Below are 55797 nucleotides of genomic sequence, written 5' to 3'. Positions count from 1 at the left end.
CAGGTCCCGGATCCCGGCGAGCAGGGATGCCGCCAGCTCCGGTAGGGAAACCAGGATATCCGGTAGTGACGGGTCGGCTTGGTTGTAGGTCAGCTCGGAGCCGTCGATACGGCTCGCGTGGGCCCCCGCGGCCAGCGCTACGGCGACCGGCGCGGCGGAATCCCATTCGTACTGGCCACCGGCGTGTACGTACGCCTCCACCTCGCCGGTGAGCACCGCCGAGATCTTGGCTCCGGCGGACCCGATCGGCACCAGGTCGGCGCCGACGAGGTAGGCCAGCTTCTGCACGAACTCGGGCGGCCTGGTGCGGCTCACCGCGATCCGGAACCGGCCCTTCTCGTGGGAGGGCGGCTTCGGCGGCTCGGCGGTCGTCAGCGTGCGCCCCTGGGCCGGCAGCGCCACGGCGCCCGCGCTGAGCCTGCCGCGCTCCCACAACGCCACGTGCACGGCCCAGTCGGCCCTGCCCTCTTCGGAGAACTCCCGGGTGCCGTCGAGCGGATCCACGATCCACACCCGGTCCGCGCCCAACCGGCGTGGGTCGAGCCGCTCTTCACGCGTGGCCTCCTCCGACAGCACGCTGTCGGAGGGCCGCAACCGGGCCAGCGACTCCATGAGGTAGACGTGGGCGGCCCGGTCACCCTCGGCCCGCAGCGCAGCCGGGTCGCCGAACCCCGTGCGCTCGCGGATCCGCAGCAGCCTCTCGCCCGCCTCGGTCGCCAGGTCGCCGGCGAGGGCGTGGTCGTCGCGAATCGTCATCAATATGCTCCTTGCCCGCGGGCGACGGCCGACCAAGTCTTCCACAGGATCTGGAGGTCCAGAGTGAGGGACCAGTTCTCCACGTAACGCAGGTCTAGACGTACGGATTCCTCCCAAGATAGGTCAGATCTACCACTGACCTGCCACAGCCCGGTCAGCCCAGGGCGTACGAGGAGTCGTCGGCGCACGTCGTCACCGTAGCGTGCCACCTCCTCCGGCAGCGGCGGCCGGGGCCCCACGAGCGACATGTGGCCCAGCACGACGTTGATGAGCTGCGGCAGCTCGTCCAGCGAGTGCCGGCGCATCAGCGTGCCGAGAGGAGTGACGCGTGGATCGTTCCGGATCTTGAACAACAGCCCGTCCCGGTCGCTGACCAGAGTGATCTTCTGCTGCTCCGAGCCGCGCCGCATCGTCCGGAACTTCAGGATCGTGAACAGCCGCCCGTCCCGGCCCACCCTGGTCTGCCGGAACAGCGCCGGCCCCGGGCTGGTCGCGCGTACGGCCATCCCCAGCCCCGCCAGGACCGGCGCCAGCAGCACCAGCAGCGTGGCGGCCACCAGCCGGTCGAAGACGTTCTTGACGAGCTGCCTGGCGCCGCCCAGCTCGGGGTGCTCTACGTGCAGCAGCGGCATCCCGGCGACCGGCCTGATCATGGTGCGCGGCCCGGCCACGTCCATCAGCGCGGGCGCGACGACCAGCTCCGTGTGGGTGCGCTCCAGCCGCCAGGCCAGCCGCCGCAGCGCGTGCCCGTCCATCTCTGGGCAGGCCAGCACGGCCACGGTGTCGGCGTCGTACTGGTCCACCACGATCGGCACGTCGCTGAGGTCGCCCGCGACCGGCACGTCGCCCACCCGCTGCCCGGCGTGCCCACCGGGCAGGCAGGCGGCCACGACGTCCATGCCGTGGTGGCGCTCCCTGCGGAAGAGGCGTACGAGCTCGGCGATCGAGGCCGAATGGCCGACCGCCACCACCTTGCGCATGCAGGCGCCCGCGGCCCGGCGGCGCTGCAGGGAGCGGCGCAGGGCGTACCTGAAGACCAGCGTGAAGAGCGTGACCAGCGGCAGGGCCAGCACGACGTAGCCACGGGCCACGTCGGTCTTGGTCACGTAGGAGCCGATGGCGGTGCCGGCGGTCAGCGCCACGCCCGCCTGCACGACCCGGCGGAACTCCTCGGAGCCGACGCCCAGCATGCGCGGCTCGTAGGCCCGGGTGAGCGCCACCGCGCAGCACCACACCACCGGCAGCACCAGGCTGACCAGCAGGTACGGCAGCACGTACGGCGTGAACCCGCCGAACCTGACGGAGAACGCGGTCCCGGCCCCGATCCCCGCCCCGCACAGATCGCCCAGCACCGCCAGCAGCCGGTAGGAGCGGACCCAGGAAAGCGTGCGCGGACCGGCCCCCCAGCCAACCCCATGACCGGTCCTCACGACGGCCATGAGACCTTCACCGCGCACGCGTGCCTCCAGGCGACCATTCCTGAATGGACAGTCACAGATCGTAGCCGCGCGGGAAGCCGGGAACCGGCGAACGACCCTATGCGGTGATCAGCGAGGAGGGCCGGAAATGTGCAGATCAGCCCGGTGGAAGTCGTTCTGGGTGGCCTCCAGGCCGCGGGTCATCAGCGACTCCACGACGTCGGCGGCCCGGTCCACGAGGAAGGGCAGGTCCTTGCGCTCCATGGTGGCGAAGTCCCTGAGCACGAAGGAGGCGGCGTCCATGCGGCCGGGCGGGCGCCCGATGCCGAACCGGACCCGGAGATAGTCACGGGTGCCGAGGACCTTGGTGATGGACTTGAGCCCGTTGTGGCCGTTGTCGCCACCGCCCAGCTTGGCCCGCAGCGCGCCGTAGGGCACGTCGAGCTCGTCGTGGACGACGATCAGCCGCTCGGGGCCGATCTTGTAGAAGTCGGCGAGCGCCTTGACGGGCCCGCCGGAGAGGTTCATGTACGTCAGGGGCTTGGCCAGGATGGCAGCACGTGTCTCGCACACCTCGGCCCGGCTCTTGTGGGCCTTGAACCGCCCGCCGGCCCTGGCGGCCAGCTCGTCGAGCACCATGAAGCCCGCGTTGTGCCGGTTACCCGCGTATTCGGGGCCCGGGTTGCCCAGTCCGGCGATCAGCCAGCGATCCATGAGATCCCCCTGCAGCGGAACGGGACGGCTCGAGTCCGGCCGCCCCGTTCACGAGTGAACCCGTCGCGCCTACTCGGCGGCCTCTGCGGACTCGCTCTCGGCGGCCTCCGCGGTCTCGCCCTCGGCGACCGCCTCGGTCTCCGCCGGAGCCTCGACCGGCTTGTTGATGACGTGCAGGACGACGACCTCGGGGTCGGCGATCAGGGTCGCGCCCTGGGGCAGCTTCAGGTCGGCGGCCGTGACCACGGTGCCGATCTCGAGGCCCTCGACGTCGACCTCGACGCCGGTCGGGATGTGGGTGGCCTCGGCCTCCACCGCGATGGAGACGAGCTGCTGGTCGAGCAGGCCCTCGGAGTTGACGTCGCCGACCGTGGTGACCGGGATCTCGACCGTGACCTTCTCGCCGCGCTTGACCAGGAGCAGGTCGACGTGCTCGACGAAGCCCTTGATCGGGTCGCGCTGCACGCCCTTGGGCAGGGCGAGCTCGTCGACGCCGTCACCCTTGAGGTGGATCAGCACGTTGGCGGTGCGCAGGGCGAGCAGGACCTCGTGGCCCGGCAGGGTCAGGTGCTTGGGCTCGATGCCGTGCCCGTAGAGAACGGCGGGCACCTTGTCGGCGCGGCGGATCTTGCGAGCGGCGCCCTTGCCGAACGCGGTGCGCGGCTCGGCGGCGATACGTACTTCAGACACGACATCTCCTAGGGATGCGGTAGACGGACTGTCTGCGCTCCCCCTCACCCGCCCTAGCGGAAGGCGTTACGAGCGCAACCCTCATAGCTTAATGGCTCAGGTGTCTCCTTCGAACAAGCTGGTGACCGAGCCGTCCTGGAAGATCTCGGTGATCGCGCGGGCGATGAGCGGCGCGATGGACAGCACGGTCAGCTTGTCGAAGCGGTTGGCCTGCGCCAACGGCAGCGTGTTGGTGACGACGACCTCGGAGATCCGGGAGTTCTTCAGCCGGTCCACGGCGGGGTCGGAGAAGACCGCGTGGGTGGCGGCGACGATGACGTTGGTGGCGCCCTGCTCGTAGAGGGCGTCGGACGCCTTGCAGATCGTGCCCGCGGTGTCGATCATGTCGTCGATGAGCACGCAGGTGCGGCCGCGTACGGTGCCGACGACCTCGCTGACCTTCACCGAGTTGGCCACGTCGAGGTCGCGGCGCTTGTGGATGAACGCCAGCGGCGTGCCCAGCGTGTCGGCCCAGCGCTCCGACAGCCGCACGCGGCCGGTGTCGGGCGAGACGACCGTGGTGTTCTCCAGGTCGAGCTTGTTCTTGAGGTAGCTCTCCAGGACCGGCATGGCGAACAGGTGGTCCACCGGGCCGTCGAAGAAGCCCTGGATCTGCGAGGTGTGCAGGTCGATCGACATGAGCCGGTCGGCGCCCGCGGTCTTGAACAGGTCGGCCATCAGCCGGGCCGTGATGGGCTCGCGACCGCGGCCCTTCTTGTCCTGGCGGGCGTAGCCGAAGAACGGCATGACCACGGTGATGCGCTTGGCGGAGGCCCGCTTGAGCGCGTCGACCATGATGAGCTGTTCCATGATCCACTTGTTGATGGGCCCGGTGTGGCTCTGGATGACGAAGGCGTCGCAGCCGCGTACGGACTCCAGGTAGCGGGCGTAGATCTCGCCGTTGGCGAAGTCGATGAGTTTGGTGGGGGTGAGGGAGACGCCGACGTGCTCGGCCACCTCCTCGGCCAGCTCCGGATGGGCCCGCCCGGAGAAGAGCATGAGGTTCTTCTCGCCGGGCTGCTTGATGCTGGTCACTGCTGACTCTCCTGCTCTTGCTCGGTCAGCGCCCGCTCCGCGGCCGCTGCCGACTTCGTGCCCGCGCGCCTGCGCAAGACCCATTTCTCGATGTTGCGCTGCCGCGCACGTGCCACACCAATGGCGCCGGGGGGTACGTCGTCGGTGATGGTCGAGCCCGCCGCCGTGTAGGCGCCGTCATTGACCGTCACGGGAGCGACGAGCATGGTGTCGCAGCCGACGAACGCGCCGTCACGCACGGTGGTGTGGTGCTTGTTGACCCCGTCGTAGTTGACGAAGACCGTGGAGGCGCCGATGTTGACGTCGTCGCCGATCGTGGCGTCCCCCGCGTAGGACAGGTGCGGCACCTTGGAGCGCTGGCCGACCTTGGTGTTCTTCATCTCGACGAACGTGCCGGCCTTGGACCTGCGGCCGAGCACGGTGCCGGGGCGCAGGTAGGCGTAGGGGCCCACGTTGGCCTCCGGGCCGATCTCGGCGCTGTCGCAGACGGCGTTGCGGACCACCGCGCCCTCGCCGACGAGGGTGTCGGTCAGCGTGGTGGCGGGCCCGACCTCGGCGCCGGCCTCGATGGCGGTGCTGCCGTGGAGCTGGGTGCCGGGGTGGATGACCGCGTCGGGCTCGATGCGTACGCCGACGTCGATCCAGGTGCTGGCCGGGTCGATGATCGTGACGCCGGCGCGCATGTGGGCCTCCAGCAGGCGCTGGTTGAGCACCTTGCGGGCGGCGGCCAGCTGCACGCGGTCGTTGACGCCCTCGACCTCGACGAAGTCGCCGGCCACGCACGCTCCGACCCGGTGGCCGTCGCGGCGCAGGATGGCCAGGACGTCGGTGAGGTATTCCTCGCCCTGGGCGTTGTCGGTGGACACGCGCTTGACCGCGTCGGCGAGCAGGAGGCCGTCGAAGGCGTAGATGCCGGAGTTCATCTCCTTGATGGCGCGCTGCGCGGGGCTGGCGTCCTTCTCCTCGACGATCTCCAGCACCGCGCCGGCGTCGTCGCGGATGATCCGCCCGTAGCCGGTCGGGTCGGGCACCTCGGCCGTCAGCACGGTGACCGCGTTGCCGTCGGCGGCATGCCGGTCGAGCAGCTCGGTCAGGGTCTGGGTGCGCAGGAGCGGCACGTCGCCGTACGTGACCAGGACCGTGCCGGAGATCGTGCCGACCTCTTCGAGCACGGTCCGCACGGCGTGGCCGGTGCCCCGCTGCTCCCGCTGGACGACGGCGCGGGCGTCGGGGCTGGTGGCGGCCAGATGGCCGCCGACCCGCTCCAGCGCGTGGCCGATGACGACGATGAGCTGCTCGGGACCGAGGTCGCGGGCGGCGGAGAGCATGTGGTCGACCAGCGCGCGGCCGCACACCTCATGCAGGACTTTCGGGGTCTGGCTCTTCATCCGGGTGCCCTCGCCGGCGGCGAGGACGATGACGGCTGCCGGGCGCGGCACACTCACGGACTGAGGCTCCCTGTGACTGGACGGATCAGGGTTCGGTGCGATCAACTGCACGGCTACGGTGGGCCGCGTTCAGCGGTCCGTCGCAGCCTGCCCACTGGGCAGCTACCCTCCCGACACCGTGAGGATACCTGTCCTTCCCCCGAACATTCTCGGGGGGAGGCACCTCAGCGCTCCCGGAAGAGGACTCGAACCCCTACAAAGTGGACCAAAACCACTTGTCCTGCCGATTAGACGATCCGGGACAGATCGGACACGTGATGTCCGACACCCCCCTACGATACCGACCCCGCACCCTGGCGCGCGCCGGTAATTCTCCCTCTCCCCCGCCTCGCCACGCCACTCGCGTAACAGACCCCCCGAAACGGCGCAAGACACGAAACCCACGCACCTCATGCGTCGGGGCGTCACCTTCTCCACATTCACGCCTTAGGTCTTCCTTACTTACGCTGGCGTAGGTTACGGTTGCGTAGACCGGACATTCATCCTCATACATGTCGTTGGAGGTCGCCCATGACCGTTCTCGCCGAGCGCTCATCATCTGCCCCGAAGCCCGACTTCGAACCCGAGCCGAAGTCCAAGTCCGAACTCGTCATCTTCGGCCTGGTCGTGGGGCTGCCCCTCGTCGCGATCGCGGCCGCCGTGCCGCTGGCCTGGGGGTGGGGACTCGGCTGGACGGACATCGCCATCGCCTTCGTCTTCTACGTCGTCTCCGGACTCGGCGTCACCGTCGGCCTGCACCGCTACTTCACGCACGGCTCGTTCAAGGCCAAGCGCCCGCTGAAGATCGCGATGGGCATCGCGGGCAGCCTGTCCCTGGAGATGTCCGTGCTGGACTGGGTGGCCACCCACCGCAAGCACCACAAGTTCTCCGACAAGGAGGGCGACCCGCACTCGCCGTGGCGCTTCGGCCCTGGCTTCAAGAACATGGCCAAGGGCCTGCTCTACGCCCACATGGGCTGGCTGTTCGAGAGCGAGCGGACCAACCGGGAGAAGTACGCCCCGGACCTGTGCAAGGACCAGGACGTGCTCAAGCTGCACAAGTGGTTCGGCGCGCTCGCGCTCACCTCGATCCTGCTCCCCGGCGTGCTGGGCCTGCTGCTCACCTGGTCCTGGCAGGGCGGGCTGACCGCGCTGTTCTGGGGCTCGCTCGTACGCATCGGGCTGCTGCACCACGTGACCTGGTCGATCAACTCGATCTGCCACGTCTTCGGCGAGGAGGACTTCCAGGTCCGCGACAAGTCGCGCAACGTGTGGTGGCTGGCCATCCCCTCCTTCGGCGAGTCCTGGCACAACCTGCACCACTCCGACCCGACCTGCGCCAGGCACGGCGCACTGAAGGGCCAGATCGACCTGAGCGCCGGCCTCATCCGGATCTTCGAGAAGCTGGGCTGGGTGTACGACGTCCGCTGGCCGACGCCTGAGCGTCTGGCGGCGAAGCGCATTGCCTGATGTCAATCAGGCGGTGAACGGCCATGGATCCGTGGCCGTCATTATGGAGACCGTGACCGAACCCCGATCCCGCAGACGTATGTCCGGTGCAGAGCGGAGAGAGCAGCTGATCCACATCAGCCGCACCCTCTTCGCCGAGAAGGGGTTCGACGGGACCTCTATCGAGGAGATCGCTGCTACCGCACAGGTGTCGAAACCCGTGGTGTACGAACATTTCGGCGGCAAGGAAGGCGTCTACGCGGTCGTCGTTGACCGCGAGATGCAGAAGCTGCTCGGCATGATCACCGAAGCCCTCTCCGCCTCCCATTCCCTGGTCAAGCTGGAGCGGGCCGCGCTGGCCCTGCTGCGCTACATCGAGGAGAGCAGCGAGGGCTTCCGCATCCTGGTGCGCGACTCGCACGCCGCCTCGGGCACCGGCACGTTCGCGAGCCTGATCAGCGAGATCGCGAGCCAGGTCGAGGACGTGCTGGCCGACGAGTTCGCCTCCCGGGGCTACGACCCCAAGCTGGCGCCGATGTACGCCCAGATGCTGGTCGGCATGGTCGCGCTGACGGGCCAGTGGTGGCTCGACGTTCGCAAGCCGGGCCGCGAGGAGGTCGCCGCCCATCTGGTCAACCTGGCGTGGAACGGCCTGACCGGGCTCAACCCCAACCCGACGATCACCGCCACGAGCCGCGCGCACACGCCCGCGGTCAAGCCGCGCACCACCAACGAGAAGGAGCTGCGCGAGTTCGAGAAGGCCCGCGAGAAGGAGCTCAAGGAGGCGGAGAAGGTCCGCCAGCGGGAGCTCAAGGAGGCCGAGAAGGCCCGGGTGCGCGAGCTGAAGGAACGCGAGCGGCTGCTCAAGGAGGCGGAGAAGGCCCGCGAGCGGGAGGAGAAGATCCGCCAGCGGGAGGCCCGGCTGGCGGAGCGGGCCGCCCGTCTCGAACAGGTAGATCATCCTGAGTGAGCCTTGAACGAGTAGGGCGTCAGGAGTGACGATTGGGTTGAGCAGGGCTGACCATCCGGGGTGAGCCGTTGCGGCTACGTTAACGTTCTGTTCAACCAAACGGGGCAATATACGCCATATGTCCGCGGAACCGTTCCAGCCTGCCAACGACCTGCCCCTACCACAGGAGCGGTTTCTCAACCGCGAAGAAAGCTGGCTCCAGTTCAACGAGCGCGTGCTCGAACTGGCCGAGGATCCCTCGCTGCCGCTGCTCGAACGGGTCCGCTTCCTCGCCATCTTCGCCAACAACCTGGACGAGTTCTTCAGGGTCCGCGTCGCCGGGCTCAAACGCCGCATGGCGACCGGCCTGCTGCTGCGGACCAAGAGCGGGCTCAAGCCGCGCGAGGAGCTGGCCAGGATCGCGACGATCGCGGACGAGCTGGCCAGGCGGCACGCGGCGGCCTTCCACCAGCAGGTCTGCCCACAGCTCGCCGGCGAAGGCATCGAGATCGTCCGGTGGGACGACCTGGGCCGCGAGGAGCGTACTGAGCTGCGCAAGCTGTTCAGGGAGCGGATCAGGCCGGTGCTGACGCCGCTGGCCGTGGATCCCGCTCACCCGTTTCCGTATATTTCCGGGCTCAGCCTGAATCTTGCCGTCCTGGTGAGGAATCCGGCGACCGATCACACCGTGTTCGCCCGGGTCAAGGTTCCTTCGCAGCTGCCCCGCTTCGTACCCGCGTCCAAAGACCGGTTCGTCCCGCTCGAGGATGTCATCGCCGCCCACCTCGGGCAGCTCTTCAAGGGCATGGAGATCCTCCAGCACCACGTCTTCCGCGTCACCAGGAACGAGGATCTCGACGTCGACGAGGACGTCACCGAGAACCTCATGCAGGCCCTGGAGAAGGAGCTCCTCAAGCGGCGGTTCGGCCCGCCCGTGCGGCTAGAGGTCGAGAACACGATCACGCCCGAGGTGCTGGCGCCGCTCGTGGAGGAGCTGGAGCTGGCCCCGCACGAGATCTACCGCCTGCCCGGGCCGCTCGACCTGTCGGGCCTGCACGCCATCGCCGACCTGGACCGGGGTGAGCTGAGCTACCGGCCGTTCGTGCCGGCCGAGGTGATCAACGCCGAGGACGACATCTTCTCGACGCTGCGCGAGCGCGACGTGCTGCTGCACCACCCGTACGACTCGTTCGCCACCAGCGTGCAACGCTTCATCGAGGTGGCCGCCGAGGATCCCAGGGTCCTGGCCATCAAGCAGACCCTCTACCGGACCAGCGGCGACTCCCCCATCGTGAACGCCCTGATCGACGCGGCCGAGGCGGGCAAGCAGGTCGTGGTGGTCGTCGAGATCAAGGCCCGCTTCGACGAGCACGCCAACATCTCCTGGGCCCGCAAGCTGGAGCGCGCCGGCTGCCACGTCGTCTACGGCGTGGTCGGGCTGAAGACCCACTGCAAGCTCGCCCTGGTCGTCCGCCAGGAGCCGTCCGGCGAGCTGCGCCGCTACTGCCACATCGGCACCGGCAACTACAACCCCAAGACCGCCCGCCAGTACGAGGACTTCGGCCTGCTCACGGCCGACCCGCTGGTCGGCGAGGACGTGACGGACCTGTTCATCCACCTGACCGGCTACTCCCACCACTCCGCCTACCGGCGGCTGCTGGTGGCGCCGCACTCCATGCGCAGCGGGCTGGTGGCCAGGATCGAGCGGGAGATCGCCCACCAGCAGGCCGGGCGACCCGCGCGGATCAGGATCAAGACGAACTCGCTTGTGGACGAGCCGATCATCGACGCCCTCTACCGCGCCTCCAGGGCCGGTGTCCCGGTCGACCTGTGGGTACGCGGCATCTGCATCCTCCGTCCAGGCATCCCTGACCTGTCGGAGAACATCCGCGTACGTTCGGTCCTCGGGCGGTTCCTCGAACACTCCCGCGTGTACGAGTTCGGCCTCGGACGGCGACCCGAGGTCTGGATCGGCAGCGCGGACCTGATGCGCCGCAACCTCGACCGCCGCGTGGAGGCGCTGGTCAAGGTGACGTCGCAGCAGCACAAGGCCTATCTCATCGAACTGATGGACCACGCCATGGCGGAGACCACGAACGCGTGGTGGCTCAACTCCGACGGCACCTGGGCCCGCCATCAGGGCGAGGACCTGCAGAGCCGTCTCATCGGCACACGCCGCTGGAGGACCGTTGATGACTGACCTGCTCCGGGCAGCCGGAGCCGTGGTCTGGAGGGGCGAGCAGAGCAGCCCCGAGGTGGCCGTCATCCACCGCCCCGGCTATGACGACTGGACCTTCCCCAAGGGCAAGCTGAAGTCCGGGGAGCACGTGATCGCGGCGGCCCTGCGCGAGGTGCGCGAGGAGACCGGCCTGACCGTGCTGCTCGGCCGCGCGCTGCCGCCCATCCACTACATGAGCACCGGCCGGCTCAAGCGGGTCGACTACTGGGTGGCGCAGGAGGCCGCCGACGGCGGGTTCGAGCCCGGTGACGAGGTCGACAAGCTGCGCTGGCTGCCGTTGGCGGAGGCCAGGCGGCTACTGACGTACGAGTGGGACGTGGGGCTGCTGCGCGCCCTGGGCGCCGCGCCGCTGGAGACCGTGCCCCTCGTCCTCGTACGGCACGGCTCGGCCGGCTCCAGGAGCGAGTGGCCCGGCGAGGACGTCGCGCGCCCGCTGGACACCGACGGGGCCTCCCAGGCGTCGAACCTGGCCACTGCCCTGCCCGCCTACCGGCCCGAACTGCTGCTGAGCTCGCCCAGCGCCCGCTGCGTACAGACGCTGGAGCCGTACGCGGGCGAGGTCGGGGCCGACATCAGGATCGAGCCGCTGCTCAGCGAGGAGAGCCAGGATCCGCAGAAGACCCCCGCGCTGGTCGGGGACCTTTCCGCGCCCGCCGTCGCGTGCAGCCACGGCAAGGTGCTGCCCGGGTTGATCGAAGCGCTGAGCGGCAAGAGCGTGCACCTGCGCAAGGGCGCGTTCGCCGTGCTGCACAGGGCCGGCGGGCGCGTGGTCAGCGTCGAGCGCTATCCCACGTGACGGGCAACCGCGCGTACCCGTCGGCGATCCTCCCCTCGCTGCGCGGCAGCTCCGCTTCCGGGACGGCCGACCGCAGGGTCGGGAAGCGCTGGAACAGCCTGCTGAACACCGCTTCCAGCTCGACCCTGGCCAGGCTGGCGCCGATGCAGAAGCGCGGGCCGTACCCGAAGCTCAGGTGCGGGTCGGTTTGCGGACGGCGCAGGTCGAACACATCCGGATCCGGATAGATCCGCTCGTCCCGGTTGGCCGCGCCCGGCGTGATCACGACCGCCTCGCCCCTGCGGATGGTACGGCCGCCGATCTCGATGTCCTCGTGCGCGTACCTGGGCAGGCCGTGCAGGCTGGGCACGGCCATCCGGAGGATCTCCTCCACCGCGCCGGGGGCCAGCCCCGGATCGGCCTTGAGCAGGTCGAGCTGGTCAGGGTTGGCGAGCAGGAGCAGCACGCCGAAGTCGATGCGGTTGACCGTGGTCTCGTGCCCGGCGAACAGCAGCGTCGCGGCCAGGTCGGCGATCGTCCCGTCGTCGTCCAGCTCCTTCGCCAGGTCCGACAGGACGTCCTCGGCCGGCTCGCGCCGCTTGCGCTCGATCAGGCCGGCCATGTACGCGCTCAGCTCCTCCCTGGCGGCCTGGCTCTTCTCGGTGTCCAGCATGTCCCCCATGCGCTGGGAGACGCCCCCGAAGTACTCCCTGTCCTCGTACGGGACGCCCAGGAGCTGGCAGATGACCAGCACGGGGAGCGGGAAGGACAGCTCGGCGTGCAGGTCCGCCGGCGGCGACAGCTTGGCTAGGTGGTCGAGCCGCTCGTCCACCAGCGAGCCGACGTGGTCGCCGAGCCGCTTCATGCGGCGCGCGGAGAAGGACGGCATGAACAGCTTGCGCATGCGGTCGTGCTCGGCCTTCTCCGTGGCCGCGTCGCCCTGGGGCCCGCCGAGCAGGGCGGACCCCGACAGACGCGCGGCCTTGTCCGGTTCCGGGTGCGAGCGTCCGAGCCGGCCGTCGTTGAACAGCGCGCGGGCGTCCTCGTACCCGCTCACCAGCCAGAACTCGTCGCCCATCCGGGTGCGTACCTTCGCGATGCCCTTCTCGGCCCGCAGTTCCCGGTACGCCTCGGGCACCTCGAGCAGACTGCTGCGTTCGAAGGGAATGGTAGGAAGGTGACTCATAGAACCTTCGTAACCGCTTTGAGCGTCTCCTTCCAGACCCTGGGGAACTCCTTGTGGGCTCGCTCGGCGGCATTGCGCTCGATCCCGATCAGCAGCCCGTAGGTGAACGTGTCCTCGCCCGCCTGCCGCGCGCTCTCCGCCTCCTTGGCCAGGGTCTCCTGCGCGACCACCCCGTCCTGGTAGGTCCCGAGAACCTCCTGGATGTCCTCGGACAGCTTCGCGAGCTTGCCCATGCCGGCGCCGAGGCTCGGCTGGAGCGCTTCGGCGGTGTAACGAGCGCGTTTGGCCGCCTTGCGCACGTCGTGCATGGCGATCTCGCGGCGCTCCACGTCGTCGATGGCCTGGGCGTGGTCGTACGCCTTGGTCACCCGCTCCCAGTTGGCCACCGCGATGGCGTGCAGCTTCTCCTCCGCCGGCTTGGCCGCGGCCTTGCCCAGGGCCGGGGCGGAGACGAGCTCGTCCAGCGCGTCGAGCAGGACGTAGTAGCGCTCCCCGCTGAGCACCTCCTTGATCCGCCCGTACGCCTCCTCCTCGCGCCTCTGCAGGTCCGAGCCGAGCCGGGTCTGGATGGGACCCGTCACCAGCTCCGGCGCCAGGCCGGACAGCATCTTGGCGTACCTGGCCCGGATCACCTCTAGGTCGCGGGCCTCGCCGAGCACGTTGCCGAGCCAGCGCAGCTCCTCCTGGAGCTCGCCGGTGTCGACCACGACGGTCTTGAACGCCTTGAGCGCGCTGCGCATCCGCCGGGAGGCCACGCGCATCTGGTGCACGGCGTCCTCCTCGGCCCGGCGGACCCGCGGATCCTGCGAGAGGAGGGCCTTGACCTGGCCGGACAGGTAGGCGATGACGATCTCGCCCGCTGAGCCCGGTTTCGTGGGGGCCGTGGGGAGGGGGGCGGGCTCGAGCAGTTTCGCGAGCTTGCTGGCCGCCTCGGACGGGCTGGCCCCGGCCTTCCTGAGTCGCTTGCCGACCTTGGCCAGCAGCGCCTGGCTGCCGCCTTCGAGGAGCTCGGCCTCGACCTCGCGCCACCGTACGACCTTGGGCTCCTCGCCGTACACGGTGCCCTTGACGCGGTCGTCGGCGATCTCGACCAGGCCGGTCTCGCCGTCGAGCAGGACCGTGACGGTTCTGCGGGTGTCCAGCTCGGCGACCGGCTGCAGCTCGGCGCCGCGGGTGTAGGCACGGACGAGTTCGGCCAGCTCATCGGGCACCACCTTGGTGCTGCGGGTGAGCGGGTGTGTGATCTCCTGGCGTACGCCCTTGGCCTTGGGCAGCTTCAGATGCCAGCCCGGATCGGCGCCACCCCGTCTTCGCCTGAGCGTGACGCCTCGGGAGGCCAGCCTCAGATCGGGCGTGTCATAGTAAAGAGCCACAAGCTGGTAGCTCTTCGGGCCGACCACGTCCGCCAGTCCGCTGAGGTCCGGGACCGCGTACTCCGGGGAAACGTCGAACTTGTCCTCGATCTCGATGCCCACTGCACCTCGCAAGAGTCCGATTTCGGACCATGATGCCACCGTTGGGTGAACATCACACGGGTTGCAGGAGTTCGATTCTGTTGCCAACCGGGTCAGAGACGTAGATCCGCCGGTATCCGGGGAACAGGTGGTCAGGGACGGCGTCGGGCAGTTTGGCGGCGTACGCGGCGAGATCGTCCACCAGGAAGGCGGGGTGGGCCTTGCGGGCGGGCCTGAAGTCGTCCTCGATGCCGAGGTGGACCTCCACGCCGTCACCCCTGAACCAGGCGCCGCCCCGGTCGGCCAGCTCCGGCGGCTTGGGCACCTCGCGCAGGCCGAGGACGCCCTCGTAGAACTCTCTTAACAGCGGCTCGCTGCCCCTCGGCGCGGCGAGCTGCACGTGGTGCAACCGGGTGATCCTCATCGCTGCGCCACCACGAAGATCCTCCTGAACGGGAAGGGCGTGCCGTAGCTCCTGGCCGGATAGGCCTCGGCGAGCGGGCCGGCCAGGTCCTGCTTGAACCGCCGCTGCTCGTCCGGGTCGAGGCGGTCCAGGATCGGGCGCAGGGCGGTGCCGGAGACCCAGTCGAGGACGGGGTTCTCCCCGTGCAGGATGTGCACGTACGTCGTCTCCCACGCGTCCGCCTGGGAGCCGCCGTCGTTGAGCATGTCGACGTATTCGAGGGGCTCGCCGACCGGGTTTCCCCTGGTGAAACCGCCGAGCTTGTCCGACCAGGCGCGGGAGGAGCACAGCTCGCGGATCGCGACGTGGCTGGGGGCGTCGAAGTTGCCCGGCACCTGGAAGGCCAGCCAGCCGCCCGGCGCCAGGTTCTCCATCCAGTGCTCCAGCACGTCGCGGTGCTCGGGCACCCACTGCAGCACGGCGTTGGAGATGATCACGTCCATGGGCCGGTCGGGGCGCCACATGGCGACGTCGGCGACCGCGAACCTGATCGGGGTCTCCAGCTTGCGGGCCTTGGTGATCATCGCCGGCGAGGAGTCGAAGCCCTCGATCGTCGCCTCGGGCCAGCGATTGCCCAGCTCCACGGTGAGTTCACCGCTGCCGCAGCCCGCGTCCACGACATAATCGGGCGCGACCGCCCCCACTCTGGAGATCAGCTCGATGAACGGCCGCGACCGCTCGTCCGCGTAGACGGCGTACGTCACAGGGTCCCAGATATCTCTTGACATGAAGATAATTGATATCGAGAGAGATATCTCGATGTCAAGACAGTACACTCTTGTGTCATGACGGAGGATGCTAGAGACGAGGTCGATCGGCTCGTCGCGGCTTGGCGAACGGAGCGCCCCGACCTCGACGTCGAGCCGCTCCAGGTGCTCTCCAGGGTGTCACGACTGGCCAAGCATCTCGACCGGGCGCGGCGGGCGGCGTTCGCCGAACACGATCTGGAGCCGTGGGAGTTCGACGTGCTCACGGCGCTGCGGCGGGCCGGGAAGCCGTACGAGCTCAGCCCCGGGACCTTGCTGCGGGCCACGCTGGTGACCTCTGGGACGATGACGAACCGCATCGACCGCCTCGCCCAGGCGGGGCTGGTACGGCGACGGCCCGATCCCGAGGACCGGCGGGGGGTACTGGTGTCGCTGACGGACACGGGGTTGGCGCGGGTGGACGCGGCGTTCGCGGACTTGTTGCGGCGGGAGCAGGAGTTGTTGTCGGGGTTGGGCGAGGCCGATCAGCGCACCCTCGCGTCCCTCCTCCGCACCCTCCTCGCCCCCTTCGACTCCCCCCGCTGACCCTCGAACGCCATCCGGCGCCCCTCCCCGGGACGCTTCCCGCCGACTCTCTTCGGGGACGCTCTCCCGCCTCCCACCCCCAGACACCTGCATCCGCCACCACCCCGCCCAGGCGAACCCGCCCCTGCCGACCCAGCTCAGGCGGGTCCCGTCCCAGACCCACCCAGCCCAGGCAAGCCCCCTCCCAGACCGACCCAGCCCAAGGCGAGCCCCCGTCCGAGCCTTGACCCCGCTCAACCTTCTGGCGGCGCAGCCCTCAATCCCGCTCAACTTCCGGCGCGGAAGGACCTCAACCCGGCTCAACCTTCCGGCGCCGCAGATCTCAACCCCGCTCGACCTTCCGGCGCCGCAGCCCTCCACCCCGCTCAACCTTCCGGCGCCGCAGCCCTCCACCCCGCTCAACCTTCCGGCGCCGCAGACCTCAACCCCGCACGCACGCAGCGCAACTCCACCTGCCACATCCGCTCAAGACACGCCGGCCCGGCGCCTGCGAACCGTGCTGCGCCTGACCGCCGTGTCCCGGCCCGTCCAGAGCCGGGCACGGCCGCACCGGGTCGTGTCCACAGACCTCGGAACGACCGCGCGCCAAGTCAACCGTCCCCGGCCCCCTCAAGCCGGGGAACAGCCGTGTGAAGTCGGCCATCCCCCGAGCCAGGAACGCTGGCGGGCGTCCGGTCAGTCGCCCAGGCGGTCGGCCACTTCCAGCCACTCGGCCTCGATCGTGTCCTTCTGGGCCGTGATATCGCGAAGCTGGGCATCAAGCGAGCCGAGCTTGGCGTAGTCGCTGGCCGCCTCCGCCATGGCGGCGTGGAGGCGGGACTCCTGGTCACCCAGCTTGTCGAGCTGGCGTTCGAGGCGGCTGAGCTCCTTACGGAGCTCCCGTTCCTCCTTGGCCGACAGCCCGCCGTCCTTCACCTGGCCGGACGTGTCGGGAGCCGCCGCTCCTGCGACCGTACCGACGGTCGCCGGGCCACTGGACACCGCACCACCGGCGTCGGGACGGCCCGTCGTCGCGGCGGTGGCGAGGCGGGCGGTCACGGCCGTGCCCGCCGCGCGCCGTTCGAGGTATTCCTCCACCCCGCCCGGCAGCAGTGACAACTTGCCGTCGCCGAGCAGCGCCACAGAACGGTCGGTCACCCGCTCCAGGAAGTAGCGGTCGTGGCTGACCAGGATCAGCGTGCCGGGCCAGCCGTCCAGCAGGTCTTCGAGCTCGTTGAGCGTCTCGATGTCGAGGTCGTTGGTGGGCTCGTCGAGCAGCAGGACGTTGGGGTCGTCCATCAGGAGCCGGAGCAGCTGCAGCCGCCGCCGCTCACCGCCCGACAGGTCGCCGACCATCTTCCACTGCGCCTCGCCCCGGAAGCCGAGGCGTTCGAGGAGTTGGGAAGCGGTCCACTCCCTCTTGCCGAGCTGGAGGTATTTGCGTACTTCCTCGACCGTCTCCAGCACGCGCCGCGTCGGGTCGAGCTCGGCCAGTTCCTGGGACAGGTGCGCCAGACGTACCGTCTTGCCGCGGACCACCCGCCCGGAGTCGGGCTTGATCGTGTCGGCGAGCAACCGCAGCACGGACGACTTGCCGGACCCGTTGACGCCGATCAGCCCGATCCGGTCACCCGGGCCGAACTGCCACGTGAGGTGGTCGAGCACCAGCGGCCCGGTGCCGGGACCGCCGGCGTGCAGGGTGACGTCTTCGAGGTCGTAGACGGTCTTGCCGAGCCGGGCCGCGGCGAACCGCATGAGCTCGACGGTCTCGCGCGCTGGGGGCTCGTTCGCGATCAGGGCCTGGGCGGCCTCGATGCGGAACTTCGGCTTGGACGTACGGGCGGGCGGGCCGCGGCGCAGCCAGGCGATCTCCTTGCGCATGAGGTTCTGGCGGCGTTCCTCGGTGACCTGGGCGATCCGCGCGCGCTCGGCCTTGGCCAGCACATAGGCGGCATAACCACCCTCGTAGCGCTCGACCCGGCCGTCCACGACCTCCCAGGTGCGGGTGGACACGGCGTCGAGGAACCACCGGTCGTGCGTCACGACCACCAGCGCGTTCTTCTGCACCGCCAGGTGCCCGGCCAGCCACGCGATGGCCTCGATGTCGAGGTGGTTCGTGGGCTCGTCCAGCATGATCAGGTCGTGGTCGTCGATGAGCAGCCGGGACAGCGCCGTACGCCTGCGCTCGCCGCCGGACAGATCACCGGCCCTGGAGTCGAGGTCGAGGTCGCCGATCAGGTTGGACAGGATCTCGCGGACCCGCTGATCACCGGCCCACTCGTGCTCGGCCAGCCCGCCGAGGACCGTCTGTCGAATGGTGGCCGTGGGGTCGAGGTCGTCCTGCTGCGACAGGAACCCGACCCGCAGGCCACGGTTGTGGGTGACACGACCGCTGTCAGGTCGTACGGCTCCTGCGATGACCGAGAGCAGGGTCGTCTTGCCGCCGCCGTTGCGCCCGACGACGCCAATGCGTTCGCCGGCCTCCACACCGAGGGAGACGTCGCTGAGGAGTGGCTTGGGCCCATACGCATGGGAAACCGACTCAAGATTGACCAGATTCATGGCCTTCCCAGGGTATCGGCTCCCCACCGACCTCCCACCCGCCCAACGGGCACCTCACTGCCCGAGCACAAGTCCTCCCCGTAGACGGGGTCTCGGGTGCCACCGTGCCGCATCGCCCGGCCAGCACCCCATCGCCCGAGCGCTGGTCCTCCCCGTAGGCGCCGCCGAGCACCAGTCCTCCCGTTGGCGCCGCCCGAGCGCAGCCTGCCTCTGGGCGGGGTCTCGGGGCTCCCGTGCTGTACCCCGCCCGACCAGCAGGCGGCACGCGAGCGCTGCGCGGCAGGCGACATATGAGGGCGGGTGGCAGAGGCGGGACCGCCTTGGCCGGGGCATCGTCACAAGCCCTCGCCGCGGCGCACTTGGTCTGGTATCGCGGCACGCCCTCGCCGAGAGCACATTTGGTCTGGTATCGCGGCACGCCCTCGTCCATGGCACCACCACGAACGGATCGTCTGCGGCATCACCGCGACCGGATCGTCTGCGGCGTCACCGCGACCAGAGCACCCTCGGCATCAGCACAACTGGACGGTCTGCGGCATCAGCGCAACTGGACCACCTGCGACACGCGCCGCGAGCGGACAGGCGGCGCGTGTATCCGGGTGATCTCGCGCAGGCCCGGAGGCCGCCCCGGGCCTGCGCGCGTTGGAATGGGCGGCCGGGGTCAGACCAGGGTGGCGCCGTGGACGGGGCCGTGGGCGGCTACCGCGGTGTGGGCGGCGCCGGTGCTGGTCAGGCTGCGGGCCAGGTCGCGGGCGTGGGTGGCGTCGATGGCCAGGAAGGCGCAGGTCGGGCCCGAGCCGGAGACGATCGCGCCCAGCGCGCCGTGCTGGCGGCCAGAGTCGAGGGTGGGTGCCAGCTCGGGGCGGAGGTTGAGGGCGGCGGCCTGGAGGTCGTTGCTCAGGTGAGTGCCGAGGGCGTATGCGTCGCCGGTGCCGAGGGCCTCCATGAGCGAGTCGTTCAGCTGGGGCCAGGGGACATCGGCCCCGGAAGCCTCCCTGAGGCGGTCGCACTCGGCGTACACACTGGCCGTCGAGAGGCCGCCGTTGGCCAGCGCGAACACCCAGTGGAACGTGCCCCCGGTGGGCAACTCGCTCAGCTGCTCACCGCGCCCGGTCCCGACCGCCGTGCCGCCGATCAGCGAGAACGGGACATCGCTGCCGAGGTCTCCGGCGATCTCCATGAGATCTTCCATGGGCAGCCCCAAACCCCACAGCTCGTTGCAGGCGACCAGCGCACCGGCGGCGTCGGCACTGCCGCCCGCCATGCCACCGGCCACGGGGATGTCCTTCTGGATGATGAGATCGGCGCCATAAGTGCGACCCGCGTGTTTGGCGAGCGCGCGAGCGGCCCGGATCGCCAGGTTGCCGTCGTCGGTGGGCACCTGGTCGGACCACTTGCCGTTCACCTGCACGGTGATCGACTCGGACTCCTTCGCCACCACCTCATCGAAGATCGATACTGCGTGGAAGACGTTGACCAGGTCGTGGTAGCCATCTTCCCTGAGCGGGCCGACAGAAAGCTGCACGTTGACCTTCGCGGGCACACGTACGGTCACCGAACTCATCGATCTTCTGCCACTCTCATCACTTGCCGGGGTCAAGGACACTCGATGTTATCGGGGCACGCTGCCCTGACATGCGGTTCTTGAAATATGACCTGGGGTACTGCCGACTCCTCAACACAGAGAGTCAAGATAGTAGGCATTTGCCCGATCCTCGCAAGTCACGAAGAGTGATTCGGTCAGATGGTGGTCCCGGCACCGTGAACTACCTGGTGAATACGCCAGTCGTGGGGGGCCTCTCGGGGAGGGGTTGCGGGGGTTCTCGGGGTCGCTGGTCGCCTGTCCTTTGAGCGCGGTGCGGATGTGACCGGTCGTGGAATGGCAGGCGTCTCAAGAGACGGTCAAGGTCCGAGACGGTCAGGGGCTGACGGTCAGGGCCTGACCGTCAGGGGCTGACGGTCAGGCCGTCCCTGTGACGCTTCTGTGCGGCTGTGACGCTTGGACGACTGTGACGCTTGGGCGGCTGTGGGCGCTTGGACGACTGTGGACGCTTGGACGACTGTGGACGCCTGAACGGCTGTGGCGCTTGGGCGGCTCGGGGACGGTCGAGGGGTGAGTCGTCAGCCTGGGCGTACGGCGCCTCGGAAGGTGGTGCGGTAGTAGGGCGTGTTGAGGAAGTTGGTTCGTTTGACCACGTCGCCTGTCCTCGGGGCGTGGATCATCAGGCTTCCTCCCAGGAACAGGGCCACGTGGGTGGGGTCTCCCGTGCCGCGGCCGAAGAAGAGCAGGTCGCCTGTACGGCGGGCGCCGAAAGGGATCCTGCGGCCCTGGCGGAACTGGGTGCCTGTGTAGTGGGCCAGCCGTATGCCCGCTCTGGACCAGGCGTAGAGGGTGAGGCCGCTGCAGTCGAAGCCTCTGGTGGAGGCTCCCCTGCCTATCCCGAGGGTCGGGCCCTTCGCTGAGCCTCCACCCCAGGAGAAGGAGACGCCGAGCTGGGTCAGGGCGGCTGCGGCGGCGATCTGGCCCCTTGTGAGGAGTTTCTGCTTCTTCTTGGTCAGCAGGAGCTTGGCCGGGGTTGCCGCTCGGGTGAGGGTGGCGGCGATCTGGGTCTCGGTCGCGGATCCGGTGGGAGTGGCTGCTCGGGCGGCGGTCGTGGTCAGGGTGGTGGTGAGGACGGCTGTCAGCAGAGCTCCGCTGAGGGTGAGCCACAGGGAGACGGTGGGCTCGGTCATGGGTGGCCTCCGGGTTGATCGGGGGTGGGAGGCCAGGATCGGCGGGTGGGAGGGGACGGGGATGGGCCGAGCGCGGTTCTGTGGACAGCGGGGATGGGCAGCTGAGGGCTGTGGACAGCGGGCGTGGGCGGCTGCGGTTCTGCGGACAACGGGGTGAGGCGGCTGCGGTTCTGCGGACAGCGGGCGTAAGCAACTGCGGGGCTATGGACAGCGGGGTGAGGCGGCTGCGGTTCTGTGGAGGCGGAGGCGGTCGGCTGCGGTTCTGTGGACAGCGAGGGTCGGTGCTGCGGGGCCATGGACAGCGAAGGTGGGCGCTGCGGGGCTGGGGATGGAGGGCGCGGGTGGCTGCGGGGCTGGGGACAGGGCCTCAGGGCAGGAGGGTTTGGGCTCCGGCCCCGGGGCCGTTCAGATGGGTGTGCCGTTCAGGGTCTGAGCTCGGCTATGCGGGCGAAGGCGTGGATGTCCAACTGTTCGCCCCTCGCCGATGGGTCCACGCCGGCGGCCCGTAGGGTGCGCTCCGCGTCGGCGGGGGTGCCGGCCCAGGAGGCGAGGGCCGCTCGCAGGGTCTTGCGGCGCTGTGCGAAGGCGGCGTCCACCACCTCGAAGACCTCCTCGCGCGAGGCCGTCGTGGCCGGTGGGTCGCGGCGGACCAGGGAGACGAGGCCGGAATCGACGTTGGGGGCGGGCCAGAAGACCGTGCGGCCGACCTGGCCGGCTCGGCGTACGTCCGCGTACCAGGCGGCCTTGACCGACGGCACCCCGTACACCTTCGAGCCTGGGCCGGCGGCGAGCCGGTCGGCTACCTCCGCCTGCACCATGATCAGGCCCTTGCGCAGCGACGGGAGGGCCTCCAGGACGTGCAGCACCACGGGGACGGCCACGTTGTACGGGAGGTTGGCCACCAAGGCCGTGGGGACGTGGCCCGCCAGGTCGTCGAGGGTGATCTTCATGGCGTCGGCGTGAACGACCGTGAGCTTGTCGGCCGCGTCGCGCTCGGCCACGGTGATGGGGAGTTGGCCGGCCAGCACCGGGTCGATCTCGACGGCGACCACGTGCGCGGCCGACGGCAGGAGCGCGAGGGTCAGCGAGCCGAGCCCCGGCCCCACCTCTATGACCACGTCATCAGGGGACAGATCGGCCACGCGGACGATGCGCCGGACGGTCCCTGCGTCGATCACGAAGTTCTGGCCAAGTTTTTTTGTCGGGCGAAGATCTAGCTTGTTCGCCAAAATACGTATTTCTGCAGGGCCCAACAGCCTCATCATCCAATCAGTCTCTCGCATCGAAGAACGTGTGATGGCGGATGGGGAGACCAAAGGAGAGGATGGCGTGGAACAGGAAGGAACGTCCCTCATGGAGCCAACGGGCGCCGCGCCGCTCCGGCCGACCGACCTGCGGGAGATCGGGCCGTACCGGCTGCTGGGGCGACTCGGCGAGGGCGGGATGGGAACCGTGTTCCTCGCGAGGGCACCCACGGGGCGTTTCGTCGCGCTCAAGGTGGTGAAGGCGGAGTTCGCCAATCAGGAGGGTTTCGCGGCCAGGTTCCATGCGGAGGTGGAGAACGCCCGCCGGGTGGCGTCGTTCTGTACGGCCCAGGTGCTGGACAACGGCAACACCGGGGACGGGCGCCCGTACATGGTGACCGAGTACATCGCGGGCACTCCTCTGTCGGACCAGATCTCGAAGTACGGGGCCCTGGACCCGGGGCCGTTGCACGGCGTCGCGCTGGGGGTCGCGGCGGCACTGGCGGCGATCCACGTGTCGGGGCTGGTGCACCGGGACCTGAAGCCGGCGAACGTGATCCTCTCGCTGTCGGGGCCGCGCGTGATCGACTTCGGCATCGCGCGGGCGCTCGACCGGGAGACGGGGTTCACGCTCTCCGGCGAACTGCTGGGGAGCCCTGGATGGTGGGCGCCCGAGCAGGTACGGGGGGAGGTCGTCAATCCGGCGGCCGACATCTTCGCCTGGGGCTGCCTGGTGGCCTACGCCGGGAACGGGCGGCATCCGTTCGGGCGTGGTGACCCCATCACGCTGGCCACGCGCGTGCTGAACACCCCGCCCGACCTGGGCGCGCTGCCGGCGCCGCTCAACGAGCTCGTACGGCGGGCCACCTCGATGGACGCCGCCCTGCGGCCCACCGCGCAGGACCTGCTGATCGCCCTGGTGGGAGGCACTGCACCAGCACCGGCGGCGGTGGCCGATCCGCCGACCCTGGTGGCGACCGAGATGCTCAGCGAATGGCAGCCGCCGCAGAACGTGGTGGACGAGCCGGACATCACGGCCACGTTCACGACGCCGCCGCCGAGTGATGCGACGGGGCGGGCGCCCAGCGTGCCGCCTGCGGCATTCGGTGCGGAGGGTGCGGGGGGCTCCAACCCGGCGAATTCCGGTCCGGCGAATTCCGGTCCGGCGGCTGGGGGTGGTGCGCCGGCTGCTGGTGGGCGAGCGCCGGCTTCCGGGGGGCGGGCGCCCACCAACCCGGCGACCGGTCCCACGTCAGCGCCCGGTGTGCCGGGTGCGCCCGGTTCGCCGGGTTCTCTCGGCGCGGCCGGCGCGCCCGGCGTGCCTGGTTCCGGCGAGGCGGCGAATGTGCCGTCGCAGGGTGCCGCGTCGGTGGAGGAGTTGGCTCGGCGGGAGGAGGCGGCGGCCAAAGAGGAGCTGGCACGGTGGAAGGTCCCCGACCAGGCGCCGCCGAGGGAGCCGTTGCGGGAGCGGGCTCGGGGGCTGTTCCGCTCCGGAGGGGCGTCCCGGCGGGAGTCGGAGCGCGCCCAGGAGCGGCAGCAGCAGCCGACTCAGGGAGGCGAACGCGGCCAGCCGGCGCAGGGACATGAGCAGGCTCAGGCATGGCAGCAAGGGCAGCCGGTCCAGGGGCGCGAGCAGGCGCGGCAACAAGGCCAGTCGGCCCAGGAACGCGAGCAGGCGCGGCAACAAGACCAGCCAGTCCAGCCAGGCCAGGAGCGCGGGCAGCCGCGGCAGCAAGGCCAGTCGGCCCAGGGGCGCGAGCAGGCGGGGCAGGCGGCACAGGAGCTCGTGCCGCCGTGGCAGCAGGGGCAGGCGGCACAGGTACGGCAAGGGAGCGGCTTAGGCACCGAGACCCAGCCGGGCGGCCGGACCGCCCCCGCGGTCGCCGGTGACGAGCCCGACACCCTCGGCGGAGCGCGCACGCCGGGCACCCGGTGGTTGATCGCCGCCGCGGCCGCCGTGCTGGCCATCGTCGTGACGGTGGCCGTGCTGATCGTCACCTCCGCGCGCAACACCGTCACGACCGCCACCCCGGGCACCCCGTCCCAGGTCGCGACCAGCGCCGGTCCCAACGACGTAGGCCGCAGGTTCGCGCTGGGCGGCAACTTCGACGACCCCGTCGCGATCGTCGCGACGGCCCCGGAGTGCGGGCTGAAGGAGTACGAGGGCACGGTCTCCGCCGAGGGCCAGCTCTGCGTGATCCGCTGGACGATGCTCAACCCGGGCGGCGAGCGCCGGGTCCTGATCCAGCCCGTGGTCACCATGGTCGACGACCGGGGCGGTGAGCACGACGCGGCTCCCGTCACGCTGCCTCCGGCGATCCTGCCGGGCGCGCGGGTGGACAGCGCGTTCGTGTTCGACCTGGCCACGTACCGCAAGCCCGTGAAGATGACGGCCACCATGCTCGAGAACGGCAAGCAGATCGAGGTGGGTCTGTGATGATCAGATCCGCGCTCCTCGCGCTCCTGCTCGCGACGGGGGTCCCGGGCCTCGGCGCCACCACGACGGCCGTGGCCTGTGCCGGGGTCGCCGACTTCGACGGTGACGGCGTGGACGACGTGGCCGTGGGCGATCCGTTCGCCGACGAGCAGAAGGGGGCGGTGCACGTCCTGTCCGGGGGGAAGGTCGTGCCGGTCAGCGTTCCGGGGCTGGCCGCGGGCGACGGCTTCGGCTGGTCCGTACGGCTGGCGCAGGTCAACGGCGACGCCTGCGCCGACCTGGTGATCGGCGCCCCCTACGCGGACGTCGACGGCGCCGAGGACGCCGGGGCCGCGTACGTGGTCTATGGCGGCGGCACCACGCCCCCGCAGCGCCTGGCCCCGCCCCAGCCCCAGCAGTTCGCGCACTTCGGCTGGTCGCTGGCCGCCCGCGGCGACCTGGTCGCGATCGGCGCGCCCTACGAGGACGAGGCCCAGCTCCTGGACGTGGGCGCCGTCTACGTGCGCAAGGGCGCGGGTGAGCTGCGCCGGATCAGCCAGGAGACCGTGGACGTGCGGGGCAACAGCGAGGTGGGCGACCAGTTCGGCTGGTCGATGGCGTTCGGGCCGAAGAACGGGCTGGTCGTCGGCGTCCCGTACGAGAACGACGACGGCGCGGGCCGCCAGATCGAGGCCGGCAAGATCGACTCGGGCTCGGTCGTCTTCATCGACGACGTGCTGGCCTCGAAGATCACCTCGTTGAAGCTGGACTCCCCGACCAACGCCTCCGGCGACCGGTACGGGTACGCGGTCGCGTACTCCGAGGGTTCCGGCTACGCCGTCAGCTCGCCGGGCCCGGGCAGCGTCCAGCTCCTGGACCCCGCCAGGAAGCCCACGAGGACGGTGACGCAGGCGGGCAAGCAGGCGTTCGGGTTCTCGATGGCGACCTCGGCCGACGGCCGGCTGGCGATCGGCGCCCCGTACGGCGGGGGCGTCCGGGTGGTGTCGTGGAAGGACGCCTCCGAGGACCGGAGGCTGGCCACCAAGGACGGACTGTTCGGCTGGGCGGTGGCCTTCAGCGGCAACAAGCTGTACGTGGGACAGCCGGACGCGGCGCCGTCCGGGAAGGTCGCGGTGGCCGGGCGGAACGCCGAGACGCTGGAGCCGCTCCAGCCGCCCAAGGGAGCCGACTTCGGGGTGTCCGTATCCGGTTAAGGAAGGTCAGGGGCCGGACAGGCGGTCGCCGTATCCCGTCAGGGAGGGGTCTGGGGCCGGACAGGCGGTCGCCGTATCCCGTCAGGGAGGGGTCTGGGACCGGACAGGCCGTCGCCGTATCCCGTCAGGGAGGGGTCTGGGACCGGACAGGCCGTCGCCGTATCCGGTCGGGGAAGGGTCAGGGGCCGAACAGGCGGTCGCCGCAGTTAGGCCACTGGCCCTGCCACTTGCCGCCCACCTGCTGGTAGAGGACCTGCGCCCGGTAGGTCTGCTCCTCCACCGGCCAGGTGGTCGGCAGGCCCATCCCGCCGACGGCCTGCCACATGGCCAGGCTGAACTGGTACATGCCGTAGTAGGGGCCGTTCGGGTTGTACGCCTGCGGGTCGCCCCGGGACTCGCACTCGGCCAGGGCCGGCCAGTTGAGCTGGGCGATGGCGGGCTGGATCGGTACGGTCCGGGGTGGGGTGACCGTGATGACCGTTCCGTCCTTGGGGAAGCTGCCCAGGGGCGGGCTCACCTGGTAGCCGCGCCGCAGCGCGATGCGCTTCTGCCTGAGCACCTCGCGCACCGTTCTCGCCGTCGTACGCGAGGTCAGCCGCGTGGTGCCCGCCACCACGTACACCTTCCGCCTGGTGTAGACCGTCAGCTCCATCCCCTCCAGCGGCACCGCGTCGGCGCGCGGGGCCGACAGCTTGCCGGCGGCCGGGGTGATGTCGAGCTCGGCCAGGGCGTCGCCCACGTTCGTGGCGGTGACCAGGTGCGTGCTGGTGCGGCCGTCGAGGGTCAGGGTGAGGGGGCGGGCGCGGCGCACCTCGATCGTGGTGCCGTCGGCGACCGCCTCCTGGGCCGACGGGCGTACGACGTCGCCGTACTCCACCGGCACCCCGGCGTCGGCGAGCACCTCCGCCACGGTCCCGCCGAAGGCGCGGACCGGCGTACGCTCGCCGTCCACCACCACTATGACCTCTTTGACCAGGAATGACACGGTCACGAGCGCGCCGACGGCCACCGCGCCGGCCAGGCACACGACCGGCGTCCACGCAGAACGCCACGGGATCGGCGGACGGGGCGCACGCCTCTTTCCTCGCACGAACCACCTCCGGTGAGGGGTCAGGACCGCCCGAACGCTAGCGGCGGCCGCTTCCCTGCATCCACCGGTTCACCAAAAGATGGTCACCACTCGCCGAAGACCGTGACTCCGTTGACGCTGATCGCCTCGCACAGCTCGTCCGGATGGACCTTTTTGACCTCAGCCAGGCAGCGCAGGGTGAGCGGGATGAGGTAGGGGGCGTTGGGCTTGCCACGGTGCGGGACCGGCGGCAGGTAGGGGGCATCGGTCTCGACCAGCATGAGCTCGGCGGGCGCGACCTCGGCCGCCGCGCGGAGGTAGGCGGCGTTCTTGTACGTCACAGGCCCGGAGAACGACATGAAATATCCAGCTTCAACGCACTTTTTCGCCATCTCGGCGTCGCCCGAGAAGCTGTGGAAGACGACCTTGTCCGGCGCGCCCTCCGAGGCCAGCACCTTCAGCACGTCGTCGTGCGCGTCGCGGTCGTGGATGACCAGCGCCTTGCCGGTCCGCTTGGCGATCTCGATGTGCGCGCGAAAGCTCGCGTGCTGGTCGTCCTTGCTCGCCCAGTCGCGGTAGTAGTCGAGGCCCGTCTCCCCCACGGCCCGCACCTCCGGCCACCCCGCCAGGCTCTCGATCTCGGCCAGCACCTCGGGGGTGGATTCGTGGGCCTCGTTCGGGTGGATGGCCACTCCGGCGTACACGCCTTCCTCCCCGGTGGCCACCTCCGCGTTCCAGCGGGAGGACTTCAGGTCGTAGCCGATCGTGACCAGCCTCGTCACGCCGACGGCCCGCGCGTCGTCGAGGATGCTCCGTACGCTGGCCGACGCCGCCTGCGCGGCCTGCGCCACCGGGTCGCCGGACGACGCCTGCCGGTTGCCCACCATGATGTCGAGGTGGCAGTGGCTGTCGAACACAGGTGCGGAGAGCGGCTCTGGGGCGGCAGGTAGCTTGGTCACGCCATCCAAATTAGCCCCCGGCGCGGACAGGGCGATGGCGGGGCCGGGAAGGCCCCTCCGCCATCGCCCTCGAGAACTATGAGGTCACTCGCCCAGCCGGGCCAGCTCCTCGTCCACGACCTTCGGGTCGAGCTTCTTGAACAGCGGCACGGGCGGCGCCAGCGGCGTGCCCGGCTTGATCGGCCGGTGCTCCCAGCGGGCCGCCCCGTCGTATTCGCCGGTGATCACCGGGTAGGGGGTGCCGCCGTCCTCGTCGACCTCGTGGATCTCCGGCATGCCCGACCAGACGCCCTCGCCGCCCAGCATGGCGAAGACCTTGTTGGAGGAGCCGGGCAGGAACGGCGTGAGCATGGTCTTGGCGTCGTCGACCACCTGCAGCGCGACGTGCAGGATCGACTTCTGCCGCTCCGGGTCCTCCTTGAGCTTCCACGGCTCCTGGTCGGCCAGGTATTTGTTGGCTTCGCGGACCACGTCGAACGCCTCGGTGATGGCGTTCTTGAAGCGCGAGCGCTCCAGCTCCGCGCCCACCGGGCCGAACGTGTTGCGCGAGCGCTCCAGCAGCGCGCGGTCGGCATCGGTCAGATCGCCGGCCTCGGGCACGACCCCGAAGTTCTTCGCCGCCATCGAGATCGACCGGTTGACCAGGTTGCCCCAGGCCGCGACCAGCTCGCCGTTGTTGCGGTTGACGAACTCCTGCCAGGTGAAGTCGGTGTCCTGGTTTTCCGGGCCGGCCACCGCGATGTAGTAGCGCAGCGCGTCGGCGTCGTAGCGGGCGAGGAAGTCGCGCACGTAGATGACGACCTGGCGGGAGGAGGAGAACTTCTTGCCCTCCATCGTCAGGAACTCGCTGGAGACCACCTCGGACGGCACGTCGAGCGCCCCCAGCGAGCCCGGCGAGCCGTCACGCGCGCCGATGCCGCTGTAGCCGAACAACATCGCCGGCCAGATCTCGGCGTGGAAGACGATGTTGTCCTTGCCCATGAAGTAGTAGCCGCGGGCGTCGGGGTTCTGCCACCACTGGCGCCACGCGTCGGGGTCGCCCGAGCGCCTGGCCCACTCGATGGAGGCCGACAGGTAGCCGATGACCGCGTCGAACCACACGTAGAGCCGCTTGTTGGGCTGGTCACGCCAGCCGTCGAGCGGGATCGGCACGCCCCAGTCGAGGTCGCGGCTGATCGCCCGCGGCTGCAGGTCGCCGAGCAGGTTGAGCGCGAACTTCAGCACGTTGGGCCGCCACTCGCCCTGCTTGGCCTGCAGGTAGGAGCCGAGCACCTCGGCGAAGGCGGGCAGGTCGAGCATGAAGTGCTCGGTCTCGGCGAACACCGGCGTCTCGCCGTTGATGCGGCTCTTGGGGTTGATCAGCTGGATCGGGTCGAGCTGGTTGCCGCAGTTGTCGCACTGGTCGCCGCGCGCGCCGTCGTAACCGCAGATGGGGCAGGTGCCCTCGATGTAGCGGTCGGGCAGGGTGCGGCCGGTGGACGGGGAGATCGCCCCCATCGTGGTCTTGGGGAAGATGTAGCCGTTGTCATAGAGACCCTTGAAGATCTCCTGCGTCACGGCGTAGTGGTTTTTCGTGGTGGTCCTGGTGAACAGGTCGTAGGACAGGCCGAGCCCGGTCAGGTCTTCGGCGATGACGCGGTTGTAGCGGTCGGCCAGCTCCCTGGCGCTCACGCCCTCCTTGTCGGCCTGCACCTGGATGGGTGTGCCGTGCTCGTCGGTGCCGGACACCATCAGCACCTTGTTGCCCGCCATGCGCTGGTAACGACTGAAGACGTCGGACGGCACGCCGAATCCTGAGACGTGCCCGATGTGGCGGGGGCCGTTAGCGTACGGCCACGCTACGGCGGTCAAGATGTGCTGGGACATGGTCCTAAGCCTACGGGGTCTGTGATGATCATTTGTTACGCGCCGCCGGCCCCGGCGGCGCGTAAGGATCAGCTCATCGCTTCGCTTGTTCCAGCGAGACCGCCTCGGCCGCCTCCTCCGCCGCCTTGGCGGCGACGTCGATGGAGCTCTCGCGGGTGCGCCGGATGCCCAGGATGCTGATGAACAGCGCGGCGAAGATGGTCTGGAAGCTCATGATGAGGGCCGTGGCGGACGGCACCACGATGCGCAGCGACTCGCGCGGGTCGAGCTCGCCGAAGCTGCGGACCTGCCAGTGCACCAGCGACATCACCAGGCCGACGAGACCGGCCAGCGCCAGCAGCCCGCCGACCACGAGGCCCTTCTCCAGGCTGACGATGTCGATCAGCTTGCGGATGCGCGGCGACTCCGGCAGGAAGCCCTCCTCGGCCGCGTAGACCTTGGTGAACACCGCGAACAGCGCCGCCTGGAACCCGATCACCACCAGGGCGGCCGTGCCGACCAGGGTGTCGACGTCGAACGCCAGCTCGCCGATCTCCACCGGGCCGAAGGTGAGCGCCGTGCCGGCGACCAGCCCGACGACCATCATCAGCACGCCGGGGTAGAAGAACAGCCACTTGGGGCTGTAGAGCAGCAGGAAGCGCAGGTGGCGCCACCCGTCGCGCCAGGAGCGCAGGTGCGGCGGGCGGGAGCGGCCGTCGGGCGAGAGCGTCGTCGGCACCTCGCGCACGTCGAGGCCGGCCAGCGTGGAGCGGACCACCATCTCGGAGGCGAACTCCATGCCGCCCGTCTGGAGCTGCAGCCGCAGGATCGAGTCGCGCCGGAAGCCCCGCAGCCCGCAGTGGAAGTCCTTGATCGCCGACGGGAAGAACAGCCGGCCGATGAACGACAGCACCGGGTTGCCGAGATAGCGGTGGAGCGGCGGCATGGCACCGGGGGCGATGCCGCCCCTGAAGCGGTTGCCCATCACCAGGTCGGCACCTTCGCGCAGCTGCTCGACGAACGGCAGCAGCGCGGTGAAGTCATAGGAATCGTCGGCGTCGCCCATGATGACGTATTTGCCACGCGCCGCCCTGATGCCGCCCATGAGGGCGTTGCCGTAGCCCTTCTCGTCGACGTGGACCACGCGGGCTCCGGCGTCGCGGGCCAGCTGTTGTGAGCCGTCCGTACTGCCGTTGTCGGCGATCAGGACCTCGCCCTCGATGCCGTGCTCCTCCATGCACGCCAGTGCCTTGCGCACACAGACTTCCACGGTCTCCGCCTCGTTGAGGCAGGGCATGACCACCGTCAGTTCCACGTGTCTACCCTTCAGTTAAGGCTCTTCCAGTGAACCATCATGCCCTGAACACGACCATGCTCGGGCACGGAAGCGAAAACGACTGGCATTCTTTACAGCATGGTGAGCGTCGCGGAGATTACCCCTGTGGACCCCTCCGCCCCTGGTCGGCTGGCACGTGCGCTGGCGATGTTGCGCAGGCATCGGGTGTTCGCCGCGGCCTTCGGCGTGGGCGCCGTGCTGCGGCTCATCACCATGCTCGGCTACGGGCCGGCCATGTGGTTCAACGACTCCTACGAGTATGTCTCGGTGGCGCTGCACCCGCGGCCGCACCCGATCCGGCCCGACGGCTACAGCGCCTGGCTGATGCTGCTCAAGCCGTTCCACAGCTTCACCTTGGTGACCTTCACCCAGCACCTGATGGGCCTGGCCACGGCCTGCCTGATCTACGCGCTGCTGCGGATCAAGTTCCGGCTGCCCAAGTGGGGAGCCACGCTGGCGGCGGCGCCGGTGCTGTTCGACGCCTACCAGATCCAGCTCGAGCAGCTGGTCATGTCCGACACGCTGTTCATGCTGCTCGTGGTGGGCGTGATCACCATGGTGCTGTGGAAGCGGCGGCTGACGTGGCAGGCGGGGGCGGTCGTCGGCCTGCTGCTGGCGCTGACCTGGCTGACCCGCTCGATCGGCCTGCCGATCCTGGCGCTGGTGGTGCTCTACCTGCTGGTCAAGCGGGCCGGCTGGCGGCCGATCACGGCGCTCATCACCGCCTGCGCGATCCCGGTGATGGCGTACATGGGGTGGTTCGCCTCCGCGTACGGCAAGTTCGCGATGACCAACAGCGACGGCCTCATCCTGTACATGCGCACGGCCATCTTCGCCGACTGCAACAAGATGGAGATCGACAAGTACAAAGAGGTCCAGCTCCTGCTGCTGTGCATCAACGACCCGGTGAGCCAGCGCAAGGACTACGCGCAGTGGTACCTGTGGGGCCAGGGCAACGGCGACGGCACCGGCACCGGCGAGGTGCTCCATCGGTGGGGCATCAACAAGAAGTGGAGCGAGATCACCAACGACGCCGCCAGCGCGTTCGCCACGCGGGCGATCCTGTCGCAGCCCGGCGACTACCTGAAGGTGGTCGCGCGTGACTTCTTCCGCTCGTTCCACTGGTCGCGCCCGCGCTTCCCGGACGAGTCGACGTACAACATGTACCAGTTCAAGCCGTACGTCGAGATAGACGAGAACGGTCAGCCCAAGCGGCTGCCGAAGTGGTCGTCCTACGGGGGCGGCCGGACCGACACCGACGCGTTCAGCTACGAGCAGGGCCCGGCCGAGACGCGGATCGCGCACCCGTGGGCCGACATCATGAGCGGCTACCAGAAGGTGTTCTACCTGCGCGGCATCATGCTCGGCGGGATCCTGCTGATCGGCCTGTACGGCGTCGTGGTGCGCTGGCGCAAGTTCGGCGGCCCGGTGGTGCTGCCCTGGCTGGGCGCGGTGGGGCTGCTGCTGGCCCCGGCGGCGACGGCGGAGTTCGACTACCGCTATGTGCTTCCGGCCGTCCCGCTGGCCTGCGTCGCGGCGGCGATCACGCTGCGCCGCGGGGTCACTTGGGCGCGACGGTCACCCAAGAGCGCAGCAACATCCGGGCCCACCACTGTGCGTACGTGATCGTCTCGGACGCCAGCACCGGATAGAGCCACCAGAAGTTGATCAGTGCGACGAGCGCGAACGCGCCCACGACCGCCGCCCCGATCGCCCGCCGGGTGGGCGGCGCGTCCTGCCTGCCCAGGATCAGCCCGGCCATGAGCACGACCGCCAGCACCATGAACGGCACCACGGGGATCATGTAGAACAGGTACATCGTGCGGTTGTCGGCGATGGCGTAGTAGAACCAGGGCAGCCAGCCGGCCGCGTAGGCCAGCAGCACGGCCCCGGCCCGCCAGTCGCGGGAGGCCACGTACCACGCGACGAGGCCGACCAGCGCGATCGCGGCGGCGTACCAGAGGGCGGGGGTGCCGACCCCGAGCACGGCCTGCGAGCAGCTGCTGCTCCCGCACGCCGACGGCGGCAGGCCGGAGGGGTAGTGGAAGGAGACCGGGCGTAACAGCAGCGGCCACTGCCAGGGCTCCGACATGTACGGGTGATAGCTCTCCAGGCCGCTGTGATAGCCGAGCACCTGCGACTGGTACTGGATCCACGACCGGGTCGAGTCGAAGAGGAAGTAGAAGGGCCCCGAGGAGGTGGCCTGCTCCCAGTTGCGCCCCCAGCCGCCGGAGGTGACGAACCACCCCGTCCACGTCGCCATGAACGTCACCGCGGGCGCGAGCGCCATCGCCCCCAGCCCGCCGGGCAGGTCGTACGACAGCGCCCCCCGGTACGGCCCCCGCAGCCCCAGAGCCCGCCTGGCGCCCATGTCCCACATGACCGACAGCACCACGAACGCGATGAGGAAGAAGATCCCCGACCACTTGACCGCGCACGCGGCCCCTAGGCAGACCCCGGCCGCCAGCCGCCACGGCCGGAACCCCAGCCGCGGGCCCAGCTCGCCGGCCGGCCGGCTGTCGTACCGGTCGGCCAGCCTCCGCCGGGCCCAGTCGCGATCGGCCACCACGCAGGCGAACCCGGCCAGCACCCAGAACATCAGGAAGATGTCCAGCAGCGCCGTCCGCGACAGCACCAGGTGCAGCCCGTCGAGCGCCAGCAGCAGCCCGGCCAGGCAGCCCAGCAACGTCGAGCGGGTCATGCGGCGGGCCACCCGGGCCATGACCAGGATGGACAGCGTGCCCACGAGGGCCGCTGCGAAGCGCCAGCCGAAGGGGTTCATCCCGAACAGCCACTCGCCCACGCCGATCATCCACTTGCCCAGCGGCGGGTGGGCCACGAAGGAGGCGCAGTCGGCAGGTTGCGCGCACTGCTTGAAGATGTCCAGGCTGCCGGCGAGGAGGCGCCGGTCGGCGATGGGGTCCTTGGCGTCGCCGAGCATGGTCCGCTCGACGCCGTGGGTGATCAGCGAGTAGGCGTCCTTGACGTAGTAGGTCTCGTCGAAGACGACGGCCTTGGGCTCGCCGAGCCTGATGAACCGCAGGAGCCCGCCGAAGATCGCGACCGCGAGCGGGCCGATCCAGCCCAGAAGGGCGGTGCCCTGGAACGGCGGCACCAGTCGCTGCGCCGAGACCCCCCAGTTCCTCACGATGCGCACCCTATGGCGTGGGGGATCGCCTGTGAACCAGGTCGTAGAGCTCCCGTTTGGGGATGCCCGCGCCCTTGGCCACCGTGGCGACCGCCTGGTTACGCCGCTCCCCCTCGGCGACCCTGCGGTCCACCTCCGCGACCAGCGCGTCGAAGTCCTGCTCGGCCTCGCCGGGCACGTGGCCGGCGACGACGACCGTGATCTCGCCCTTGACGCCCGCGGCCGCCCACTCGGCCAGCTCGCCGAGGCCGCCGCGGCGCACCTCCTCGTAGGTCTTGGTCAGCTCGCGGCACACCGCGGCCCGCCGGTCGGGACCGAACGCCTGCGCCATCGCCTCCAGGCAGCCGGCCAGCCGGTGCGGCGCCTCGAAGAAGACCATCGTGCGCTCCTCGGCCGCCAGGCCGGCCAGGCGGCGGGCCCGCTCGCCCGGCTTGCGCGGCGGGAAGCCCTCGAAGCAGAACCGGTCGCTGGCCAGCCCCGACACGGCCAGGGCGGTGGTGACGGCGCTCGGCCCCGGCAGCGCGGTGACCGTGACGCCCGCCTCGATCGCCAGGTGCGTCAGGCGGTAGCCGGGGTCGGAGACGCCCGGCATGCCCGCGTCCGTGATCACCACGACCGTGCGGCCCTCCTTGAGGGTCTCGACGAGCTCCTGGGCGCGGCTCGCCTCGTTCTGGTCGTAGTAGGACACCACCCGGCCGGTGATCTCGACGTCCAGGTCGGCCGCGAGCCTGCGCAGCCGTCTGGTGTCCTCGGCGGCCACGACGTCAGCGCCCGCCAGCACCTCTCGGAGCCGGGGCGAGACGTCGCCCGCCTGGCCTATGGGGGCTCCTGCCAGCACCAACCTGCCGTTCCCTGTCACCCGACCATTGTGGCAGGGCATCCCAAATAGACCGTGTTTCTTGGGTAACCACCGCTCTGGGGCCCGTACGATGTCCGAATGGCGGTGACCGATTCCCCGTACCAGGCCTACGAGAGTTCGGAGGTCGGCGAGAGCCAACCCAAGGCGCGGTCCGTACGCGATCGGGTCATTCCTCCCATGCGCGGCAGCGTGCTGTGGGGATGGGGCGGGCCGCTGCTGGTCACCCTGTTCGGGGGGATCCTGCGGTTCATCGGGCTCGGCCATCCCAAGGCCGTGGTGTTCGACGAGACGTACTACATGAAGGACGGCTTCTCGCTCATCACCCACGGCGTCGAGCGGGTCACGATCAAGGACGCCGACAAGGCGATCATGGCCGGCAACACCGACATCTGGCAGTCGTGCGCGCCGCAGGACCTGGAGAAGTGCGCCTCCTACGTCGTGCACCCGCCGCTGGGCAAGTGGATGATCGGCGTGGGCGAGTGGCTGTTCGGGCTCAACCCGTTCGGCTGGCGGGTCGCGGCGGCGGTGATCGGCACGCTGTCGATCCTCATCCTGGCCCGGGTGGCCCGCCGGATGACCCGCTCGACGCTGCTGGGCTGCTTCGCGGGCCTGCTGCTGGCGCTCGACGGCCTGCACTACGTGCTCTCGCGCACGGCGCTGCTGGACATCTTCCTGATGTTCTGGGTGCTGGCCGCGTTCGCCTGCCTGGTGGTCGACCGGGACCAGGCGCGCGAGAAGCTGGTCTCCTGGTACGAGGGCTCGCCGATCTCGCCGCAGGGGCCGTCCCTGGGCATCAGGTGGTGGCGGATCGGGGCCGGGGTGTGCCTGGCCTTCGCGATGTCGGTCAAGTGGTCGGGGCTGGCGTTCGCGGTCGCCTTCGCGATCATGTCGCTGATGTGGGACTTCGGCGCCCGCCGCGCCGTGGGGCTGCGGCAGCCCTACGTGGGGGCGTTCAACAAGGACGTGCCGCAGGGGGTCCTGGCGTTCGGCATCGTGCCGTTCGTGGCCTACATGGCGACCTGGACCGGCTGGTTCGTCAACGCCACCGGCTACGGGCGCAACTGGGACCAGGCGACCTCCCCGGGCAACCCGTTCTTCTTCGTCTTCGACTCGATGCGGTCGTGGGTCCACTACCAGTGGCAGGTCTTCACCTTCCACAGCGGGCTGGAGACCTCGCACCCGTACATGTCCGAGCCCTGGCAGTGGCCGCTGCTGCTGCGTCCCGTGGCCTTCTACTACGAGGGCAAGCAGAACGCCTGCGGCGTCAAGGACTGCTCGGAGGCCGTGCTCGGCGTGGGCACGCCGGTGATCTGGTTCGGCGCGGTGGCCGCGCTGGTGGCCCTGATCGCCTGGTACGTCTCCTCGCGCGACTGGCGGGCCGGGGCCGTGCTGCTGGCCTACGCCATGGGCTGGCTGCCGTGGTTCTACTTCGCCATCGCCGACAACCGCACGATGTTCCTGTTCTACGCCATCCCGATGGTGCCGTTCATGGTGCTGGCCATCACCTTGTGCGCCGGGTTGCTGATCGGGCCGTCCACGCCGACGGCCACGGGGGCGATGCCGGTGCGCCGTACCATCGGGGCGGCCGCCGTCGGCGCGTTCGCCCTGCTCGCACTGATCAACTTCTGGTGGCTGCACCCCATCCTGTCCGCCGAGCTGATCCCGTACGTCGACTGGAAGGCCCGCATGCTCTTCGAGAAGCGGTGGATATGAACCGCTGCAGAAGGCTCAACAGGGGTTCCTTAGGGTAGTCGCTGTGCAAGACCCAATACGCACCGGATTCGGTCATCGTCAGGCCCGGGGTCGATACGGCAAACTTCGAGGCATGAGTGCACCGGATGTCACCGCCCTTCTCGCCGAGTTGGAGCGATCTCAGCCGGATCTGGCCGAGGAGGCCAGGACCGCCGTCGAATGGTTGACGGGTGGGGAGCCGCTGGAGACGGTGACCCAGCTCGACGTCTGCGAGTTTCTCTGGTACACGTTGCCGCTCAAGGTCGGACCGCAGAAGCCCGGCGGGGACCACGAGCGCCTGGCTCGTTCACTGGGGCAGTTGCTCCAGCTGGGTGGAATGGAACGATACGCCGCCTTGTGCGTGTCGCCGACGACCCTGCAGATCCTGCGCACCTACGCCCGCGAGGGCGAGGACGCCGGCACGGCCGCCTATCAGCAGGCCCTGGAGGCCACGGGCGTGCTCCCGCCCGACGTGCCCGAACTGCAGTGGAGCATGATCATGGGGCCGGAGGAGCTGGGCGCGCACATCGCCTGCTCCGCCGCGCTGGAGCTGGCGATCGTGGCCGGCGAGAGCGTGGACCGTACCGCGCTGACCCGGCGCTGGCTCACCGAGCCGCGTGCCGAGCTGGGCGGCGACAGCTGGCTCAACCGGGTGCACGGCGAGCGGCTCAACCGCTGGGTGCTGGGCCGCGGCCCGGCCAGGCGGGAGCTGGCGCAGCCCTTCGAGGTGCGCCTGCACGCGCCGGTGACCCCGCAACCGATGCCCGCCCTGCACCGGCTGCTGTCCCTGGCCGCCTCCGGGGAGAGCCTGCCGCTGCGGCTGGCGCCCTCGCCGGAGGCGCTGAGGCTGCGCGACCTGGCCGAGCGGGAGCTGGGCGCCATCCGCCGCGACGGGGCCAAGCTGGCCATCACCGACTACGGCCTGCGGCTGCTCAAGTCGTCCACAGCCATGTGGACGGCGGTCACCAGGCTGCTGCTGGCCAGGGGCGAGCACGAGTTCGAGGTGTCGGCCAGGGAGGCCGCGCTGATGCTGCTCGCCGACGGCACGCTGATGTCGCCCGGCGAGCTGCGCGAGCGGGTGGCCGAGGTGGTGGGCGGCGAGGGCTGGCATCCGGCGACCGGTGTGGAGGACGTCACCGGGCCGGTGACCGACCTGGTGGCCCAGCTGACGGCGCTGGGGCTGGCGTTCAGCGACGAGCTGGCGGTGCGGATGGACCGGCCGGGCCAGCTCGCCGCGCTGGCGGCGCTGCGGGCCCACGCGCTGCGGCCCAGGAAATACGTCAGCTCCAGCTGACGGCCCTCACCCCTGCGGCACCCGCCGCAGGGCCTGCTTGAACTCCGGGCACTCCACCAGCGGATCGTGCTCGCAGACCGCCGCATGGCGCAGGCTGTCGCGCAGCCGGGTGAGCTGCGCGACACGCTCGGCCACCTCGCGCTCCTTGGCTGCCATGCGCTCGCGCAGCCGCGCGTCCGAGGGCCTGGCCCGCAGGAAGTCGGCGATCTCGGAGAGCTTGAACCCGGCGTCGCGGGCGCAGGCGATCAGCGCCAGGCGCGCCAGCGTCTCCGGCCGGTACGCGCGCCGCAGGCCGTTGCGCCCCTCGGCCTCGATGAGCCCCTTGCGCTCGTAGAACCGCAGCGCCGACGCGGCCAGCCCGCTCTGCCTCGCCACCTCACCGATGTCGATCAACGCTTCGTCCACGACCTGGCTCCTTGACTTGAACCGCACTTCAAGTCGCAGTCTAGTCGGCATGCGAATTCATCATCTCAACCTCGCCTCGATGCGCGAGATCGACTCGATCGACGGCCTGCCCGCGGCCCGTGCGGTGTGCCACGCGCTGCTCGTCGAGACCCCGGCCTCCGGGCTGGTGCTGGTGGAGGCCGGGCTCGGCCTGGACGACGTGGCCAAGCCGGGCGAGAGCCTCGACCGCGAGTGGGCCGAGCTCGTCGAGCCGGTGCTGGTGCCCGGCGAGACGGCCGTACGGCAGGTGGCGGCGCTCGGGTACGACCCCGCCGACGTACGCCACATCGTCCTCACCCACCTCGACGTGGACCACAGCGGCGGCCTGCCGGACTTCCCGGGGGCCCGGGTGCACGTCATGGCGGCGGAGCTGGAGGACGCGCTGGCGCAGGCGCCCAACCGCCGCTACCGGCCCTCGCACTGGGCGCACGCGCCCAACTGGGTGACCTACCCCGGCACCGGCACCAGGTGGCTGGGCGCCGACGGGGTGCGGCCGCTGGCGGGCCTGCCGGAAGGGGACTTCCTGCTCGTGCCGCTCGACGGGCACACCCGGGGCCACGCCGGGGTGGCGATCAGGGACGGCGGGCGCTGGCTGCTGCACGCCGGGGACGCGTACTTCTACCACGGCGAGCTGGACCGGGCGCCGCGCTCCCACCCGCTGCTGGACATCGTGCAGCTCGACGCCCAGGTCAACGGCGAGCGGCGGCTGTCGAGCCAGGGGCTTCTGCGCTCGCTCCGGCATGATCACGGGGTGGCCATGTTCTCCGCTCACGACCCCTGGGAGCTGACCGAATACTCCGGGTAGTTACGATTGCGGTGAATGCTCTAAGTCGGAGGGGGCCGTCATGGAGCTGTTCCCGGCAATGCCGCTTGCTGAGTGGACGGAGGCCAAGGAGACCTTTCACAGGTTCGCGCAGATCGTGGGGAAGATCCGGCTGGCTTCGAGCAACCGGCGAAACCACTGGTGGCAGGTGCCGTTCCATCCGACCGGGCGGGGGCTCACCACGCGGCCGATGGGCGGGCTGGGCGAGCAACCGCTGTTCTGCGTCGACTTCGACCTCGTACGGCACCGGCTGGTGGTGGACGTGTTCGACGGGCGCAGCGCGGAGTTCAGCCTGATCGGCAGGTCGGTGGCCTCGTTCCACGACCGGTTGTTCGAGACCCTGGCGGGGCTCGGGATCCGGCCGGAGATCTGGGCGGTGCCGTTCGACATGGGCGACGACACCCCGTTCGCCGAGGACACGCTGCACGCCCGCTACGACCCGATGCTGATCAACCGCTACTGGCGGATCCTGTCGCAGGTGGTGCAGTTGCTGGACCGCTTCGCCGCCGACTTCGCCGGCAAGACCAGCCCGGTGCACCATTTCTGGCACACCTTCGACATCGCGGTCACCCGGTTCACCGGGCGCGTGGTCAAGATCTCGCCCGACGCCGACCCGGTCACGCGGGAGGCCTACAGCTGGGAGGTGATCAGCTCGGGGTTCTGGTTCGGGGACAAGGAGCGGCCGTGGCCGGCCTTCTACTCCTACACCGCGCCGGAGCCGGAGGGGCTGGAACGGGAGCCGCTGCGCCCCGCCCAGGCGGAGTGGATCACGGCCCGGGGCAGCCATCTGGCGGTCCTGCGGTACGACGACGTGCGGGCCATGGAGGATCCCGTGGGGGCCGTGCTGGAGTTCCTGGACAGCGCCTATCAGGCGGGGGCCAGGCTCACCGGGCTCGACTCCGAGGCGCTCGCCTCTCCCGGGGGCGTCACGGATCCGTACTGGGAGAAGTCCTGAACATGCGCGAACGCCCGCCCTCCGGAGAGGGCGGGCGCTCTACGAGTGCGTACCGGTGTGCGTGTCGCCTCTCGGCGAAAGGCACAACGCGGCTCCAGCCGAACGGTAGTCCGCGAAGGCAATAGGTGAGGCCCGGGGACACTGGGCACACCGGCCACGATGTATGTAACCACACCCCCCGCCGATGCATTCCCCTGCCGCGCCGATTATTTTCCGGAGTTCGCGTAGGCCCCGTGCAGGAACAGGTCCACCAGCTCGGCCGAGCCCAGCGGGGCCGGGCCCCGCCCGGCCGCCATCGTCAGGAACCCGAACGCCTGGGCGAGCTGCTCGGGCGGCAGCCTGAGCGCGTCGCGCTCTGGCTCGAACAGGCCGGCCAGCACCTCGTTGGTGGCCGCCATCGAGGCGTCCCGCGAGGACATCGCGCGGTCGCGGCGGCCCTCTCCCTCAGGCCTGCCCTCCTCGGCCGGCTTGCCCTCGTCGGCGGGAGGAGCCCCACGGCGCAGGGCGCCCGAGGCCGCCATCGCGCCGGCCACCGCGCCCATCCGCGACAGGTGGGCGCGCAGCGCCTCCGACGCCTCCACCAGCCGCTCGGCCAGCGGCAGGTCCAGCGAGATCGAGGCGACGTGGGCGAGCGTGTCGTCCGGCCGCACCGCCTCGGCCATGCAGGCGGCCAGCAGCTTGTCCTTGTCACCGAAGGCGCGGAAGATCGTGCCCTCGCCGATGCCCGCCGCGCGGGCGATCTGGGCGGTGGTGACGGACGTGCCGTATTCGACCACCAGGGGAAGGGCCGCGCGGACGATCATCTCGCGCCGCTGCTCCGGGCTCATCGCCGGCGCTCTGCGGCGTGCGGTCGGGTTCGTCATACCGCCCACAGTACGGAGTGAGGGCTCACTCCGTCAATCCCAGCGACGTCCACCGCGGCTCGTGCTCGGCGGCGAGCTGGGCGAACGTGTACCCCTCCAGCAGCTGATCCAGCATCCCGACGAGGTGGTCGCAGTCCCGGGCCGGATGCTCGGCCGGGCACTCCAGCGCGTGCCCCAGCACCCACTGCGCCGCCCTGGCCCGCGCGATCACCTCGTCCAGCTCCTCGATCCGCTCGCCCACCGCCGCCCGCCACTCCTCCCCCGGCGCGTCCAGCACCGCCCCAGCCGTTTCCAGGGGCACGCCGAGCTGCTGCAACATGCGCAGGAAGACCAGCCGCCGCAGCTCCTGCCTGCCGTACACGCGCCGCCCCCCGCTGCGGCCGGCCGGAGCGACCAGACCGCGCTCCTCGTAGTAGCGCAGCGCGGAGGCGTTCATGCCGAGCAGGCGCGCGGCCTCGCCGATCGGGATCGGTTCCATGCCTCCATTTGACTTCAAGTCGCCTTGAACCGCTTCCCTGGAGGAATGGGAACCACGTCATGGGTCACGGGCGGACCCGTCAACTCGCCCTTCGCCGCGCCATCCGGGCTGCTCGGACGCCTGGCCGGACGCTTCATGCTGTGGACGAACCGGCAGGGCGAGCTCCTGCGCGTCCTGCGCGTGCGCCCCGGTGAGCACGTGCTGGAGATCGGGTACGGCCCCGGCGGCCTCGTCCGGCTCCTCACCCGTACGGGCGCCGGGCGCGTCTGCGGCGTGGACCCCTCACCCGAGATGCGGGCCCAGGCCGCCCGCCGCGCGGGAGGTGCCGACCTGCGGCTGGGCAGCGCGGCCGACACCGGCTTCCCCGACGACAGCTTCGACTGCGTGGTGGCGGTGAACAACGTGGCCCTCTGGCCCGACCTGGAGGCTGGCCTGAGGGAGCTGCGCCGGGTCACCCGCCCCGGCGGCCGCCTCGTGCTCGCCTGGCACGGCGGGACCGCTCCCGGCCCGATCGCCCGCCGCCTGCGCCTGCCCGAGGACAAGCTGGGCCGGATCCACAAGGGGCTGGCGGAGCTGTTCGGCACGGTGGGACGGCACGAGCTGAAGTCCCTGACCGTCTTCGAGGCGGCCCCGGGCGGTGCGAACCCGTAGGCTGACCGCCATGCTCGTGTGGATCAACGGCCCGTTCGGCGGCGGCAAGACGCACACCGCCCACGAACTGCACCGCCGCCTCCCGTCCAGCGTGGTGTGCGACCCCGAGCACGTCGGCTTCGGGCTGCACCGGATGACGCCCCCCGCCCTGCGCTCGGACTTCCAGCGGCTGGGGGCCTGGCGGCAGGGGGTGTTCGAGGTGCTCGACCTGGCCCTGTCCGGACACGAGGGCGTGGTCATCGCCCCGATGACGCTGGTCGAGCCCGCCTACTACGACCAGATCCTGGGCCGCCTGCGCGAGTCTGGCCACGAGGTGCGCCACTTCGCGCTGGTCGCCGGCCGGGAGACGGTGCTCGGGCGGCTGCGGCAGCGTGGGCTGAGCCGGGGCCTGAAGCGGGAGGAGTTCGCGGTGTCCAGGCTCGACGAGTGCCTGGAGCGGCTGCGCGCGCCGAAGTTCGCCGAGCACATCGAGACCGACCGGCTGACGGTCCAGCAGGTCGCCGACCGGATCGCGGAGGCGGCGGGCCTGCGCCTGGCGCCCGACACCGACGGCGCGCTACGGCGCCGGCTGCGTCGGATCGGGGTCACGCTGCGGCACATCAGGCTCGGCTGACAGGCGGGCCGCCCTGGCGTGCAGGTAGCGCTGCTGGGGCAGGCTCATGGCTCGGCCGGCCGCCTCCTCGTACGCCTGGCGGGCCCCCGCGAGGTCGCCGGCCATCTCCAGAAGGTGCGCCCGGACCGCGTGCAGCCGGTGGTCGCCAGAGACCCGGTCGTCGTCCCGGAGGCGTTCGAGCCGGTCGAGCCCGGCCCGGGGACCGTGGGCCATGGCCACGGCCACGGCGTGGTTGAGCGCCACCATGGGGTTGCCGGAGATGCGCATCAGCAGCTCGTACAGCGCCGTGATCTGCGGCCAGTCGGTCTCCTCCACCGTGGGCGCCTCGTCGTGCAGGGCGGCGATGGCGGCCTGGAGCTGGTAGGGCCCGGGCGTCCCCCGGGAGAGCGCGCCGGTGACGAGCTCGACGCCCTCGGCGATGTAGGCCGCGTTCCACCGGCCGCGATCCTGCTCGGCCATCGGGATCAGCGCGCCGTCCGGCCCGGTGCGCGCCGGGCTCCGCGCGTCGGTGAGCAGCATGAGGGCCAGCAGCCCGGCCACCTCGGCATCGGCGGGCAGCAGCCGGTGCACCATGCGGGCCAGCCTGATCGCCTCCGCCGCCGGCTCGGCGCGGTGCAGGTCAGGCCCGGACGTGCTGGCGTACCCCTCGTTGAAGATCAGGTAGAGCACGTGCAGCACCACACCCAGGCGCTCGGCGCGCTCGGCCGCGCGGGGCAGGCGGAACGGCAGGCCGCTGTCCTTGACCCGCTGCTTGGCCCGCGTGATCCGGCGCGTCATGGTGGCCTCGGACACCATGAACGCGCGGGCGATCTCCGCGGTCGTCAGGCCGCCGACCGCGCGCAGCGTGAGCGCGATCTGCGAGTCCGGCGTCAGCGACGGGTGGCAGCACATGAACAGCAGGATGAGCGTGTCGTCGGAGGCGCCGGCCGGCTGGTCGGCGGCCGGGGCCAGCCAGTCGTCCGGCAGCGCCCGGGCCGCGACGGTGTCCTCGCGGCGGCGGCGGGCCTGCTCGGCGCGCAGCAGGTCGGTCAGCCGCCGCGCGGCCACCGTGATGAGCCAGGCTCGCGGATCGTCGGGTACGCCCTGCTCCGGCCACTGCGTGGCCGCCGCCAGGAGGGCCTCCTGCACCGCGTCCTCCGCGGTGTCGAAGTGCCCGTAGCGCCGGACCAGCGCGCCGAGAACCTGCGGCGCCAGCTCGCGCAGCAGGCGCTCTCCGGCGATCCCGTCGATCTCGTCCCTCCCTCAGAACCCCATGTCGTCCGCGGACTCCATGATGGGCCGGATGTCGGCGTACGCGTTGGCGTGGACGTCGCCGGGGAATGGGCACTGGCCCAGGCGGGCGGCGATCTCGGTGGCCCGGTCGAAGCTCTCGCACTCCACGATCCAGTAGCCCGCCAGCACCTCCTGGGTCTCGGCGTAGGGCCCGTCGGTGACGAACGGGACGCCGTCGCGGGCACCCACCCTGCGGGTGTGGACGGGCGCGGCCAGACCGCGGGTCTCGACCAGCTCGCCCGACTCCTCCAGCTCCTTGTTGACCGTCGTCATGAACTCGTGCATCGCCGCCATGTCCTTCTCGGTCCAGATGACCCGCCCGGTGTCCTTGCCGGACATCTCGTCGTAGTCCTGCTGGGAGGCGTAGGAAAGGATCATGTACTTCACGGGGGTCGCCCTCTCTCTTGGGTTGCCTTTCGGGAGGGACGTCGGAGCCGGGGCGGCGAACCGGACACATTCCAACGTAGGGCACTATCGACATCGTGCCTTACGCAACCGCCTCCGACGGCGTGAAGCTGTCCTACCAGGTCCGCGGCGACGGGCCGCCCCTCGTGCTGCTGCAGGGGCAGGCCAACGACCGCCGCTGGTGGGACTCCGTACGCGCGGACTTCGACGGGACGTACCAGACCATCACCCTCGACTACCGCGGCACGGGCGACAGCGACAAACCCGACGAGCCGTACACCACGCGCGGTTTCGCCACCGACGTGCTGGCCGTGCTCGACGAGGTGGGGGTGGGGCGGGCGCACGTGTACGGGACGTCGATGGGCGGCCGGGTGGCCCAGTGGCTGGCGGCCGACCACCCCGCGCGGGTCGGGGCGCTGGTGCTCGGCTGCAGCTCGCCGGGCGGCGCCCACGGGATCGAACGGAGCAACGACGTACGCAGGTCGCTGGCCCAGCCGGACCGGGCCGCCGCCGAGCGGGCGCTGCTGGAGCTCATGTACACCCCCGCCTGGCTGGCCGCCCACCCCGGCCCCCACCACACGACCGGCGACCCGGACATGCCCGCCCACGCCCGGCGCCGCCACCTGGCCGCCAGCGCGGGCCACGACAGCTGGGACGCGCTGCCCGGCATCACCGCGCCCACGCTGGTCGTGCACGGGACCGACGACGTGTTCAACCCGGCCGCCAACGCGCCGCTGCTGGCCGGGCGCATCCCCGGGGCCGAGCTGCGGATGATCGAGGGGGCGCGGCACGCGTATTTCGAGGAGTTCAGGCAGGTGGCGAGTCCGATGGTGCTGGAGTTCCTGTCGCGGCCCTCGTGAGGCGGGCGGCCAGCTCCCGCAGGTGCTCGGTCAGCTCGGGCGGTTCGTGCACCTCGAACTCGCAGCCGATCGCCGTCAGCCGGAAGGCCAGCCAGTCGAGGGTGTCGGCGTGCATGCGCAGGCGGCAGACCCGCTCGCCGATCGGGGTGACCTCGCCCAGCGCCCTGATCGGCTCCGTGATGGGGGCGTGCAGCGTGACGACGGCCTCGTACGTGGACGCCAGCGAGTAGAGCTGGTCAGCAACGTAGGCGGCCGCGCCCCCGGCGGGCAGCTCGCGCGGCACGATCCTGGCACCCGTCGGACGCAGCTCGTCGATGCGGTCGATCCGGAAGATCCGCCAGTCGTCGCGGTCGAGGTCGTGACCCAGCAGATACCAGCGCCGCCCGGCCACCACCAGCCGATGCGGATCGACCAGCCGCCTGCTCGTGGCCCCGTCGTTGGCCCGGTACGCGAACCGCACCCGCTCCTTGCCCGCCGCGGCCACCGCCAGCGCGGTGAGCCGCCCCGGATCCACCTGGGGCCCTTCGAGGGCGGGCATGGGCACGGTGGCGCCGCCCAGCGACCTGACCCGGTGGCGCAGCCGGGCGGGCAGCACCTGCTCCAGCTTGGCCAGAGCACGTACGGACGCCTCCTCGATGCCCTGCACCGGGTGCCTGGCCGCGGTGGACAGGCCCACCGTGATGGCCACGGCCTCCTCGTCGTCCAGCAGCAGCGGCGGCATGGCCGTGCCCGCGACCAGCCGGTAGCCACCGGCCGCGCCCATCGTGGCCTCGACCGGGTAACCGAGGTCGCGCAGGCGCTCCACGTCACGGCGGACGGTGCGGCGGCTGACGCCCAGGCGCTCCGCCAGCTCTCCGCCCGGCCACTCGCGCGGGGTCTGGAGCAGCGACAGCAGGTTCAGGAGGCGGGAGTCGGCCATGGATCCCATCCTATGTAGGACAGGTCCTGGCCTACTTCGGGCCTAGTGTCGGTGACAACGCACTGACCTTCCTGGAGGGAACATGACCGTCAAGCCGATCCCCGAGGGGTACACGACCGTCACGCCGTGGATCATCTCCCCCGACACGGACGGGATCATCCGTTACCTCGAGACCGCGTTCGACGCCGTCGAGCTGGGCCGCGTGACGGACGCCGACGGCCGGATCGGGCACGCGGAGGTGCGCATCGGGGACGCGATCGTGATGCTCTTCGACTCCGCGCCGGGCTGGCCGCCCACGCCGGCCTTCCTGCGCCTGTACGTCCCCGACGCCGACGCCACCCACCGCCGGGCCGTGGCGGCGGGTGGGACGTCGATCACCGACGTCACGCACCTGTACTGGGGCGACCGCGTGGGCCGGGTGCGCGACCCGTTCGGCAACCTGTGGTGGATCCAGACGCGGGTGGAGGAGGTCTCCGAGGAGGAGCTGGGACGCCGGATGAACGATCCGGAGTTCACGAAGGCGATGGAGTACGTCCAGAGCGCCCGGTTCTTCTAGCCTCCTACGTCCACCTCTCCGCCAGTGCGCGCAGGTCGGGGGCGGAGACGTGCGGGGTGCTCATCACGCTCGGGTACGCCGTCCCGCGCCGGTCCAGGTACGCCCCGATCAGCCCCGCCCGCTGGGCGCCGTCGATGTCCCACGGGTGCACCGCCACCAGAGCCGCCTGCCCGGGGTCCACTCCCGCCTGGGCCACGGCGTACTCGTAGGCCGCTCCGGCCGGCTTCCACACCCGGGGGCCGCTCACGTCCAGCGTGGCCTCCACCAGGTCGAGCAGGCCCTCGCGGCGCAGGATGCCCTGGGTCATGGCGGCGGCGCCGTTCGTCATGGTGAACAGCCGGATCCCGGCCTCGCGCAACGCCCGCATGCCCGCCGGCACGTCGGGGTGCACCCGCAACTCCGCGAACCCGCTCAGCACGTGACCGATCGCCTTGTCCTCCAGGCCCAGGGCCTTGAGGACGTCGGTGGCGATCTGGGCGAACTCGGCGTAGCCGCCGGCGGCCGTGAGCGCGAAGCCGTCGCGCAGCACGCTCGCGAACCACGCCGTCATCTGCTCGCCGGACAGGCCCACCTCCTCGAACCTCACCCTCAGCGGCTCCATGTCGGTGAGGGTCTCGTTCACGTCGAAGATCACTACTTGCGGTCTGGCGTCCATCTGTCTTCTCCTCGCGTTCTGTCGGGTGTCAGGTTTCCGTCCGGCGGGCTTCGGTCAGGCGGCGGCCGGGCGGAGGGAGTCGAGGGCGGCGGTCACGCCCTCGCGGAGCGCGGCGGCGTCGGCGCCGGCGCGCGAGCGCAGGTTCACCCCGTAGGCGAGCAGGGTGAGCAGCTCGGCGGCCGCGTCGAGGTCCGTGTCCGGGCGGAGCTGCGGACCGGCCGCCTCCAGGGCGGTGCGCATGGCCGTGCGCAGCCGGTCCTGGTGCCGGTCCAGCACGCGGCGCACCTCCGGGTCGGCGCCTTCGGCATGGGCGTTGGAGACCATGCAGCCCCAGCGCGCGTGCTCGCCGGCGCACCGGGCCTCGATCAGCCGGTCGAAGAAGGCGGCGATGGCGGGCAGGCCGCGCCCGTCGGTCGCCAGGGCCTGGAACACCGGCTCCGAACGGCGCTCGACGTAGCGGGTCAGCGCCTTGACGTAGAGGTCCTGCTTGCCGCCGTACGTCGCGTACAGGCTGGAGCGGCTCAGGCCGGTCGCCGCGACGACCTCCGCGACTCCCGTGGAGGCGGCCCCGCGCTGCCAGAACAGGCGCTCCACCTGCTCCAGCACGGCGTCGGGATCGAAATGCTTCACGTCCGGCATCGGCACCTCCCAAACTTGGAACGGTCGGTCCAAGATAGCAAATCGATTGGACGTGGCGCGTACGGGGTTGCTACGTTGCCGCGTATGTCCAGCCCCGAGGCGTCAAGACGCTAGCCACCGGTCGTCCGGTGGCTGTTCCGCGCTGCTGACCCCGCATGCCGGGGCGCTGACGCCTGGACCCCGTTCCCGCCGCATTGGCCGTGCGTTCGCACGCGTCGCCGGCCTCGGCCAGGGAATCCCCGCCACGCCATTCGGATGCACCGTTGCGTCGTGCTCTGGTCGCCCTTCTGACACCGGTCGTCGGGCGCCTCTCTCGCGGCAGGACGATCCTCACTCCGTCCTGCGCGCATCCATGTGCCGATCCATGACGTGGTCGCGGAGTTTCTTTCATGCCTTTCGCTGTCTACCTGCTCGGACTGGCGGTCTTCGCCCAGGGGACGTCCGAGTTCATGCTGTCCGGGCTGGTGCCCGGCATCGCCCGGGACCTGAACGTGTCCATTCCCGCCGCAGGGCTGCTGACCTCGGCGTTCGCCGCCGGGATGGTGGTGGGGGCGCCGCTGATGGCGGTGCTGAGCCTGCGGCTGTCCAGGCGGTTCGCGCTGCCGGCCTTTCTGGTGGTCTTCCTGGTCGTCCACGTGCTCGGCGCGGTCACGACCAGCTACGAGGTGCTGCTCGGCACGCGGGTCGTGGCGGCGCTGGCCAACGCCGGGTTCCTGGCGGTGGCCATGGCCACGGCGGTCGGGCTGGCGCCGCCGGACGCCAAGGGGCGCGCCACGTCCGTGCTGCTGGGCGGGGTCACCGTCGCCTGCGTGGCGGGGGTGCCCGGGGGCGCGCTGCTCGGCGAGCTGTGGGGGTGGCGCTCGGCGTTCTGGGCGGTGGCCCTCGCGCTGGTGCCGGCCATCGTCGCGGTCCTGAAGTCCGTACCGGCCGAAGCTCCGGGTGCCGCCGACGCTCCGGGTGGGGCCGACGCTCCGGGTGCCGCCGACGCTCCGGGTGGGGCCGACAGCCGGACCGGCGGGCGCGTCGGCGGGCGGGGTGCGGGTCGGTTGCCGGGGAGGGCGCGGGTCGAGGCGCGGGCGTTGCGGCGGCCTCGGCTGCTGGTGCTCCTGCTACTGGGAGCGCTGGTGAACGGCGCCACCTTCTGCACGTTCACGTACCTCGCGCCGCTGCTCACCGAGGTCACCGGGATCGGGTCCGCCTGGATGCCGGGGATGCTCGCGCTGTTCGGGCTGGGGTCGTTCGCCGGGGTGACGATCAGCGGGCGGATCGCGGACCGTCGGCCCGTACCGCTGCTGGTGATCGGTGGAGTGGCGCTGGTGGCCGGATGGGCCGCCTTCGCGGTGGCCGCCGGAGCGCCGGTACCGGCGGTCGCGCTGGTGTTCGTCCAGGGGACGCTGTCGTTCGCGGTCGGCTCCACGCTGATCTCCCAGGTCCTGTACGCGGCCACCGGCGCCCCCACCCTGGCCGGCGGGTTCGCCACGGCGGCGTTCAACGTGGGGGCGGCGCTCGGTCCCTGGCTGGGCGGGGTCGCGATCGGGGCCGGGCTCGGGTTCCGGTCGCCGCTGTGGGTCAGCGCCGTGCTCGTGGGCCTCGCCCTGGCCGTCGCCGCCGGCGCCCACCTGATCGGATCGCGGCCCAGGGGAAACCCGGTGGAGGCCGATCTTCCGCATAGGGCACAGTGAACGCCATGGAAGCTGTCGCACATTTCCAGCGGGAAGTACGCGCATTCCAGGACGCCGCCCGCCAGGCGGCCGACGCAGGCGACGCGCCCATCGTGCCGTCCTGCCCCGGTTGGACCATGTCCGATCTCGTGGGCCACCTGAGCGGGGTCCATCGATTCGTCGGCGTCATCGTCCGAGACCGGCTCAAGGAGCCGCCCGACTTCGCCTACCTGGCCCGTACCGAATCGCCTCCCGACACGGCGGGCTGGCCCGCGCCGGACAGGTCCCCCACCTTCGGGCCGATCCCGGGCAGCCTGCTGGACTGGTTCACGGAGGGGGCGGACCGGCTCGCGGCGCTGTTCCGGGAGTGCGCGCCGGACGAGCCCGCGTGGACCTGGTCGGAGGAGCAGACGGTCGGGTTCTGGCTGCGGATACAGGTCATCGAGGCCGCCGTGCACCGCTGGGACGCCGAGAGCGCCCTCGGCACCCCTCGTCCCATCGCCGAGGAGATCGCGGCGGATGCGATCGCGCACACGTTCGAGGTGATGGCGCCCGCGCGGCGGGCCTGGACACAGGCTCCGGCGGGGGCGGGCGAGGGGTTCCGCTTCGTCCGTACCGACGGGCCGGGTGAGTGGGTGGTTCGCTTCGAGGGCGAGCACGTACGGGTCGGCGACGGGGACTTCGACGTCGAGCTGGCCGGTACGGCGTCGGACCTGATGTTGTTCCTCTGGCATCGGATCCCGGCCGACGGGCTCCACGTGCGGGGCGACAAGGCCGTACTCGATCGCTACTTTGTCCTGGTTCCTCCCGTATGACCTAATCTTGCCGGTATGCAGGTCTGGGACATGGACGGCACCCAGCTGGCCGTCATCAGGCCGGTCTCCGGCGCTTTCGCCCGGCACAGCCACGACGAGTACGTCATCAGCGTCAACCTGTGCGGGCGCGAGCAGGTGCGGCTGGACCGGTCCTCGTTCGAGGTGGACCTGGACGAGGTGACCGTGTACAACCCCGGCCAGGTCCAGTCCTGCACCACCCGGACACCGGACGACGTGGCGTTCACGTGCGTGAGCTGGTACGTCCCGCCGGCCGTGCTGGAGTCACTGGTCGGCGGGCCGCCGCCGGAGTTCGAACGGCCGGTCGTACGCGCCGCCCACCTGCGCTCGGAGCTGCTGCGGGCGGCGCGGGACCTGGACACCGGGGGCGACGACGCGGCCCTGGTGGCGGAACGGCTGACGCTGATGCTCCTCCACCTGCTCGACCTCACCGCCCCCACCGCCGCCCGTACCACCACGCCGGTCACCTCCGCCATCCCCGCGCCCATCGCCGCCGTGCTGGACCGGCTGCGGTCCGACCTGTCCAGCCCGCCCCGCCTGGCCGACCTCGCCGACGACGCCGGGATGTCCCGCGAGCACCTCGTACGGTCCTTCACCAGGGCCACCGGCTGCCCGCCGTACGCCTGGCACCTGCAGGCCCGGCTCGCGGAGGGCCGGCGCAGGCTGCGCGCGGGCCGGCCGGTGGCCGTCGTGGCCCATGACCTCGGGTTCGCCGACCAGGCGCACTTCCACCGGCACTTCACCGCCGCGTACGCCATCACGCCCGGCCGTTACCGGGCCATCAATATCTGACAAGACGCCTCGGTGCACCTGCCGCGAGAGTGAACGCCATGTCCGAGATCTTCATGCTGGCCCTCTGGGTGGGGTTGCTGTTCAACGCGGCGCCGGGCGCGGTGTTCAGCGAGTCGTTGCGGAGGGGCGTACGGGGAGGGTTCCGGCCGGCGTTCGCGGTGCAGGTCGGGTCGCTGGCCGGTGACGCCGTATGGGCGCTGCTCGGGCTGGCCGGCGTCGGAGCGCTGTTCACGGTACCGGCGCTGCGCGTCCCGCTGACGGTCACCGGGTGCCTCCTGCTCGGCTGGCTCGGCCTGACGGCGCTCCGCGACGCCGCCTTCCCCCGCCCCGCCCCGCCCCCGGGCACCCGCCCCGGCCGTGGTGCTCTCGCGGTCGGGGCCGCCATGTCGCTCGGCAACCCCTGGAACGTCGTCTACTGGTCAGGCGCGGCCGGGGCCGTCAGCTCGGTGCTGGGCTCCGACGCGGGGGCCGCGAGCCTGGCCGTCTTCTTCGCCGGTTTCATGACCTCCTCGCTGGCCTGGTGCTTCATCTCGGCCGGCCTCATCGCCATCCTCCGCAAGGCGCTGCCGCCACTGGCCGTACGAGTCCTGGAGGCGGCCTGCGGGGTCGCACTGCTCGCCTTCGCCGCCCTCCTCGCCGCCCGACTCATCCCCGGCAGCGCATAACCCCGCACAGGCACCAACCTGAAACCCCCGCAATCCCAGTTCCCAGCCATCCCGAAGCCCGTTCCCTTCCAACACACCGGCCCGCCCCCAACGGCCCCACCCCCTGACGAACCGGCCACCACAGGCGCGTAGGCCCGCCGCCTCCGAACGCATCGGCACACCCCTCAGCCGGCGGTCTGCCAAGACGCCTCGACGAGGGCCCGTTCCGTCGCGGACAGGTGGACGGCCGCGGCCAGCCACGCCCGCGCGTACCGATCCGGCCCGGCATCCGTCAACCGGCCGAACACGTCACGCTGCCACCGATCGGCCTCGGCGGCGAGCCCCGCGGCCAGCTCGGCCGCGGCGGGGAAGCCGCTCCGGCGCAGGGACGCCCCCTGCACCTTGAAGTCGCCACCGCGTCCCGACTCCGCCACCGCCCGGCGTCCCCCGGCGACGGCCAGCTCGACGAGCCGCCGCACCCGCCACAACGGCGCGCTGGACACCGGATCCACGTCGCCGGCCCCGCCCATGAGCCCTTCCAGGTCGTTGACCGGCGAGGGAAGGTGGGCGCTCTGCAGGCGGTCGTAGCCGAGGTCGGCCCGGCCCTGCCATTCGGCGGGCAGCCGCAACGTCGCTTCCACCCCGGGTACGGGCCCCACGGCCAGCGCGGACAGGGTCGCCGCCCGATCCGGCTCGACCCGTCCCACCACCCGCACGCACAACCCGGGCCGGGACGCGAGCCGCTGCAGGTTGGCGACGTGGGCGAGGTCGGGGTGCCGGCCGGCCGGGACGAGCCGGATCAGCGGCCCATCCGCTCGCACCTCGCCGTCGCCGGGTACGAGCTCGCGCGCCAGCACGTGATCCCCCGCCGCGCCGACGATCACCAGATCGCACCCGACCGGCTCCCGGGCCTCGTCTGCTGTGGCCGCCTCGCTCCACGAATCCCCGGCGAGCCGGGCCCTGGCCGCCTCGCCCAGCGGGCGCGCGAACAGTGCCGCCAGCGGCCCCTCCGTCCAGGGCATGCCGTTCGAGGGGGTCGCGCGTACCCCGCTGCCCGCGCCGAGCCGACCGTCCGGGGAGATGGTGGCTCCGACGATCAGCAGTCCGGCCCTGGCCAGCTGGGCGTGGGTCAGCATCGCGGAGCCGATGGCGACGGTCGCGGTGCCCGCGCCACGGGCGCGCGCCGACCCGCCCGGTCTGACGTCGGAGACGGAGAACCAGCGGCCGTCCTCCGTGACGACGTGGGTGACGACACCGCCGTACCCGGTGGCACTGATCACCGGCTCCCGGCAGACGCCGTAGACGCGCAGGCTGCCGCCCTGCTCGTAGTTCCGGCGAACGCTGCCGACCAGCGCCGGATCGGGATCCGCGGCGGCCAGCCTGCCTGTGATGAGCAGGAGCTCGCGCAGTGCGGACACGAGATCCGCCAGGCGGTGGCCGCCGTGCTGCTCGCGCGCCGACCGCAGCCCGCGTACGACCCGGAGGGCCGCGGCCTCGGCCCTGGGCAGCCCGGCCAGGCGAGCGGTATGGGCGGCGCGGAGCAACTCCGCCTGCGCCACCGCGCCGGCGCCCGGCACCCCGGCCACCAGCACCGCCGCCCCAGCCCGCCACAACCCCGCCGCAGCCGCCACCCGCCCGCTGTCGGCCGCAGCCCCCACCTGCCCACCACCGGCCGTGGCGCCCACCTGCCCGCCACCGGCCGCGGCGACTGACCCGTCACCGCCGGCCGGCGTCAGTCCGGTGGCTGGATCTGCCCCGGCCGGCGACCCACCGACAGACGCGGGACCCGCACCCGTACCAGCCCCCGGACCGCCCCCCGAACCAGCCCCCTGGCCAGCCTCCGCACCAGCGCCCGGACCGACCCCCGAGCCAGGCCCCGAACCAGCCCCCAGACCGGCCCTCGGACCCGCCTCCGAATCGGCAGGCACGACCTCACCGGAGCCGGCGCCACCATCAGCGACACCTCCACCGGGGGCGGCATCGGCGGCGACCGCCACAGCCCCGGACTCCCCCACCGGGCACGCGCAGAGCACCGCGGCCCGGTGCAGGCATCGCGGCGCGAGCAGGCAACTGCACCTCGCCTGCCCCTCCTCCACGACCACCCCGGACGCCCCCGGCGACAGCGTCACCACCGCGTCCTCACCGCAGACGATCTGAACCCCCTCGCCATCCACCACCTCGACGGCAAGGGCGGCGTACTGCTCGACGGCCGCGTCCAGCTTCTTCCGCAGCCGGGAGGTGAGCCCCTCCACGGCGGCGGCGACCACGTGCGGCGCCGCGGGCGGCAGCTGGGCCGCGGCGGGGGCGTTCGAGGTTGGGGAATTCACCGGTTCTCTCCGCGAAGGCGATCGCCCACCCAGCGGGCGAGGGCGAGCGGGCTGAGGGCGGCGACCGGCATCCCGGCCGCGACGAGTTGCTGGGCGACGGGCAGCGAATAGCGCGGTACGCCGCTGTCGTCCAAGGCGGCGCACCCCAGCAGGTGTACGCCGGACCCGGCCAGGGCGCGTACCTCCCCGAGCAGGCCACCGAGCGGATAGCCCTCCTCGAAGTCGCTCACGACCACCACGAGCGTACGGCTGGGCACGCTCACCAGCGTGCGCGCGTGAGCGAGCCCCGCCGCGATGTGTGTGCCGCCACCGACCCGGACTTCGAGCAGCAGCGAGAGCGGGTCGGTCACCTGGTCGGTCAGGTCGATCACCTGCGTGGAGAACGTCAGGAAATGGGCGGAAAGCGTGGGCACCCCCGCCAGGACCGCGGCGGTCAGCGCCGACCAGATCACCGACGCCTCCATGGAGCCCGACACGTCGACCACGAGGACCAGCCGCCAGTCGGCCTCCTGCCGGGCCCGTGTCCCGAACACCGGCCGCTCCGGCACCACCACCAGCCGCCCGTCCTCCAGGCGCCGGCTGTGCTGAAGGTTGGCGCGCAGGGTGCGGGGCAGGTCGAGCCGCCCGCCAGGACGGCGGGTCGGGCGCGGGCTTCCCAGCCCGGTCAGCGCGGGCCGCAGCTTCGTGGCCAGCTCGCGGGTGAGCTCGGCCACCAGCCGTTTCACGAGCGGCCGCAGCTTGGCGACCTGTTGCTCGGGCAGGCCACCGGCCAGGGAGAGCACGGAGGTGAGCAGCTCGACGGACGGGCGTACGGACGCGGGGTCCAGCTGCGCCAGCACGTCGGTACGCCCGGCGTCGGCGGCCCGGGCCAGCACCTCCTCGCGCACCTCGGTCCCGAACAGCGCCTCCAGCTCCTCCGCCCACTCCCGCGCCGTGGGGAACGACCCCTCCTGGCCTCCGCCGTCGCCCCGGGGCTCGAAGTCGTCGGAGCCCTCGCCGCGGCCGGCGCCGTACAGCTCGTCGAGGGCGCGGGCGGTATGGCGCGGGCAACCACGCAGGCCCTACCCGAACCCCCCCCGGAGCAAACCGCCCACGAAACCCCGGCCCCGCCCCCGCCCCGCCAACGGCCGCC

General features: G+C 71.0%; 50 protein-coding genes and 1 tRNA gene (1 of these 51 only partly in view). 20 read left to right on the top strand and 31 right to left on the bottom strand.

The genetic code is table 11. The features are described from left to right. From AB0J69_RS40120 to AB0J69_RS40090, 7 genes are all read right to left on the bottom strand, one after another. Nucleotides 1-756: the 5' portion of a 3'(2'),5'-bisphosphate nucleotidase CysQ gene (locus AB0J69_RS40120; RefSeq protein ID WP_364128939.1), read on the bottom strand. 9 nt of this gene lie to the left of the window's left edge; 756 of the gene's 765 nt are visible here — the first part of the coding sequence; it begins with the start codon at nucleotides 754-756; the stop codon falls past the left edge of the window. After that, complete coding sequence (locus tag AB0J69_RS40115) at nucleotides 756-2195, bottom strand: sugar transferase (RefSeq protein WP_364128936.1); 1440 nt, start codon at nucleotides 2193-2195, stop codon at nucleotides 756-758. Before AB0J69_RS40115 ends, AB0J69_RS40120 begins: the two co-directional genes overlap by 1 nt. 108 nt (nucleotides 2196-2303) lie before the next feature. Then, nucleotides 2304-2888: an aminoacyl-tRNA hydrolase gene (gene pth, locus AB0J69_RS40110; RefSeq protein WP_364128934.1), complete on the bottom strand. Its 585-nt coding sequence runs from the start codon at nucleotides 2886-2888 to the stop codon at nucleotides 2304-2306. A 69-nt stretch (nucleotides 2889-2957) separates the two neighbouring features. Continuing rightward, nucleotides 2958-3578, bottom strand: coding sequence for a 50S ribosomal protein L25/general stress protein Ctc (locus AB0J69_RS40105; protein WP_364128931.1), 621 nt, complete (start codon nucleotides 3576-3578; stop codon nucleotides 2958-2960). A 96-nt stretch (nucleotides 3579-3674) separates the two neighbouring features. Then, entirely contained in the window at nucleotides 3675-4652 is a 978-nt protein-coding gene (locus AB0J69_RS40100) for a ribose-phosphate diphosphokinase (protein WP_364128928.1), read from the bottom strand. Continuing rightward, nucleotides 4649-6097 (bottom strand): bifunctional UDP-N-acetylglucosamine diphosphorylase/glucosamine-1-phosphate N-acetyltransferase GlmU, encoded by a 1449-nt coding sequence (gene glmU, locus AB0J69_RS40095; RefSeq protein ID WP_364128926.1) that lies wholly within the window; start codon nucleotides 6095-6097, stop codon nucleotides 4649-4651. The genes AB0J69_RS40100 and glmU overlap by 4 nt, the downstream gene beginning before the upstream one ends. Before the next feature lie 173 nt (nucleotides 6098-6270). After that, nucleotides 6271-6342, bottom strand: a tRNA-Gln gene (locus AB0J69_RS40090). 268 nt (nucleotides 6343-6610) lie between these two features. Here AB0J69_RS40090 and AB0J69_RS40085 point away from each other — a divergent pair. The 4 genes from AB0J69_RS40085 to AB0J69_RS40070 all read left to right on the top strand — a co-directional run bounded on the left by AB0J69_RS40085 (nucleotide 6611) and on the right by AB0J69_RS40070 (nucleotide 11512). Next, nucleotides 6611-7549: an acyl-CoA desaturase gene (locus AB0J69_RS40085; RefSeq protein WP_364128923.1), complete on the top strand. Its 939-nt coding sequence runs from the start codon at nucleotides 6611-6613 to the stop codon at nucleotides 7547-7549. Between the two features lie 52 nt (nucleotides 7550-7601). Further along, nucleotides 7602-8498 (top strand): TetR/AcrR family transcriptional regulator, encoded by an 897-nt coding sequence (locus AB0J69_RS40080; RefSeq protein WP_364128920.1) that lies wholly within the window; start codon nucleotides 7602-7604, stop codon nucleotides 8496-8498. Nucleotides 8499-8616: 118 nt separating this feature from the next. After that, nucleotides 8617-10677 carry an RNA degradosome polyphosphate kinase gene (locus AB0J69_RS40075; RefSeq protein ID WP_364128918.1) on the top strand — a complete coding sequence of 687 codons (2061 nt, stop codon included), beginning with the start codon at nucleotides 8617-8619 and terminating at the stop codon, nucleotides 10675-10677. Further along, the gene (locus tag AB0J69_RS40070) at nucleotides 10670-11512 is read left to right on the top strand and encodes an NUDIX hydrolase (protein ID WP_364128916.1); all 843 of its coding nucleotides are present in this window, start codon (nucleotides 10670-10672) and stop codon (nucleotides 11510-11512) included. Before AB0J69_RS40075 ends, AB0J69_RS40070 begins: the two co-directional genes overlap by 8 nt. Here AB0J69_RS40070 and AB0J69_RS40065 read toward each other — a convergent pair. Genes AB0J69_RS40065 through AB0J69_RS40050 form a run of 4 tightly spaced genes read right to left on the bottom strand, consistent with a single transcriptional unit; the run spans nucleotide 11487 to nucleotide 15322 of the window. Then, nucleotides 11487-12677, bottom strand: a complete 1191-nt coding sequence (locus AB0J69_RS40065) for a cytochrome P450 (RefSeq protein ID WP_364128914.1) — start codon at nucleotides 12675-12677, stop codon at nucleotides 11487-11489. The two genes, AB0J69_RS40070 and AB0J69_RS40065, sit on opposite strands and share 26 nt — an antisense overlap. After that, nucleotides 12674-14152, bottom strand: coding sequence for a CYTH and CHAD domain-containing protein (locus AB0J69_RS40060; protein WP_364128911.1), 1479 nt, complete (start codon nucleotides 14150-14152; stop codon nucleotides 12674-12676). Before AB0J69_RS40060 ends, AB0J69_RS40065 begins: the two co-directional genes overlap by 4 nt. Nucleotides 14153-14204: 52 nt before the next feature. Next, nucleotides 14205-14555, bottom strand: a complete 351-nt coding sequence (locus AB0J69_RS40055) for a VOC family protein (protein ID WP_364128908.1) — start codon at nucleotides 14553-14555, stop codon at nucleotides 14205-14207. After that, entirely contained in the window at nucleotides 14552-15322 is a 771-nt protein-coding gene (locus AB0J69_RS40050) for a trans-aconitate 2-methyltransferase (RefSeq protein WP_364128906.1), read from the bottom strand. Before AB0J69_RS40050 ends, AB0J69_RS40055 begins: the two co-directional genes overlap by 4 nt. Before the next feature lie 57 nt (nucleotides 15323-15379). On the opposite strand from AB0J69_RS40050, the gene AB0J69_RS40045 reads away from it, so the two are divergent. Further along, nucleotides 15380-15886 (top strand): MarR family transcriptional regulator, encoded by a 507-nt coding sequence (locus tag AB0J69_RS40045; RefSeq protein WP_364128904.1) that lies wholly within the window; start codon nucleotides 15380-15382, stop codon nucleotides 15884-15886. Nucleotides 15887-16561: 675 nt separating this feature from the next. Here AB0J69_RS40045 and AB0J69_RS40040 read toward each other — a convergent pair. The 4 genes from AB0J69_RS40040 to rsmA form a co-directional block, all read right to left on the bottom strand. Further along, complete coding sequence (locus AB0J69_RS40040) at nucleotides 16562-18427, bottom strand: ABC-F family ATP-binding cassette domain-containing protein (protein WP_364128903.1); 1866 nt, start codon at nucleotides 18425-18427, stop codon at nucleotides 16562-16564. Nucleotides 18428-19088: 661 nt separating this feature from the next. Then, complete coding sequence (locus tag AB0J69_RS40035) at nucleotides 19089-19991, bottom strand: 4-(cytidine 5'-diphospho)-2-C-methyl-D-erythritol kinase (RefSeq protein ID WP_364128900.1); 903 nt, start codon at nucleotides 19989-19991, stop codon at nucleotides 19089-19091. A gap of 557 nt (nucleotides 19992-20548) precedes the next feature. Then, nucleotides 20549-21160 (bottom strand): NlpC/P60 family protein, encoded by a 612-nt coding sequence (locus AB0J69_RS40030; RefSeq protein WP_364128898.1) that lies wholly within the window; start codon nucleotides 21158-21160, stop codon nucleotides 20549-20551. A 422-nt stretch (nucleotides 21161-21582) separates the two neighbouring features. After that, on the bottom strand, nucleotides 21583-22422 hold the full coding sequence (gene rsmA, locus AB0J69_RS40025) for a 16S rRNA (adenine(1518)-N(6)/adenine(1519)-N(6))-dimethyltransferase RsmA (protein WP_364129034.1): 840 nt from the start codon (nucleotides 22420-22422) through the stop codon (nucleotides 21583-21585). Between the two features lie 91 nt (nucleotides 22423-22513). On the opposite strand from rsmA, the gene AB0J69_RS40020 reads away from it, so the two are divergent. Then, nucleotides 22514-24841, top strand: coding sequence for a protein kinase (locus AB0J69_RS40020; RefSeq protein ID WP_364128895.1), 2328 nt, complete (start codon nucleotides 22514-22516; stop codon nucleotides 24839-24841). Further along, entirely contained in the window at nucleotides 24841-26034 is a 1194-nt protein-coding gene (locus AB0J69_RS40015; RefSeq protein ID WP_364129031.1) for a hypothetical protein, read from the top strand. Before AB0J69_RS40020 ends, AB0J69_RS40015 begins: the two co-directional genes overlap by 1 nt. Before the next feature lie 178 nt (nucleotides 26035-26212). On the opposite strand, the gene AB0J69_RS40010 is transcribed toward AB0J69_RS40015, so the two are convergent. From AB0J69_RS40010 to AB0J69_RS39995, 4 genes are all read right to left on the bottom strand, one after another. Then, entirely contained in the window at nucleotides 26213-27061 is an 849-nt protein-coding gene (locus tag AB0J69_RS40010) for a ubiquitin-like domain-containing protein (protein WP_364128892.1), read from the bottom strand. A 146-nt stretch (nucleotides 27062-27207) separates the two neighbouring features. Continuing rightward, the gene (locus AB0J69_RS40005; protein ID WP_364128889.1) at nucleotides 27208-28062 is read right to left on the bottom strand and encodes a TatD family hydrolase; all 855 of its coding nucleotides are present in this window, start codon (nucleotides 28060-28062) and stop codon (nucleotides 27208-27210) included. Between the two features lie 84 nt (nucleotides 28063-28146). Beyond that, nucleotides 28147-29928 (bottom strand): methionine--tRNA ligase, encoded by a 1782-nt coding sequence (metG, locus tag AB0J69_RS40000; RefSeq protein ID WP_364128886.1) that lies wholly within the window; start codon nucleotides 29926-29928, stop codon nucleotides 28147-28149. 73 nt (nucleotides 29929-30001) lie between these two features. Continuing rightward, nucleotides 30002-31222: a glycosyltransferase gene (locus tag AB0J69_RS39995; protein ID WP_364128884.1), complete on the bottom strand. Its 1221-nt coding sequence runs from the start codon at nucleotides 31220-31222 to the stop codon at nucleotides 30002-30004. A gap of 99 nt (nucleotides 31223-31321) precedes the next feature. Here AB0J69_RS39995 and AB0J69_RS39990 point away from each other — a divergent pair, with 99 nt between their 5' ends. After that, nucleotides 31322-32869, top strand: a complete 1548-nt coding sequence (locus AB0J69_RS39990) for a hypothetical protein (RefSeq protein WP_364128881.1) — start codon at nucleotides 31322-31324, stop codon at nucleotides 32867-32869. On the opposite strand, the gene AB0J69_RS39985 is transcribed toward AB0J69_RS39990, so the two are convergent. After that, nucleotides 32805-34391, bottom strand: a complete 1587-nt coding sequence (locus tag AB0J69_RS39985; protein WP_364128879.1) for a phospholipid carrier-dependent glycosyltransferase — start codon at nucleotides 34389-34391, stop codon at nucleotides 32805-32807. The genes AB0J69_RS39990 and AB0J69_RS39985 overlap by 65 nt on opposite strands. 10 nt (nucleotides 34392-34401) lie before the next feature. Then, nucleotides 34402-35250, bottom strand: coding sequence for a 16S rRNA (cytidine(1402)-2'-O)-methyltransferase (gene rsmI / locus AB0J69_RS39980; protein ID WP_364128876.1), 849 nt, complete (start codon nucleotides 35248-35250; stop codon nucleotides 34402-34404). A 78-nt stretch (nucleotides 35251-35328) separates the two neighbouring features. Between rsmI and AB0J69_RS39975 the strand changes: the two genes are divergently transcribed. Continuing rightward, the gene (locus AB0J69_RS39975) at nucleotides 35329-36963 is read left to right on the top strand and encodes a phospholipid carrier-dependent glycosyltransferase (RefSeq protein ID WP_364128873.1); all 1635 of its coding nucleotides are present in this window, start codon (nucleotides 35329-35331) and stop codon (nucleotides 36961-36963) included. A gap of 112 nt (nucleotides 36964-37075) precedes the next feature. After that, on the top strand, nucleotides 37076-38275 hold the full coding sequence (locus AB0J69_RS39970; protein ID WP_364128870.1) for a hypothetical protein: 1200 nt from the start codon (nucleotides 37076-37078) through the stop codon (nucleotides 38273-38275). A 6-nt stretch (nucleotides 38276-38281) separates the two neighbouring features. On the opposite strand, the gene AB0J69_RS39965 is transcribed toward AB0J69_RS39970, so the two are convergent. Continuing rightward, complete coding sequence (locus AB0J69_RS39965) at nucleotides 38282-38680, bottom strand: MerR family transcriptional regulator (protein WP_364128868.1); 399 nt, start codon at nucleotides 38678-38680, stop codon at nucleotides 38282-38284. Nucleotides 38681-38729: 49 nt separating this feature from the next. Here AB0J69_RS39965 and AB0J69_RS39960 point away from each other — a divergent pair, with 49 nt between their 5' ends. Further along, a complete protein-coding gene (locus tag AB0J69_RS39960) occupies nucleotides 38730-39524 on the top strand; it encodes an MBL fold metallo-hydrolase (protein ID WP_364128866.1) in 795 nt (264 codons plus the stop codon). Nucleotides 39525-39564: 40 nt separating this feature from the next. Continuing rightward, nucleotides 39565-40497 carry a DUF5996 family protein gene (locus tag AB0J69_RS39955; protein WP_364128863.1) on the top strand — a complete coding sequence of 311 codons (933 nt, stop codon included), beginning with the start codon at nucleotides 39565-39567 and terminating at the stop codon, nucleotides 40495-40497. Between the two features lie 206 nt (nucleotides 40498-40703). Here the strand turns inward: AB0J69_RS39955 and AB0J69_RS39950 are convergent, their stop codons facing one another. After that, on the bottom strand, nucleotides 40704-41360 hold the full coding sequence (locus tag AB0J69_RS39950) for a helix-turn-helix domain-containing protein (RefSeq protein ID WP_364128860.1): 657 nt from the start codon (nucleotides 41358-41360) through the stop codon (nucleotides 40704-40706). Nucleotides 41361-41385: 25 nt separating this feature from the next. Next, nucleotides 41386-41838 (bottom strand): MerR family transcriptional regulator, encoded by a 453-nt coding sequence (locus tag AB0J69_RS39945; protein ID WP_364128857.1) that lies wholly within the window; start codon nucleotides 41836-41838, stop codon nucleotides 41386-41388. Nucleotides 41839-41883: 45 nt separating this feature from the next. Between AB0J69_RS39945 and AB0J69_RS39940 the strand changes: the two genes are divergently transcribed. Further along, nucleotides 41884-42489, top strand: a complete 606-nt coding sequence (locus AB0J69_RS39940; RefSeq protein ID WP_364128855.1) for a methyltransferase domain-containing protein — start codon at nucleotides 41884-41886, stop codon at nucleotides 42487-42489. Nucleotides 42490-42499: 10 nt separating this feature from the next. Further along, on the top strand, nucleotides 42500-43102 hold the full coding sequence (locus AB0J69_RS39935; RefSeq protein ID WP_364128852.1) for an AAA family ATPase: 603 nt from the start codon (nucleotides 42500-42502) through the stop codon (nucleotides 43100-43102). On the opposite strand, the gene AB0J69_RS39930 is transcribed toward AB0J69_RS39935, so the two are convergent. Continuing rightward, entirely contained in the window at nucleotides 43046-44332 is a 1287-nt protein-coding gene (locus AB0J69_RS39930) for a sigma-70 family RNA polymerase sigma factor (RefSeq protein WP_364129029.1), read from the bottom strand. The genes AB0J69_RS39935 and AB0J69_RS39930 overlap by 57 nt on opposite strands. 12 nt (nucleotides 44333-44344) lie before the next feature. After that, nucleotides 44345-44752 (bottom strand): YciI family protein, encoded by a 408-nt coding sequence (locus tag AB0J69_RS39925; protein ID WP_364129026.1) that lies wholly within the window; start codon nucleotides 44750-44752, stop codon nucleotides 44345-44347. Nucleotides 44753-44856: 104 nt separating this feature from the next. Here AB0J69_RS39925 and AB0J69_RS39920 point away from each other — a divergent pair, with 104 nt between their 5' ends. Further along, nucleotides 44857-45639, top strand: a complete 783-nt coding sequence (locus tag AB0J69_RS39920; protein ID WP_364128850.1) for an alpha/beta fold hydrolase — start codon at nucleotides 44857-44859, stop codon at nucleotides 45637-45639. Here the strand turns inward: AB0J69_RS39920 and AB0J69_RS39915 are convergent. Continuing rightward, nucleotides 45587-46558 (bottom strand): YafY family protein, encoded by a 972-nt coding sequence (locus tag AB0J69_RS39915; protein ID WP_364128847.1) that lies wholly within the window; start codon nucleotides 46556-46558, stop codon nucleotides 45587-45589. The genes AB0J69_RS39920 and AB0J69_RS39915 overlap by 53 nt on opposite strands. Nucleotides 46559-46640: 82 nt before the next feature. Here AB0J69_RS39915 and AB0J69_RS39910 point away from each other — a divergent pair, with 82 nt between their 5' ends. Then, nucleotides 46641-47114: a VOC family protein gene (locus AB0J69_RS39910; protein WP_364128844.1), complete on the top strand. Its 474-nt coding sequence runs from the start codon at nucleotides 46641-46643 to the stop codon at nucleotides 47112-47114. Nucleotides 47115-47118: 4 nt separating this feature from the next. On the opposite strand, the gene AB0J69_RS39905 is transcribed toward AB0J69_RS39910, so the two are convergent. After that, nucleotides 47119-47769 carry a haloacid dehalogenase type II gene (locus AB0J69_RS39905; RefSeq protein WP_364128842.1) on the bottom strand — a complete coding sequence of 217 codons (651 nt, stop codon included), beginning with the start codon at nucleotides 47767-47769 and terminating at the stop codon, nucleotides 47119-47121. Between the two features lie 54 nt (nucleotides 47770-47823). Next, complete coding sequence (locus AB0J69_RS39900; RefSeq protein ID WP_364128840.1) at nucleotides 47824-48408, bottom strand: TetR/AcrR family transcriptional regulator; 585 nt, start codon at nucleotides 48406-48408, stop codon at nucleotides 47824-47826. A 389-nt stretch (nucleotides 48409-48797) separates the two neighbouring features. Here AB0J69_RS39900 and AB0J69_RS39895 point away from each other — a divergent pair, with 389 nt between their 5' ends. From AB0J69_RS39895 to AB0J69_RS39880, 4 genes are read left to right on the top strand one after another with little or no spacing between them, the layout of a single operon-like run. Beyond that, nucleotides 48798-50090 (top strand): MFS transporter, encoded by a 1293-nt coding sequence (locus AB0J69_RS39895; RefSeq protein WP_364128838.1) that lies wholly within the window; start codon nucleotides 48798-48800, stop codon nucleotides 50088-50090. Nucleotides 50091-50095: 5 nt separating this feature from the next. Continuing rightward, nucleotides 50096-50884, top strand: a complete 789-nt coding sequence (locus AB0J69_RS39890) for a maleylpyruvate isomerase family mycothiol-dependent enzyme (RefSeq protein WP_364128835.1) — start codon at nucleotides 50096-50098, stop codon at nucleotides 50882-50884. A gap of 15 nt (nucleotides 50885-50899) precedes the next feature. After that, nucleotides 50900-51694 carry an AraC family transcriptional regulator gene (locus AB0J69_RS39885; protein WP_364128833.1) on the top strand — a complete coding sequence of 265 codons (795 nt, stop codon included), beginning with the start codon at nucleotides 50900-50902 and terminating at the stop codon, nucleotides 51692-51694. Nucleotides 51695-51732: 38 nt separating this feature from the next. Continuing rightward, a complete protein-coding gene (locus AB0J69_RS39880) occupies nucleotides 51733-52359 on the top strand; it encodes a LysE family transporter (RefSeq protein WP_364128831.1) in 627 nt (208 codons plus the stop codon). A 164-nt stretch (nucleotides 52360-52523) separates the two neighbouring features. Here AB0J69_RS39880 and AB0J69_RS39875 read toward each other — a convergent pair whose 3' ends face one another. After that, entirely contained in the window at nucleotides 52524-54665 is a 2142-nt protein-coding gene (locus AB0J69_RS39875) for a hypothetical protein (RefSeq protein WP_364128828.1), read from the bottom strand. Further along, on the bottom strand, nucleotides 54662-55552 hold the full coding sequence (locus AB0J69_RS39870) for a VWA domain-containing protein (RefSeq protein ID WP_364128826.1): 891 nt from the start codon (nucleotides 55550-55552) through the stop codon (nucleotides 54662-54664). The genes AB0J69_RS39875 and AB0J69_RS39870 overlap by 4 nt, the downstream gene beginning before the upstream one ends. Nucleotides 55553-55797: the final 245 nt, after the last annotated feature.

The sequence above is a fragment of the Nonomuraea sp. NPDC049709 genome, assembly GCF_040674815.1.
Classification (GTDB): Bacteria; Actinomycetota; Actinomycetes; order Streptosporangiales; family Streptosporangiaceae; genus Nonomuraea.
This window is presented reverse-complemented; position numbering and strand designations above follow the sequence as displayed.

What these genes read in the sequence shown, in the direction of transcription:
- AB0J69_RS40115 (WP_364128936.1), bottom strand. Translation starts at nt 2,195, where the DNA reads ATGGCCGTCGTGAGGACCGGTCATGGGGTTGGCTGGGGGGCCGGTCCG.
- pth (WP_364128934.1), bottom strand. Translation starts at nt 2,888, where the DNA reads ATGGATCGCTGGCTGATCGCCGGACTGGGCAACCCGGGCCCCGAATAC.
- AB0J69_RS40085 (WP_364128923.1), top strand. Translation starts at nt 6,611, where the DNA reads ATGACCGTTCTCGCCGAGCGCTCATCATCTGCCCCGAAGCCCGACTTC.
- AB0J69_RS40075 (WP_364128918.1), top strand. Translation starts at nt 8,617, where the DNA reads ATGTCCGCGGAACCGTTCCAGCCTGCCAACGACCTGCCCCTACCACAG.
- AB0J69_RS40070 (WP_364128916.1), top strand. Translation starts at nt 10,670, where the DNA reads ATGACTGACCTGCTCCGGGCAGCCGGAGCCGTGGTCTGGAGGGGCGAG.
- AB0J69_RS40065 (WP_364128914.1), bottom strand. Translation starts at nt 12,677, where the DNA reads ATGAGTCACCTTCCTACCATTCCCTTCGAACGCAGCAGTCTGCTCGAG.
- AB0J69_RS40055 (WP_364128908.1), bottom strand. Translation starts at nt 14,555, where the DNA reads ATGAGGATCACCCGGTTGCACCACGTGCAGCTCGCCGCGCCGAGGGGC.
- AB0J69_RS40050 (WP_364128906.1), bottom strand. Translation starts at nt 15,322, where the DNA reads ATGTCAAGAGATATCTGGGACCCTGTGACGTACGCCGTCTACGCGGAC.
- AB0J69_RS40045 (WP_364128904.1), top strand. Translation starts at nt 15,380, where the DNA reads ATGACGGAGGATGCTAGAGACGAGGTCGATCGGCTCGTCGCGGCTTGG.
- AB0J69_RS40040 (WP_364128903.1), bottom strand. Translation starts at nt 18,427, where the DNA reads ATGAATCTGGTCAATCTTGAGTCGGTTTCCCATGCGTATGGGCCCAAG.
- AB0J69_RS40035 (WP_364128900.1), bottom strand. Translation starts at nt 19,991, where the DNA reads ATGAGTTCGGTGACCGTACGTGTGCCCGCGAAGGTCAACGTGCAGCTT.
- AB0J69_RS40030 (WP_364128898.1), bottom strand. Translation starts at nt 21,160, where the DNA reads ATGACCGAGCCCACCGTCTCCCTGTGGCTCACCCTCAGCGGAGCTCTG.
- rsmA (WP_364129034.1), bottom strand. Translation starts at nt 22,422, where the DNA reads ATGAGGCTGTTGGGCCCTGCAGAAATACGTATTTTGGCGAACAAGCTA.
- AB0J69_RS40020 (WP_364128895.1), top strand. Translation starts at nt 22,514, where the DNA reads ATGGAGCCAACGGGCGCCGCGCCGCTCCGGCCGACCGACCTGCGGGAG.
- AB0J69_RS40015 (WP_364129031.1), top strand. Translation starts at nt 24,841, where the DNA reads ATGATCAGATCCGCGCTCCTCGCGCTCCTGCTCGCGACGGGGGTCCCG.
- metG (WP_364128886.1), bottom strand. Translation starts at nt 29,928, where the DNA reads ATGTCCCAGCACATCTTGACCGCCGTAGCGTGGCCGTACGCTAACGGC.
- AB0J69_RS39990 (WP_364128881.1), top strand. Translation starts at nt 31,322, where the DNA reads ATGGTGAGCGTCGCGGAGATTACCCCTGTGGACCCCTCCGCCCCTGGT.
- AB0J69_RS39975 (WP_364128873.1), top strand. Translation starts at nt 35,329, where the DNA reads ATGGCGGTGACCGATTCCCCGTACCAGGCCTACGAGAGTTCGGAGGTC.
- AB0J69_RS39970 (WP_364128870.1), top strand. Translation starts at nt 37,076, where the DNA reads ATGAGTGCACCGGATGTCACCGCCCTTCTCGCCGAGTTGGAGCGATCT.
- AB0J69_RS39960 (WP_364128866.1), top strand. Translation starts at nt 38,730, where the DNA reads ATGCGAATTCATCATCTCAACCTCGCCTCGATGCGCGAGATCGACTCG.
- AB0J69_RS39955 (WP_364128863.1), top strand. Translation starts at nt 39,565, where the DNA reads ATGGAGCTGTTCCCGGCAATGCCGCTTGCTGAGTGGACGGAGGCCAAG.
- AB0J69_RS39950 (WP_364128860.1), bottom strand. Translation starts at nt 41,360, where the DNA reads ATGACGAACCCGACCGCACGCCGCAGAGCGCCGGCGATGAGCCCGGAG.
- AB0J69_RS39945 (WP_364128857.1), bottom strand. Translation starts at nt 41,838, where the DNA reads ATGGAACCGATCCCGATCGGCGAGGCCGCGCGCCTGCTCGGCATGAAC.
- AB0J69_RS39940 (WP_364128855.1), top strand. Translation starts at nt 41,884, where the DNA reads ATGGGAACCACGTCATGGGTCACGGGCGGACCCGTCAACTCGCCCTTC.
- AB0J69_RS39935 (WP_364128852.1), top strand. Translation starts at nt 42,500, where the DNA reads ATGCTCGTGTGGATCAACGGCCCGTTCGGCGGCGGCAAGACGCACACC.
- AB0J69_RS39925 (WP_364129026.1), bottom strand. Translation starts at nt 44,752, where the DNA reads ATGATCCTTTCCTACGCCTCCCAGCAGGACTACGACGAGATGTCCGGC.
- AB0J69_RS39915 (WP_364128847.1), bottom strand. Translation starts at nt 46,558, where the DNA reads ATGGCCGACTCCCGCCTCCTGAACCTGCTGTCGCTGCTCCAGACCCCG.
- AB0J69_RS39910 (WP_364128844.1), top strand. Translation starts at nt 46,641, where the DNA reads ATGACCGTCAAGCCGATCCCCGAGGGGTACACGACCGTCACGCCGTGG.
- AB0J69_RS39905 (WP_364128842.1), bottom strand. Translation starts at nt 47,769, where the DNA reads ATGGACGCCAGACCGCAAGTAGTGATCTTCGACGTGAACGAGACCCTC.
- AB0J69_RS39900 (WP_364128840.1), bottom strand. Translation starts at nt 48,408, where the DNA reads ATGCCGGACGTGAAGCATTTCGATCCCGACGCCGTGCTGGAGCAGGTG.
- AB0J69_RS39895 (WP_364128838.1), top strand. Translation starts at nt 48,798, where the DNA reads ATGCCTTTCGCTGTCTACCTGCTCGGACTGGCGGTCTTCGCCCAGGGG.
- AB0J69_RS39890 (WP_364128835.1), top strand. Translation starts at nt 50,096, where the DNA reads ATGGAAGCTGTCGCACATTTCCAGCGGGAAGTACGCGCATTCCAGGAC.
- AB0J69_RS39885 (WP_364128833.1), top strand. Translation starts at nt 50,900, where the DNA reads ATGCAGGTCTGGGACATGGACGGCACCCAGCTGGCCGTCATCAGGCCG.
- AB0J69_RS39880 (WP_364128831.1), top strand. Translation starts at nt 51,733, where the DNA reads ATGTCCGAGATCTTCATGCTGGCCCTCTGGGTGGGGTTGCTGTTCAAC.